General features: G+C 45.6%; 59 protein-coding genes (2 of these 59 cut by a window edge). 20 read left to right on the top strand and 39 right to left on the bottom strand.

Features of this window, described 5'->3' with window-relative positions:
- The 4 genes from ELS82_RS07685 to ELS82_RS07670 all read right to left on the bottom strand — a co-directional run.
- Nucleotides 1-723 carry the 5' portion of a glycoside hydrolase family 1 protein gene (locus ELS82_RS07685; RefSeq protein ID WP_134834977.1) on the bottom strand. The gene continues 669 nt to the left of window position 1, outside the view, so only the first 723 of its 1,392 coding nucleotides appear in the window; the start codon lies at nucleotides 721-723; its stop codon lies off the left edge, out of view.
- A 113-nt stretch (nucleotides 724-836) separates the two neighbouring features.
- On the bottom strand, nucleotides 837-1,940 hold the full coding sequence (locus tag ELS82_RS07680; protein ID WP_134834976.1) for a porin: 1,104 nt from the start codon (nucleotides 1,938-1,940) through the stop codon (nucleotides 837-839).
- Nucleotides 1,941-1,943: 3 nt separating this feature from the next.
- On the bottom strand, nucleotides 1,944-2,405 hold the full coding sequence (locus tag ELS82_RS07675; RefSeq protein ID WP_134834975.1) for a hypothetical protein: 462 nt from the start codon (nucleotides 2,403-2,405) through the stop codon (nucleotides 1,944-1,946).
- 33 nt (nucleotides 2,406-2,438) lie between these two features.
- Nucleotides 2,439-5,099, bottom strand: a complete 2,661-nt coding sequence (locus ELS82_RS07670) for a hybrid sensor histidine kinase/response regulator (protein WP_134834974.1) — start codon at nucleotides 5,097-5,099, stop codon at nucleotides 2,439-2,441.
- A gap of 202 nt (nucleotides 5,100-5,301) precedes the next feature.
- Between ELS82_RS07670 and ELS82_RS07665 the strand changes: the two genes are divergently transcribed.
- The 5 genes from ELS82_RS07665 to ELS82_RS07645 all read left to right on the top strand — a co-directional run bounded on the left by ELS82_RS07665 (nucleotide 5,302) and on the right by ELS82_RS07645 (nucleotide 8,241).
- On the top strand, nucleotides 5,302-5,721 hold the full coding sequence (locus ELS82_RS07665; protein ID WP_134834973.1) for a universal stress protein: 420 nt from the start codon (nucleotides 5,302-5,304) through the stop codon (nucleotides 5,719-5,721).
- A 264-nt stretch (nucleotides 5,722-5,985) separates the two neighbouring features.
- Nucleotides 5,986-6,642, top strand: a complete 657-nt coding sequence (locus ELS82_RS07660) for an NAD(P)H-dependent oxidoreductase (protein WP_134834972.1) — start codon at nucleotides 5,986-5,988, stop codon at nucleotides 6,640-6,642.
- Nucleotides 6,643-6,674: 32 nt separating this feature from the next.
- Nucleotides 6,675-6,965, top strand: a complete 291-nt coding sequence (locus tag ELS82_RS07655) for a putative quinol monooxygenase (RefSeq protein WP_134834971.1) — start codon at nucleotides 6,675-6,677, stop codon at nucleotides 6,963-6,965.
- A gap of 134 nt (nucleotides 6,966-7,099) precedes the next feature.
- Nucleotides 7,100-7,675, top strand: coding sequence for a class I SAM-dependent methyltransferase (locus ELS82_RS07650; protein ID WP_134834970.1), 576 nt, complete (start codon nucleotides 7,100-7,102; stop codon nucleotides 7,673-7,675).
- 71 nt (nucleotides 7,676-7,746) lie between these two features.
- Nucleotides 7,747-8,241, top strand: coding sequence for a peptidylprolyl isomerase (locus ELS82_RS07645; protein WP_134834969.1), 495 nt, complete (start codon nucleotides 7,747-7,749; stop codon nucleotides 8,239-8,241).
- Nucleotides 8,242-8,660: 419 nt separating this feature from the next.
- On the opposite strand, the gene manA is transcribed toward ELS82_RS07645, so the two are convergent.
- The 3 genes from manA to malX form a co-directional block, all read right to left on the bottom strand.
- The gene (gene manA, locus ELS82_RS07640; protein ID WP_134834968.1) at nucleotides 8,661-9,848 is read right to left on the bottom strand and encodes a mannose-6-phosphate isomerase, class I; all 1,188 of its coding nucleotides are present in this window, start codon (nucleotides 9,846-9,848) and stop codon (nucleotides 8,661-8,663) included.
- A 1-nt stretch (nucleotide 9,849) separates the two neighbouring features.
- Nucleotides 9,850-11,052: a MalY/PatB family protein gene (locus ELS82_RS07635; protein WP_134834967.1), complete on the bottom strand. Its 1,203-nt coding sequence runs from the start codon at nucleotides 11,050-11,052 to the stop codon at nucleotides 9,850-9,852.
- An 84-nt stretch (nucleotides 11,053-11,136) separates the two neighbouring features.
- Nucleotides 11,137-12,708, bottom strand: coding sequence for a maltose/glucose-specific PTS transporter subunit IIBC (gene malX, locus ELS82_RS07630; RefSeq protein ID WP_134834966.1), 1,572 nt, complete (start codon nucleotides 12,706-12,708; stop codon nucleotides 11,137-11,139).
- 235 nt (nucleotides 12,709-12,943) lie between these two features.
- On the opposite strand from malX, the gene malI reads away from it, so the two are divergent.
- Nucleotides 12,944-13,966: a Mal regulon transcriptional regulator MalI gene (malI, locus tag ELS82_RS07625; protein WP_134834965.1), complete on the top strand. Its 1,023-nt coding sequence runs from the start codon at nucleotides 12,944-12,946 to the stop codon at nucleotides 13,964-13,966.
- 7 nt (nucleotides 13,967-13,973) lie between these two features.
- Here malI and ELS82_RS07620 read toward each other — a convergent pair whose 3' ends face one another.
- From ELS82_RS07620 to ELS82_RS07590, 7 genes are read right to left on the bottom strand one after another with little or no spacing between them, the layout of a single operon-like run.
- Nucleotides 13,974-14,819 (bottom strand): DMT family transporter, encoded by an 846-nt coding sequence (locus ELS82_RS07620; RefSeq protein ID WP_134834964.1) that lies wholly within the window; start codon nucleotides 14,817-14,819, stop codon nucleotides 13,974-13,976.
- 25 nt (nucleotides 14,820-14,844) lie between these two features.
- Entirely contained in the window at nucleotides 14,845-16,590 is a 1,746-nt protein-coding gene (locus tag ELS82_RS07615) for a bifunctional lysophospholipid acyltransferase family protein/GNAT family N-acetyltransferase (protein ID WP_134834963.1), read from the bottom strand.
- A gap of 26 nt (nucleotides 16,591-16,616) precedes the next feature.
- Nucleotides 16,617-17,054: a YHS domain-containing (seleno)protein gene (locus ELS82_RS07610; RefSeq protein ID WP_134834962.1), complete on the bottom strand. Its 438-nt coding sequence runs from the start codon at nucleotides 17,052-17,054 to the stop codon at nucleotides 16,617-16,619.
- Nucleotides 17,051-17,797, bottom strand: coding sequence for an NRDE family protein (locus ELS82_RS07605; RefSeq protein ID WP_134834961.1), 747 nt, complete (start codon nucleotides 17,795-17,797; stop codon nucleotides 17,051-17,053). The genes ELS82_RS07610 and ELS82_RS07605 overlap by 4 nt, the downstream gene beginning before the upstream one ends.
- A gap of 2 nt (nucleotides 17,798-17,799) precedes the next feature.
- Entirely contained in the window at nucleotides 17,800-18,348 is a 549-nt protein-coding gene (locus ELS82_RS07600; RefSeq protein ID WP_134834960.1) for a hypothetical protein, read from the bottom strand.
- Between the two features lie 19 nt (nucleotides 18,349-18,367).
- A complete protein-coding gene (locus tag ELS82_RS07595; protein WP_134834959.1) occupies nucleotides 18,368-19,498 on the bottom strand; it encodes an ATP-grasp domain-containing protein in 1,131 nt (376 codons plus the stop codon).
- Nucleotides 19,482-20,084, bottom strand: a complete 603-nt coding sequence (locus tag ELS82_RS07590; protein WP_134834994.1) for a DedA family protein — start codon at nucleotides 20,082-20,084, stop codon at nucleotides 19,482-19,484. Before ELS82_RS07590 ends, ELS82_RS07595 begins: the two co-directional genes overlap by 17 nt.
- A 313-nt stretch (nucleotides 20,085-20,397) precedes the next feature.
- Between ELS82_RS07590 and ELS82_RS07585 the strand changes: the two genes are divergently transcribed.
- The 4 genes from ELS82_RS07585 to nifW all read left to right on the top strand — a co-directional run bounded on the left by ELS82_RS07585 (nucleotide 20,398) and on the right by nifW (nucleotide 23,592).
- Nucleotides 20,398-21,558 carry a winged helix-turn-helix domain-containing protein gene (locus ELS82_RS07585; RefSeq protein ID WP_134834958.1) on the top strand — a complete coding sequence of 387 codons (1,161 nt, stop codon included), beginning with the start codon at nucleotides 20,398-20,400 and terminating at the stop codon, nucleotides 21,556-21,558.
- Between the two features lie 136 nt (nucleotides 21,559-21,694).
- On the top strand, nucleotides 21,695-22,594 hold the full coding sequence (locus ELS82_RS07580) for a homocysteine S-methyltransferase family protein (protein ID WP_134834957.1): 900 nt from the start codon (nucleotides 21,695-21,697) through the stop codon (nucleotides 22,592-22,594).
- Nucleotides 22,595-22,695: 101 nt separating this feature from the next.
- On the top strand, nucleotides 22,696-23,310 hold the full coding sequence (locus ELS82_RS07575) for a 3'-5' exonuclease (RefSeq protein WP_134834956.1): 615 nt from the start codon (nucleotides 22,696-22,698) through the stop codon (nucleotides 23,308-23,310).
- 6 nt (nucleotides 23,311-23,316) lie between these two features.
- The gene (nifW, locus tag ELS82_RS07570; protein ID WP_134834955.1) at nucleotides 23,317-23,592 is read left to right on the top strand and encodes a nitrogenase-stabilizing/protective NifW family protein; all 276 of its coding nucleotides are present in this window, start codon (nucleotides 23,317-23,319) and stop codon (nucleotides 23,590-23,592) included.
- Nucleotides 23,593-23,597: 5 nt separating this feature from the next.
- Here the strand turns inward: nifW and ELS82_RS07565 are convergent, their stop codons facing one another.
- The 16 genes from ELS82_RS07565 to ELS82_RS07490 all read right to left on the bottom strand — a co-directional run bounded on the left by ELS82_RS07565 (nucleotide 23,598) and on the right by ELS82_RS07490 (nucleotide 42,071).
- Nucleotides 23,598-25,277, bottom strand: a complete 1,680-nt coding sequence (locus ELS82_RS07565; RefSeq protein WP_134834954.1) for a flagellar assembly protein A — start codon at nucleotides 25,275-25,277, stop codon at nucleotides 23,598-23,600.
- A 120-nt stretch (nucleotides 25,278-25,397) separates the two neighbouring features.
- Nucleotides 25,398-27,095, bottom strand: coding sequence for an ATP-binding SpoIIE family protein phosphatase (locus ELS82_RS07560; RefSeq protein ID WP_134834953.1), 1,698 nt, complete (start codon nucleotides 27,093-27,095; stop codon nucleotides 25,398-25,400).
- 16 nt (nucleotides 27,096-27,111) lie between these two features.
- On the bottom strand, nucleotides 27,112-27,411 hold the full coding sequence (locus ELS82_RS07555) for an STAS domain-containing protein (protein WP_053439357.1): 300 nt from the start codon (nucleotides 27,409-27,411) through the stop codon (nucleotides 27,112-27,114).
- Nucleotides 27,412-27,445: 34 nt separating this feature from the next.
- Nucleotides 27,446-28,612, bottom strand: a complete 1,167-nt coding sequence (locus ELS82_RS07550) for a methyl-accepting chemotaxis protein (RefSeq protein WP_134834952.1) — start codon at nucleotides 28,610-28,612, stop codon at nucleotides 27,446-27,448.
- A gap of 28 nt (nucleotides 28,613-28,640) precedes the next feature.
- Nucleotides 28,641-29,690 (bottom strand): protein-glutamate methylesterase/protein-glutamine glutaminase, encoded by a 1,050-nt coding sequence (locus tag ELS82_RS07545; RefSeq protein WP_134834951.1) that lies wholly within the window; start codon nucleotides 29,688-29,690, stop codon nucleotides 28,641-28,643.
- On the bottom strand, nucleotides 29,690-30,340 hold the full coding sequence (locus tag ELS82_RS07540) for a chemotaxis protein CheD (protein ID WP_134834950.1): 651 nt from the start codon (nucleotides 30,338-30,340) through the stop codon (nucleotides 29,690-29,692). Before ELS82_RS07540 ends, ELS82_RS07545 begins: the two co-directional genes overlap by 1 nt.
- A 9-nt stretch (nucleotides 30,341-30,349) precedes the next feature.
- Nucleotides 30,350-31,207, bottom strand: a complete 858-nt coding sequence (locus tag ELS82_RS07535) for a CheR family methyltransferase (RefSeq protein WP_134834949.1) — start codon at nucleotides 31,205-31,207, stop codon at nucleotides 30,350-30,352.
- Complete coding sequence (gene aer2 / locus ELS82_RS07530) at nucleotides 31,192-33,594, bottom strand: aerotaxis transducer Aer2 (RefSeq protein ID WP_134834948.1); 2,403 nt, start codon at nucleotides 33,592-33,594, stop codon at nucleotides 31,192-31,194. The genes ELS82_RS07535 and aer2 overlap by 16 nt, the downstream gene beginning before the upstream one ends.
- A 70-nt stretch (nucleotides 33,595-33,664) precedes the next feature.
- Complete coding sequence (locus tag ELS82_RS07525) at nucleotides 33,665-34,135, bottom strand: chemotaxis protein CheW (protein WP_134834947.1); 471 nt, start codon at nucleotides 34,133-34,135, stop codon at nucleotides 33,665-33,667.
- Nucleotides 34,132-34,680, bottom strand: coding sequence for a chemotaxis protein CheW (locus ELS82_RS07520; RefSeq protein ID WP_134834946.1), 549 nt, complete (start codon nucleotides 34,678-34,680; stop codon nucleotides 34,132-34,134). The genes ELS82_RS07525 and ELS82_RS07520 overlap by 4 nt, the downstream gene beginning before the upstream one ends.
- Nucleotides 34,681-34,689: 9 nt before the next feature.
- Nucleotides 34,690-36,756, bottom strand: a complete 2,067-nt coding sequence (locus ELS82_RS07515; RefSeq protein ID WP_134834945.1) for a chemotaxis protein CheA — start codon at nucleotides 36,754-36,756, stop codon at nucleotides 34,690-34,692.
- Between the two features lie 45 nt (nucleotides 36,757-36,801).
- On the bottom strand, nucleotides 36,802-37,161 hold the full coding sequence (locus tag ELS82_RS07510; RefSeq protein ID WP_053439348.1) for a response regulator: 360 nt from the start codon (nucleotides 37,159-37,161) through the stop codon (nucleotides 36,802-36,804).
- Between the two features lie 4 nt (nucleotides 37,162-37,165).
- Nucleotides 37,166-37,447 carry an STAS domain-containing protein gene (locus tag ELS82_RS07505; RefSeq protein WP_134834944.1) on the bottom strand — a complete coding sequence of 94 codons (282 nt, stop codon included), beginning with the start codon at nucleotides 37,445-37,447 and terminating at the stop codon, nucleotides 37,166-37,168.
- Between the two features lie 346 nt (nucleotides 37,448-37,793).
- Nucleotides 37,794-39,782 (bottom strand): tRNA(Met) cytidine acetyltransferase TmcA, encoded by a 1,989-nt coding sequence (locus ELS82_RS07500; protein WP_134834943.1) that lies wholly within the window; start codon nucleotides 39,780-39,782, stop codon nucleotides 37,794-37,796.
- Nucleotides 39,783-39,874: 92 nt separating this feature from the next.
- Entirely contained in the window at nucleotides 39,875-40,846 is a 972-nt protein-coding gene (locus ELS82_RS07495) for a ParB/RepB/Spo0J family partition protein (protein ID WP_134834942.1), read from the bottom strand.
- Between the two features lie 7 nt (nucleotides 40,847-40,853).
- Nucleotides 40,854-42,071 carry a ParA family protein gene (locus tag ELS82_RS07490; RefSeq protein WP_134834941.1) on the bottom strand — a complete coding sequence of 406 codons (1,218 nt, stop codon included), beginning with the start codon at nucleotides 42,069-42,071 and terminating at the stop codon, nucleotides 40,854-40,856.
- Between the two features lie 1,247 nt (nucleotides 42,072-43,318).
- Here ELS82_RS07490 and ELS82_RS07485 point away from each other — a divergent pair.
- Entirely contained in the window at nucleotides 43,319-45,289 is a 1,971-nt protein-coding gene (locus ELS82_RS07485; RefSeq protein ID WP_134834940.1) for a replication initiator protein RctB domain-containing protein, read from the top strand.
- A gap of 379 nt (nucleotides 45,290-45,668) precedes the next feature.
- Here ELS82_RS07485 and ELS82_RS07480 read toward each other — a convergent pair whose 3' ends face one another.
- From ELS82_RS07480 to ELS82_RS07470, 3 genes are read right to left on the bottom strand one after another with little or no spacing between them, the layout of a single operon-like run.
- Nucleotides 45,669-46,157 carry a transcriptional regulator gene (locus ELS82_RS07480; protein WP_134834939.1) on the bottom strand — a complete coding sequence of 163 codons (489 nt, stop codon included), beginning with the start codon at nucleotides 46,155-46,157 and terminating at the stop codon, nucleotides 45,669-45,671.
- A complete protein-coding gene (locus ELS82_RS07475) occupies nucleotides 46,154-47,086 on the bottom strand; it encodes an ABC transporter ATP-binding protein (RefSeq protein ID WP_134834938.1) in 933 nt (310 codons plus the stop codon). Before ELS82_RS07475 ends, ELS82_RS07480 begins: the two co-directional genes overlap by 4 nt.
- Nucleotides 47,083-47,931, bottom strand: coding sequence for an ABC transporter ATP-binding protein (locus ELS82_RS07470; protein ID WP_134834937.1), 849 nt, complete (start codon nucleotides 47,929-47,931; stop codon nucleotides 47,083-47,085). The genes ELS82_RS07475 and ELS82_RS07470 overlap by 4 nt, the downstream gene beginning before the upstream one ends.
- A 360-nt stretch (nucleotides 47,932-48,291) precedes the next feature.
- Here ELS82_RS07470 and ELS82_RS07465 point away from each other — a divergent pair, with 360 nt between their 5' ends.
- From ELS82_RS07465 to ELS82_RS07455, 3 genes are all read left to right on the top strand, one after another.
- Entirely contained in the window at nucleotides 48,292-48,489 is a 198-nt protein-coding gene (locus ELS82_RS07465; RefSeq protein WP_053439339.1) for a PA3496 family putative envelope integrity protein, read from the top strand.
- Nucleotides 48,490-48,653: 164 nt separating this feature from the next.
- Nucleotides 48,654-48,863: a DUF3283 family protein gene (locus tag ELS82_RS07460; RefSeq protein WP_134834936.1), complete on the top strand. Its 210-nt coding sequence runs from the start codon at nucleotides 48,654-48,656 to the stop codon at nucleotides 48,861-48,863.
- Nucleotides 48,864-48,957: 94 nt separating this feature from the next.
- Nucleotides 48,958-49,674, top strand: a complete 717-nt coding sequence (locus tag ELS82_RS07455; RefSeq protein ID WP_053439337.1) for a YebC/PmpR family DNA-binding transcriptional regulator — start codon at nucleotides 48,958-48,960, stop codon at nucleotides 49,672-49,674.
- 45 nt (nucleotides 49,675-49,719) lie between these two features.
- On the opposite strand, the gene ELS82_RS07450 is transcribed toward ELS82_RS07455, so the two are convergent.
- A complete protein-coding gene (locus tag ELS82_RS07450; RefSeq protein ID WP_134834935.1) occupies nucleotides 49,720-49,956 on the bottom strand; it encodes a DUF2798 domain-containing protein in 237 nt (78 codons plus the stop codon).
- A gap of 82 nt (nucleotides 49,957-50,038) precedes the next feature.
- Between ELS82_RS07450 and ELS82_RS07445 the strand changes: the two genes are divergently transcribed.
- The 4 genes from ELS82_RS07445 to ELS82_RS07435 all read left to right on the top strand — a co-directional run bounded on the left by ELS82_RS07445 (nucleotide 50,039) and on the right by ELS82_RS07435 (nucleotide 52,541).
- Nucleotides 50,039-50,935, top strand: coding sequence for a LysR family transcriptional regulator (locus tag ELS82_RS07445; protein ID WP_134834934.1), 897 nt, complete (start codon nucleotides 50,039-50,041; stop codon nucleotides 50,933-50,935).
- Nucleotides 50,936-50,970: 35 nt separating this feature from the next.
- Entirely contained in the window at nucleotides 50,971-51,702 is a 732-nt protein-coding gene (locus ELS82_RS07440; RefSeq protein WP_134834933.1) for an SDR family oxidoreductase, read from the top strand.
- A 94-nt stretch (nucleotides 51,703-51,796) separates the two neighbouring features.
- Nucleotides 51,797-51,952, top strand: a complete 156-nt coding sequence (locus tag ELS82_RS26280) for a hypothetical protein (RefSeq protein WP_004418246.1) — start codon at nucleotides 51,797-51,799, stop codon at nucleotides 51,950-51,952.
- The gene (locus ELS82_RS07435) at nucleotides 51,942-52,541 is read left to right on the top strand and encodes a Fic/DOC family protein (protein WP_134834932.1); all 600 of its coding nucleotides are present in this window, start codon (nucleotides 51,942-51,944) and stop codon (nucleotides 52,539-52,541) included. Before ELS82_RS26280 ends, ELS82_RS07435 begins: the two co-directional genes overlap by 11 nt.
- Here the strand turns inward: ELS82_RS07435 and ELS82_RS07430 are convergent.
- A complete protein-coding gene (locus tag ELS82_RS07430) occupies nucleotides 52,538-53,200 on the bottom strand; it encodes a cupin domain-containing protein (protein ID WP_134834931.1) in 663 nt (220 codons plus the stop codon). The genes ELS82_RS07435 and ELS82_RS07430 overlap by 4 nt on opposite strands.
- A 71-nt stretch (nucleotides 53,201-53,271) precedes the next feature.
- A complete protein-coding gene (locus ELS82_RS07425; protein WP_134834930.1) occupies nucleotides 53,272-54,039 on the bottom strand; it encodes an SDR family NAD(P)-dependent oxidoreductase in 768 nt (255 codons plus the stop codon).
- Nucleotides 54,040-54,142: 103 nt separating this feature from the next.
- Here ELS82_RS07425 and ELS82_RS07420 point away from each other — a divergent pair, with 103 nt between their 5' ends.
- Nucleotides 54,143-54,484 carry a winged helix-turn-helix transcriptional regulator gene (locus ELS82_RS07420; protein ID WP_134834929.1) on the top strand — a complete coding sequence of 114 codons (342 nt, stop codon included), beginning with the start codon at nucleotides 54,143-54,145 and terminating at the stop codon, nucleotides 54,482-54,484.
- 34 nt (nucleotides 54,485-54,518) lie between these two features.
- Here the strand turns inward: ELS82_RS07420 and ELS82_RS07415 are convergent, their stop codons facing one another.
- The 3 genes from ELS82_RS07415 to ELS82_RS07405 all read right to left on the bottom strand — a co-directional run bounded on the left by ELS82_RS07415 (nucleotide 54,519) and on the right by ELS82_RS07405 (nucleotide 56,560).
- Nucleotides 54,519-55,766, bottom strand: coding sequence for a leucine-rich repeat-containing protein kinase family protein (locus ELS82_RS07415; RefSeq protein ID WP_134834928.1), 1,248 nt, complete (start codon nucleotides 55,764-55,766; stop codon nucleotides 54,519-54,521).
- 107 nt (nucleotides 55,767-55,873) lie between these two features.
- The gene (locus tag ELS82_RS07410; RefSeq protein WP_134834927.1) at nucleotides 55,874-56,245 is read right to left on the bottom strand and encodes a hypothetical protein; all 372 of its coding nucleotides are present in this window, start codon (nucleotides 56,243-56,245) and stop codon (nucleotides 55,874-55,876) included.
- A 9-nt stretch (nucleotides 56,246-56,254) separates the two neighbouring features.
- Nucleotides 56,255-56,560, bottom strand: coding sequence for a monooxygenase (locus tag ELS82_RS07405; protein WP_134834926.1), 306 nt, complete (start codon nucleotides 56,558-56,560; stop codon nucleotides 56,255-56,257).
- A gap of 127 nt (nucleotides 56,561-56,687) precedes the next feature.
- Here ELS82_RS07405 and ELS82_RS07400 point away from each other — a divergent pair, with 127 nt between their 5' ends.
- Nucleotides 56,688-56,786, top strand: the beginning of a protein-coding gene (locus ELS82_RS07400; protein WP_134834925.1) for a LysR family transcriptional regulator. It continues 795 nt past the right edge of the window; the window shows 99 of its 894 coding nt (coding positions 1-99); the start codon lies at nucleotides 56,688-56,690; the stop codon falls past the right edge of the window.

The raw sequence follows: 56,786 nt of genomic DNA, 5'->3' as shown, positions 1-56,786 counted from the left end.
GACATCATCAGGGTTACATGTGTATGGGTAGTTCATCGCCCCTAGCAACATGTTACCAATCTTGGCATCGGGAATAATCTCGTGACATAGCTTCACTGCCTTAGCATTGGCGACCAACTGATGATGAATGGCTTGATAGATTGCTTGTTCGCTCGCTTCCTCTTGCAAACCCACACCAGTAAACGGGGCATGCAAAGACATGTTGATCTCATTGAAAGTCAGCCAAAGTTTGACTTTGTGTTTGTAACGCTCGAAAACCGTTCGTGCATAACGCTCAAAAAAGGTAATTAATTCACGGCTTGCCCAACCGCCATAGTTCTCCACTAATGCATAAGGCATCTCATAGTGAGAAAGCGTCACAAATGGCTGCATATCGTGTTTAGCAAGCTCATCGAAGATTCTATCGTAGTACGCTAGACCTTCTTCATTCGGCTCAAGCTCATCACCATTAGGAAAGATTCGAGTCCAGGCAATGGAAAGACGTAAGCAGTTAAAGCCCATTTCGTTAAACAGTTCAATGTCTTCTGGATAACGATTGTAGAAATCGATGGCGAGATCTTTAATGCCGTCGGTGCGCTCTTCACGCGTTTGATGCGGGCTTAAAATACCATTGGGTAACATATCTGAGGTCGATAGCCCTTTGCCATCTAGAAGAAATGAACCCTCCACTTGGTTGGCTGCGATAGCGCCGCCCCACAGAAAGTTATTTGGAAATGTTTTCATTGTCGATCCCTAAATCAGCTTTGATATCTGTTGCTGATTGTAGATCTGAAACGAGGAACAAATGAGGACCAAACTCCCCACATCTTGTTCCTCGTTTTGATAGGCTAAGCGCTCTAGAAGACGAAGTTAATCATCAAAGTGTATAAGTGCGCATCAGTATCGTCAGGTGTCGACCCTATTGGAGCTGTCACAAAGGGTCCATTGCTTTTCGACACTTCAAAGTATTGCCACTCAGCATTCAATGACAAGTTATCCAGCAAGTCATATCGTGCGCCAATAAGATAACTATCGCTTTCCTTATGCTCACTGTGGTCAAACTCGATACCATAAGTGATGTAAGGTGTTATGCGACCAAAATGATGCTCACCTGTCGCATACAATGAGGAAGATAAATCGTTGATCTGCCCTTCAGCTCGCAACGTAGATTGACCAAACTCATACTTCAGCCCCAAAGACCATAACTCTATATTTTGATCTTTCGTTTCAGTAACAATTTTCGGTATCGTTATTGAACCTCCCGAAGGCAAGCTTTGCACCACATCATACATCGTCAGGGTTTGGTCGTAGTCGGCACTAATGTAGGCAAAGTGCCAACGATACCCATCACCAAACAAGTTAAGGTCAAGCCCCCATAAACGACTCGACTCAAACTTAAATTCGGTTTGCTGGTTATATTGAATTTCATTGGTATCTTTAAAGCCAACAAAGGGGGTAACCATAGCGGTCAAAGAATCAGATACTTCATAGTGCCAACTCGCACTTAAGCCGTTATAGGCCGTAATGCCTAAAGCACTGTCATAAACCTCAGAGGCAGGGCGAGCCGAAGTGTACGCTTGACCGACGTAGTAGTATTCGGAGGCCAAAAATAGTGGCAATCGTAAACGGCCAGCTTTAAATTCAAACGCCTGCCATTCATAGCCCACATAAGCCCATTCCAATTCTGGTTCATCCCAATGATCTTGAGGTCGTTTCACTACCTGAACGGATGCTTTGAAGGCATTGCGGAAGTAATCGAGTTGCAGACCAAAGATGGTGTCACAATCATAGCAACTCTCATCGGTAATGTTTCGATGCACCATCAGTGGCTCTTGATTGTCTGACTTAGCCCATGATGTCGAGCCAAAGCCACTTATCGAAAAATTATCCGTCACTTCGATCGCCCCTAAAGCAGGCCAAGAGAACACGCTAAGCACGGCTAGAACTTTCATCTTATTCATGCGTTATTTCTCCCTACTGACGACATACAAAATGGTGGCATTGTCAGGTAGTTGGTTAAGTGGCGCGTAGCCAATTCGGTGTGACTTTTCGGACATCCAAGCCAAGAGTGATTCAATATCGGCATTCGCTATCTCTTTAGGGGGTCTTGCTTTACCGGAAAACGATAAGCTTGCCCAATGGGCGTTCATCTGTGCGGGGTTCTTACCTAATAAGGCGTGATAAAAGCTGACTCGCTCAGTAGTGTGCTCTGGCCAGTCCGCGAGCTCGACTCGTTTTCCATCCAAACGCTTGGTTTTTCCTCGATATAATTTGCGCGCTTTCGACTGTGACAGCTCTGAAAAAACAGGGTCTATCGAAAAAATCGCTATAGGTAGATTGTCTAGATCTGGATTCGCATTGATGGGTATTGAAAATAGGCTAAGCCCAACAATCATTAAACCAACAATGATTCTGCTGAAGTACACGCTAGAAACACCTCTTCACTGACCGATCTGGCATCACGTTACATTGGCAATTTCGTGGAGTAGCTTTTCCTTCTTCACTGGTTTTGCTACATAGGCATCCATCCCTGATTCGAAACAGCGCTGTATATCGTCGTCAAGTACACTCGCCGTCAGCGCGATAATTGGTGTTTTGGTTAAGCCAAATTGAGTCTCTATCTGGCGAATTTCTCGAGTTGCAGTGAAACCATCCATCACCGGCATCATGCAGTCCATCAAAATCAAATCGTAGTGTTCGTCACTTTGGAATTTGTCGAGTGCTATCTGACCGTTATCTGCAATATCAAATTGATAGCCCGCCTTAGCCAATAGCAAAGAAGCCACTTTTTGGTTCACTCGATTATCTTCCACTATCAAAATTCTGTGGCCCTGTAAGCTTTTGAGGGAATCAGAGAACTTGAAGCTACGTTTAGGTATTACATCACAGGCTTTGACGCCTCTAAGCAGCCTCTGGCCTAACAGTGGTCTAGTGACTAATGAGCGAATTGTGTCCCCAAAATTGTGGCGTTTAGCAAGAAAGTGGCGAACTAAACAGACTTGGAAGCCTTGCTTCTTAGCTTGCTGAAGTTGAGTCTCGCTGACAAATAGGGCGTTCTTTTCACACTCAGCGACCAGCAGAATTGGCTTATCTTGTTGATCAAAGTGGCGCTCAAGACCGTTAAGGTGAGAGAACCTTTCCCCGACTGTTAAACCATAGAAGCGCAGCTCATTTTCGAGTAACTCGGCTAGCCCGTCATCTTTACAGACCACAGAAATAGGAGCGTCAACCTTATCGTCTTCTTTGGTTGGGTAGTGATAAACATCAATTGGCAAAGCCAGAGTGAAATAGAATCGGCTGCCTTCTCCTTTGGTCGACGTCACCTCAATCTTACTGCCCATTAGCTCGACCAATTGTGTACTGATCGCAAGGCCAAGCCCTGTCCCACCGAACTGTCTGGTCGTTGAGTCATCTTCTTGTGAAAAAGGTTCGAAAATCTTCTGCTGTTGCTGCTCATCGATACCGACACCGGTGTCTTGTACTGCAAAGGTCATCTCAATGATGTTTTCACCCACATGCTTACTTGACAGCTGCAGCGACACCACACCGCTACTGGTAAACTTCACCGCATTAGACATAAAGTTCATTAACACCTGTCTTAAGCGGTGGTCATCCACCATAACCCGATAAGGGGTTTCAGAGCTGATCGACACATGAAGATCAATGCCCTTCTCTTTAGCCTGAGGGGCAACAATAGAAGCAATGTCATAAATGGACTCACGCACACAAGTCGAGTGCGGGCTCACCAACAACATTCCTGATTCAATTTTCGAGAAATCGAGCACATCATTGATCAAACTAAGCAGTAGCTGTGAAGAGGTTTCAATCGTATCAACGTAGTCTTTTTGACTTGGGTTAAGATCGGTATCAGAAAGCACCTCTGTAATACCAATAACGCCATTCAAGGGCGTGCGGATCTCATGGGACATATTGGCTAAGAAACTGCTTTTTGCTTTGCAGGCCAGAATCGCTGCATCTTTGGCTTTCTCGGCATCTTCTTTGGCGAGCGTTAAGCGCTCTTGAGCTTGTTGCCTTTCAATCGTTAATCGTTCAACTTCAACAGCAAACTGGTTAAGCTCATCATTGCCTTGAACCGATTTGCTTAGACTTGGTAATGAAGTGGCATCGTCGTGACTTAAAAACTCTAACACCGCCTTTAGGTTAGTGGTGAGGCGCTGAGCAAGCTTGATGGCAAAGACCATGACTAAAATCGTCAGCAAAGAGACTAAACCGAGCGAAATGAGTCGCTGCTTTTCAGCCTGGCTGATTGCACTATCCACCGCAGAGCTTAGTTGTAACTCGATCGTCGAACCCACTTTTTTCAATAAGGTCAACCTAGCAGACAGCGCTGACAGTCCTTGGTTGAGCTCCTCTGCTGAAAGTGTGCTGATAGAGGCTTGATCGGCAAGACGCTGACGAAATTCTTGGCTCTGGCTAAAGGCCTTGTCGCTGAATACTTCCAGCATCATGCTGACTTGCGCCTCATCGGCATTAAGGGTCACAAAGCGCTCTAAATAAAGTTGCTGGTTTTGTACCAAAGCAAGAGTTTGTTCATGAACCTCACTGTCAAACTCCTCGTACTGATTCCATATTTCAATCAGCCCCCTAGTGATACGAGTCTCTTCTGATGACCAAAACATTAGCCATTCTAGTTGCAATAACGCAGACAAATGCTGGGCAACTTCTGGCTTCACTCCTGAGAAACTCACTCGTTCAAGCTTGATGAGCAGTTGCTTATAAACATCTGCACTCCACTCTTCATTATCTAATTCGTCATATACATCGCTATTTCTGCGTCGTTGGGAGCGAGCATCTTTCAACTCAAAAATAAGATTATTTACTGATGTTTCTTGCTCCGTTCCAAATACCGAAGAGGAAAGCACCTGTAGAGACTCTGCTGTTGGAATAACAAGGTAGGAGCCTTCGTCAGCTTGATACAACTGACTACTCTTGGCTAAGAAGTCTACATATTTCTTTGATTTTTCTAGGCTTTCCATCTGTCCAGACAAAAGGTGCACTTGCCAACCGACAAATACCAATAGCAGCAATACTGGCATTGCGACCAGTACAAAAAGCTTATGCCTGACAGAGACATTGCGCGCAAATGAAGCCCTAGCCATATATAACATCCATGTTTTTTTATTATATGAAAAGCGTAGCACAGCATTAAACACTTCGTACGCTCAAAACTGTCTACAATTTGAACAGACCACAAATTAGAGGAATAAATGAAAAACTTATAAGGATTCGCGACCCAGTTAACACCCTTTTGCCCTTGCAATGATTAAGGTTATAACAGGTACTGACAATGAGGACTCGATCATGAGATATACGCACATACTGGTTGCACTTGAACGCACTGATGAAAGTAAGATGCTCATAGACAGGGCATCCTATCTAGCCGAACTTACCAACGCTTACGTCTCTTTTGTGCACATCGACGGCACCCACGGGGAAATTTATCCAGAACTGGTTGATATTCAACTCGATAACGATGAGCACCCACTCGGTGAAAAAACCATCAAAGAGATCCGAGAGTTTGAAGCTTATAGTGAACGACCAATCAAACACATCCTAGTTGGTACCGGAGATTTAGCGGAGAAACTGCAAGAGACGATTGAAACAAACCATATTGACCTGCTTATCTGCGGCCACCACCACGACTTTTGGAGCAAAATCGCATCGTACTCAAAACACCTCGTAGATAAGTCGCCTGTCGACATTTTAGTCGTGCCTATGTAGGGTAAGCGCCCTCACCTCGTCTAGCGGACCCCCTCCGCTAGACTTTCCTACCTTACACTATCGCTTCACTAACTTTATTATGGACATTTTCTTCCATAGTGATTGGAGTATTCTGCTCTGTTTCCTCGCCACGAAAGTCATTAAATTACCTCCATCGACACAAGCTGCACCAAACACGTAGCCAGCGGGATATGTTCTCTGACGATTGAACAACTGAACATAGAACCCTAGTCATCCATCAAATTTAGATAGTTAGGAATCAGCATGACTCACCCAATCATCAAAGACTTAAACACTCGTTACACAGCAAAAAAATACGACACTGAAAAGCGTATCTCTGCTGAAGATATGGATGTGATTAAACAGGCGCTGCGCCTATCAGCTTCTTCAATCAACTCCCAACCATGGAAATTCATTGTTCTTGAGAGCGAAGAAGCAAAACAAAAATTCCATGACACGTTTGCTAACATGCACCAGTTCAACCAACCGCATGCGAAAGAAGCGTCTCATACTGTGCTATTCGCTTACGATCCAAAATTCACTAAAGAGAAATTCGCTAAGCGAGTTGATGCAGAAGTGACATCAGGGCACCTACCAGCGGACATGTATGACACCTTTATGGGCGCTTACGCATTTGCTGAAATGAATACCGATGAAACTGGCTTCAACGGTAACTGGACTAAAGCGCAAACATACATCGCGCTAGGTAACCTAATGCACACACTAGCGCGTTTAGGCATTGATTCAACGCCGATGGAAGGGGTTGATGGCGAACTTATCGGCAAAGCATTCTCTGAAGAGCTAGAAGGCCACGTATGTGAGCTTGCGCTGTCAATTGGCTACCACAAAGATGGCGAAGACTACAATCACGGTTTGCCTAAAGCACGCCTAGCGATGGACGATGTTGTCACTACGCTGTAAGTCACACCATTCAAACAAGCCGAGAAAAACCAATGAGTAAACTTACGATTATTGCCAATATCATTGCCAAACAAGACCAAGTTGAATTGGTCAAAGCTGAGCTGATCAAGCTGATAGATAAGACGCGCGCAGAAGACGGTTGCATTAACTACGACCTTCATCAAGACAACGCTAACCCAGCTCATTTTGTTTTCCATGAGAATTGGGCGTCGCCAGCCGCGCTAGAGGCGCACTTAGCAACGGCGCACATCGCAGATTATATTGCTGCAGTTGAAGGCGCTGTGGAGTCATTCACTCTCAATCAAATGACTCACATTGCTTAGCTAGATTTCAATTCATTGCCTTTAAAGCCCTGCTTGCCCGCAGGGCTTTCTCTTTTTATTAATCACGCTAAAATACCGTTTCAGCATAGTAGGTGGTATGAATAGTCACCTTGAATATCCGAGAAGGTTAAAACATGAAAGTCCGAGATAGTGGCATGCCACAAGAGCAGTATTGGGCAAGTTTTTTTAACGTCGAGCAAGCATTAGATACGTTGATCCCGCAACAAAATCGTAACGGTGATTGGCTAGAAGTTGGCTGCGGATACGGCACATTTAGCCTGCCAGTTGCGACGTGCCTAACTGGCCGATTAACCAGCTTTGATATTGAACCTGATATGGTAGAACGTGTGAATGACCTGGCGAAAAAGCAAGCACTTCCCAACCTATCAGCGACCGTAAGGGATGTTATTCAACTTGGCACCGGACAAGAAGAACAAAGTCACCAAGGGGTAATGATTTACAACCTACTTCATTTAGAAAACCCTGTGGCACTGCTTAAAGAGGCGCACCGCAATCTTGAAGTTGGGGGCTGTCTTTCCGTGATTCATTGGCGCAGTGACATCGAAACGCCTCGTGGCCCTTCCCTTGATATTCGCCCTACACCGGAGCAAATCATTCAATGGATGGAACACGCCGGTTTTCAAAATATTCAAAGCGTCGATATTGAGCAAAGCTGCCCATACCACTACGGCCTATTAGCGTGGCGTTAAAGCCAATCACAGATTGGATCCCATTTAAATCTGCTACAATCACCCGGTTAACATACACCTGAGAGAAAACCATGATTATCTTATCCACCACCTATGGCGACATCGAAATTGAACTGAACATGGAAAAAGCGCCTGTCAGCTCTAAAAACTTTCTCCTCTACTGTCAGGAAGGCTTCTATGAAGGCACTATTTTTCACCGTGTGATTGATGGCTTCATGATTCAAGGTGGCGGTCATACTGAAGATATGACCAAGAAAGAGACTCACGCGCCTATCGCCAATGAAGCGAATCGTGGATTGAAGAACAAAACCGGTACCATTGCATTTGCTCGCACCGATGCGCCGCATTCCGCAACTGCGCAGTTCTTTATCAACTTAGACGACAATGACTTTCTTGATCATACCGCCAAAACCAATAACGGTTGGGGTTACGCCGTATTTGGCAAAGTGACTGCCGGTATGGAAGTGGTCAACAACATCGGTAAAGCGATGACTGGCACGAAAAAACGCCATGATGACGTACCTCTAGACAGCATCAAAATCGAGAAAGTAACCATCGTCGAGTAACATACCTTGAACTGGGAAGTCAGAGCTTTCTTACGAAAATAGCATTGTCTGGCTCAGGATCACTATACTTTGTAAAGAAGAGTAAAGTTAAGGCAGTTATTTATTCTAACCACCCATAATGCTTTTGAGCGAACAAACCAAAAGCTAGGAGGCTAGAATGAAGAAACTCGCGATCGCGTTGCTGGTCCTGTTTGGGCTATCCGCCGGCAGCGCTTATGCCCTAGATGGGTGGGGAGAAAATTGGGATTGGCACACGCATAGTCTTTTCTCCGATCACCATGACTCGTCATCCTCTCATTCGGAGCATAATAGACACGGTGACTGCTGTTAACCTGTATACCAACGGGTTTGTGATTACGCCTTTAAACGAAAAACCCCCAAGCAATCTGCTTGGGGTTTTTTATTTGGAAGCAATAAACCTAATTATAAGCGCGGGCTAAAATGCCATTGCCTTGGCATTGATACACCCCTGAATCATTACTAATAAATACCGACTCCCCAGGTCGCAGCAGTAGCGTCTGTTGCTCGACTTCGATTGATACCTCGCCCTCAACACAAAACAGTATCTCGGCGCTGCGCAGGTACTGCTGCTTGGCGACATCACTTACTGTCACAATATCAAAGCCAAAATCGTCTACGGGAATCGGGTAACTGAGCTTGCCCTCTTTCTCGATTGGCAACAGTTTGATCTTGTCTGGATTGGTCGATTGAAAGCGCGTGTTATCAATTAACTCATCCACATCAATATGCTTAGGCGTTAGCCCTGCACGCAGTACATTGTCTGAGTTGGCCATAATCTCAAGCCCTGTCCCTTGCACATAAGCATGAGGCGTCTCGGCATGAAGAAACATCGCCTCTCCCGGAGCGAGTTCTACCGTATTCAAGAGCAATGGCGACAATAGACCAATATCACTCGGGTAGTGCTTTTTAAACTCTGCCACGTACCCAAACACTTCACGAAGTAGGGCTGTCTTTGGACCTAGCTTTAGCGCTTGTTCTAGATCAGCCAGCACGTTGGCTTTTTTCTGCTCATCAAGTGACATCACCGCAGTAAAAAACTCACGCAGACCAGCACTATTCGGCTTGCTTTCAAGTGCAGTAACTTCCGCCGACAAACTCTCGATACCCGCTTGCTGAAATAAGCTAACAATCTGATTAATAGGGCGAAAGCCATTCATCGCCTTATAAAAGGTCAATGCATAGACGAGCTCTGGCTTATGGTTAGGATCTTTGTAGTTGCGACATGCAGAATCAAGCGCAATACCTTGCTCATTTTCTCGAGCAAAACCCGCCTCGGCTTTGTGCTTACTTGGGTGTACTTGAATTGAGAGGGGTGTCTCGGCCGCGAGTACTTTGAATAGATACGGCAGCTCACCAAAACGTCTTGCCGTATAGTCGCCAAACATGTTTTTGCTGTCTTGGGCTATCACATCCGACAACAACTCCCCTGTTGACGCAACTCGTGAGCAACCGTTCGGGTGGGCGCCCATCCAGATCTCAGCCTGAGGTTGATGCTCAGCATTATCGATACCAAACAGCTTTGAAATCGACTCTTTGCTGCCCCAAGCATAGTTTTGGATTACGTTATTCAGCTTGAACAAAGACATGTCACTCTACTCCCTGATTAATGGCAGTGCGTTGCAAACCAATCGCTTTGATAAGTGCAGTTAATCCTTGCTCAATTTTGGATCGTGGACAGCCAAGATTGAGGCGAAGGTACCCTTTCCCTGTCTCACCATAAACTTCACCAGACATAATCGCGACATCGAATTGTTCGATTAACGCCTGATTAAGCTGTGACATACCGAGATTCAAAGGAGAAAGATCTAACCAAGCCAGGTAAGTTGAATCTGGCACGGTATAACAAAGCTCGGGAAAGGCTTGTTCTAGCACCGCTTTCACATATTCATGATTAGCGTGTACATATTGATTGAGTGCATTGAGCCATGGCTCTCCCTCATTGTAGGCAGCCATCATCGCCAGCACACCTAGAATTGAAGGAGAAGAAAGCCCATCGACTTCTTTCAGCTTATGTAGGTACTTCGCTCTGGCATTTTGACAAGGGATCAACGCATAGGCCCCATTAAGAGCGGGTATGTTGAATGACTTCGACGCCGAAGTAACCAATGCCCAATCAGAGGAGTTGCCAAAGCCGGTATACGGCGTATGTGGCTTGAAGCTAACGTCCATGTGGATCTCATCAGAGATTACCTTAACTCCATGCTTTTCACATAAACGAGCGAGCCTCTCTAGCTCATCTCTGCTCCATACTCTCCCCGTTGGGTTATGAGGGCTACAGAGCAATAGCACTGTATTGTTGCTATCAGCCAGCTTGTGCTCTAAGTCTTGCCAATTGATTTCAAATCGATGCTTCTCTTTGATTAACGGTGAACGAATACACTTTCTTCCCTGCCCCTCAATCATTTTGTCAAAAGCATCATAAGCAGGCGTGTGAAAGATCACCCCTTGCCCCGGAGTTGACCATTGCTCAATCAGTTTTGAGACGATATAGATAACTGAAGGGCCATAAACCAAACATTCTTTATCGATTTCGCAGTCAAAGCGAGCTTGATACCAATAACTGATTGCGCGCTTAAAATCATCATGATTCCAACGGCTGTAACCTAACACTGGGTGCTCTAATCTTTGTTGAAGAGTCCTGATTACCGATTCAGGGGCCGCGAAATCCATATCTGAAATGGTGAATGGCAACAATCCCGGCTTGCCAAATCTATCTTGAACATAATCCCACTGGGTACAGTAAGTACCAATGCGATCAATAGGAGTATCGAAGTCAAAGTTCTGAGTCATATCAATTATCCAAGGAGAGAATTCCCTCAGCACTGGGGGAATTTATAAGTGTGCCGAGGGAGGAGCAAAATATCGAAGTAATGCTTAACTAGCCGACATGATGGACTGCATCTCATTTTTAACGAGGTGCACTTGAGTACCGATCACCACTTGCAGGTTATGCTCATCCAACTTCACCACACCTAAAGCGCCGTGTGCTTTTAGTTTAGCGTCGTCGACCAAGCTCATATCGTTCACTGACATGCGTAGGCGAGTAATACAGTTATCTAGTGCGGTAATATTCTCTTTACCACCTAGCGCTGCTAGCACTGCCGCACCTTTGCCAGACTCATTGATAAATGCCGCTTCGAGCTCTTTATCCACTTCCGCTGTATCAACTTCGCGCCCTGGAGTCTTAAGGTTGAACTTAGTGATAGCAAATTTGAACACCGAGTAGTAAACCGCGAACCAAATACCAGCGACAAGAGGAACTAGGTACCATTTGGTTGCTGTGCCTTGCAGAACACCGAAGACTAAGAAGTCGATGATATTGCCGTCGGTATTACCGATTGTGACATCCAACATACCCATCACCATAAAACCAACACCGGTTAAGATGGCATGGATGAAGTAAAGCACTGGGGCAACAAACAGGAACAAGAATTCTAGAGGCTCAGTAATACCACCCACCACACAAGCAACGACACCTGAGATAAGTAGCGCTTTGATTTTCGAGCGATTTTCAGGTCGAGCACAGTGGTACATAGCTAATGCTGCACCCGGCAGACCGCCAAGGAAAGTTGGCATTTTGCCCTGTGATAAGAAAGCCGTCACTTCTGGGGTAAATGCAGTGGTATCAGGACAAGAAAGCTCTGAGTAGAAAATATTCAGCGCACCAGAGACCGTTTGACCACACACTTCCATCGTACCACCCGCTTCGGTGAAACGAATCAGAGCCACTAAGATATGGTGAAGACCTATAGGCAGTAGTAGTCGCTCACCAGTACCGAATAGCATTGGGCCAAAATCACCAGCTCCTGCAATCGCGTAACCAATACCGTTGATGCCAGCCGCAAAGTAAGGCCACACAAACGGAATGAAGACACCAACCACACCCAATACGATTGCAGAAATGATTGGGACGAAACGTGTACCACCAAAGAAAGCCAATGCATCTGGCATTTTAAATGTGTAATAACGCAGATGAAGCTTAGCCACGATGATACCCACCATCACGGCGCCTAGAATCCCCGTGTCGATAGATTCGATACCGATAATACTTTTCACGCCATACGCTGAACGCTGCGCTTCATCACCGAGTACGCCAGCAACGGTTAAGAAAAAGTTGATTGCTAGGTTGAACGCGGCATATCCAACGAAACCCGCAAAGCCGGCAACGCCTTTCTCTTCACGAGCCAAGCCAAGGGGAATCGCGATAGCAAACATCACCGGAAGATAAATGAAGGCAACCAAGCCAATCTTGGTCATCCACATAAATAGATATTGAAGCAAAGTATTGTCTAAAAGAGGGATCGCTTCTTTGATTGCTGAGCTCGACAATGAGCTGCCGACACCAAGCAAAATACCTGAGAACGCAAGTAGCGCAACAGGCAACATGAACGTCTTGCCGAGGCTTTGCAAGAACTCCCACATGGTCGATTTATTAGTATTAGACATAAAACGTCTCCGGAAATTGAGAACTTGTAGGGCTCATGCACAGCACGATATGTGTGCATGAATTTCTTTATTTATGTGCTCAATATACGCCGATAAAATTTTGATAAAACGTTTTACCAAAATATCTGTGATCAAGTTAAACAAGTTTTCCCATACTTAATGTGGGGCTTTTAAAATCATGTCAATAGGGGTAAAGTTTCCTGATAAAACGTTTTAATCATCTAAAAGTGAAGCTATGTCGTCAAAGAAAGTGACCATTACAGAAGTCGCTAAACACGCTGGAGTCTCTGTCACTACTGTTTCGATGGTACTGGGCAACAAAGGCAGAATATCTCCTGACACCATCGAAAAAGTCACTTCAGCCGTTGAAGAGCTGGGGTACATTCGTAATCGTGCTGCCGCGAACCTACGCTCTAATTCAAGCGAAATCATCGGTTTGATTCTTAAGGACATTAGTGACCCTTATTACGCTGAAGTCGCAGCTGGCTTAAGCGAGGAGATTGAACAACAAGGCTACATGCTGTTTCTTGCGCAAAGTGGTGATAGCCAAGAAAAATTTGAAAAATGTGTTCTAACCATGGCCAGACAAGGCGTGGGAGGGATTGCATTTTGTCCAATCGGAGAAAGCCAGCAGTTCAATGTCGATAACCTAAAAGAGCATAATCTACCGATAGTGTGTATTTCCCGAGCGTCCGTCGATAAACAAATTGATTACGTCGGGCCTGATAATATGTACGCGGCCAAGCTAGCAACAGAACATCTTGTTAAACAAGGGCATAGAAGAATCGCCTATGTCGGCGGAAAAAGCAGTTCTCTGTGTCGAGCAGAGCGCATTGGCGGCTACTGCTCAACATTGATGCAGTTTGGCTTACCCTTTAAGCCTGAATGGGTGGTCGAGTGTGGAAAAAGCCAAGCTTCAGCCGCACAAACTGTTCAACAATTGTTACTTGAGCATCCTCAAATCACCGCGATTTTGTGCCACCATTCCTCTACCGCATTAGGCGCAGTTTACGGTGTAAATCGTGCCGGGCGCTCAATCGGAAAAGATCAGATTATTGGTGAACAAGTTTCAGTGATTGGCTTTGATGATGTTGAAGAGGCAGAACTCACCGAGCCATCGCTCACCTTTATCAACTCCAATGCACGAGAGATGGGAAGACAAGCCGCTAAAAGGTTGATCAACCAACTGAAGCAAGAAGACCCTCAGCCATATAGCTTAATCCTTCCACCCGAGCTAATTGTGCGTGATTCAGCTTAATTCAGATCTAATCTCGCTTCATAACGAAGATAAGGCCTATCCCTCCGAGCACTAACATTGAAGCTATCACCGAGGTTGAAGTGATGGCTTCTCCTAACCCGATACCGCCAGCAACGAATGCAATGACTGGCACAGAAAGTTGGGCAACTGACGCCTGAAGTACCGAAATCTTTTGCAAAACCTGATACCAAAGAATGTAGCCAAAGCCTGAAGCGAGTACGCCTGACATCATTGCCCATAGCAGACCCGAAAGCTCTGGTATGTGCGAAGTCAGTAGCAATGGGCTTGTTGCGAGTGCCAAAAGAGTCGCAATGAAAAAGCCTTGAGTAATTGAGACTGAAGGTGCATCACTGCTGTATCGCCCTGCAAGAGTAAACCCAGCCCAACATAGCCCAGAAACGGCCATCAGCAGCGCCATTCCCCAATCCGGCGTTTGAGCCGATGGCAACATCAATACGACAAAACCACTAATAGAGAGCAGCACCCCTAGCCATTCCCATAGCCCTAACCTTTGGCCTAAGACAATATAAGCCGCAATCAAAGTCAGCTGGACAACACCAAATAAAATCAGAGCGCCCGTTCCGGTAGAGAGCTCGGTGTATGCGAAGGAAAATGCCACGGCATAGCCAAACAGAGCACCACCAGCAAGCCAACTGCGGCCAGACGAAAGGAAATTAGCGTGAAACTCCCCTTTAATCTTCATCAGAATAACTAAGGTCAATGCGCCAGATAACAGGCGAATCAAGGTAAAGGCACCGGGTTCAATTGACTGCTCTGAGAGCGCAAAACGGCAGAAAAAGGAATTAGCAGCAAAAGCAATTAAGGCAATAGGTAGCGTCAAAGACGTCGGCATAATGATCCTTTAGATAAAAACCCAGTTATTGATGATGTTCTAAGTACACCTGAGCTTCTTGTCGCCCCATATATTTACCTAACGTACGCGCAGGAACGCTAGTCAAATCCACCACGATCAGTCCATCTAGCGCATAGTTAAACGCAGGGTCAACGTTAAAGCAAACCAGCTTACCGTTCATACCTAAATACTGGCGAAGCAGCACAGGCAGCCCCATTCCTTGTTCAAGGCGGCTCAAAACTTTGGACAGTAGTGGCAACTTAGATAGTGAGCTCAACATATCCGGGCGCCAAAACTCCTGACCACTTTTTTCAAGCGGAGTGGTTGGCGCAACTAATTTGGCCTTCTCATCATCATAGTAGTGAACAGACATTACCGACGCGATTAACTGTCTGGCAACTGGGCTATAGTCATTGCTGATGCTCACCGGACCAAATAGATGAGTATATTTCGGGTTGCGCTGCACAAAAGCGGCAATGCCTTTCCAGAGCAGTAAAAGTGAGTGCATGTTACGCTGATATTGGTGAGCGACCACAGAGCGCCCTAGCTCAATCGACTGACCTAAACTTGCGACAAAATTCTCGTCATACTTAAACAGACTGGTCGAGTAGAGAGCTTCAATACCGCCCTTTTCGACCAGCTCATCGACTAATCCTAAGCGGTACGCCCCGACTAAATCACGCTTGGCTCTATTCCAGACAAATAGCTGTCGGTAGTGAGAGTCAAACTTGTCGATGTCACACGCTTGTCCGCTCCCTTCTCCCACTTCTCGAAAACTCTCCTCTCGCACGCGGCCAATCTCCAGCATCATATTGGGGATATAAGCCGTCGGCACACAATAGACATCAAAATCGCCTTGCTGCAATAGCTGGAACTGGTCTAATACAGAGAGTTCTCGCTCAAGCAATTCTATATCGACTGGGGCAATAATCGGCTCTCCATTGCTCTGCGCCAACACTTGTGTTTTCTCATCCTCAAAACTGCTCATCAAGTACGTGTTAAGGCGAAAGTAACGAGTAATATCTTCGTCGCTGGCAAAATCTTTTATCTCACTGTAAGGAATCGGCTGCCCCACTGACACTGAGATGGTTTGACCCGACTTATTGAGTAGCTCGCGACCAAGCAATGCAGTTCTTAATAGTGGATGAATCTTCCCCGCTTGATAGAAAAGCTTGCTGTTCATGCCATTGATGAAGATTGGCACCGTGGTCGCTTCAGCATGACGGACAAACTTAGCGACCGATTTACTCCACTCTTTATCCGTCACCTTATGCTCTTTTGATTGCCAATCTGACACTTCACCCGCTGGAAAGACAATCAATACACCACCGTCTTTCAAGTGTTGATTGGCCGCTTTGATTGCGCGGCGGTTGGTCGATTTTGCTTGCTCACCACCAAATACATCGACGCCAATAAACAGCTCATCAAGCTCTGGGATACGTTTGAGCAGTTCGTTGGCAAGCACCTTCACATCCTCACGCACCTGTGAAATAAGCGACGCTAAAATGATCCCTTCAATCCCACCAAACGGGTGATTAGCCACAATAAGCACTGGTCCCTGGCTGGGAACATCTTCCACACTTCCATGATCGACACGATACTGAGTGCCGATACGCGCGAGTGCTTCATGCATAAATTCGATGCTATTTTCAGGCAGCTTTTCTTGCTGATAAAGTGCATCTAGCGTGGCAAGGCCGGTCGCCCACTCAACAACGGACTCCCCTAATCCAAAGGGCGTTTTACGCGGTAATCGAAAAGGACTGGTGATCATAATGCGTCTCTCTTACTTGCGAGTGTTTATTGAAGCAGTGCTGGCCAGTTTTGGTCGCCCTGAGTAATGTGGCCGCTGCGATCGTCATCCCACCACGCTTTGATTTCGGCGTTGTAATTCAGGTACAGCTTGCCATCGACAATCGCCCACTGATTTGGATCTGCCGGAGCAAAGTCATTTTTAGCTGAAACGGCCCACGCACAATAGCCACCGTATTGAGGGGCATACGCTTGCGGATCGGCTTTGAATTTATTGAGATTTTCTGGTGAAGAAAAATACCAATCTGCGCCTTGATATTCGGTTTGCCACTGCTTGTTCCCTTTGACAGGTTTACCGTCCGTAAAATAAGCGACGGTGTCATAGCCATCGAGTGCTTTATTGCTAAAGAAACCGGTGTAAATTGGATCTTCGGCAAAAACAGAGAAACTCATTAGAGAAAGAATTAGGGCTAATAACTTGTTCATTTAAATACTCCTTGTTCAGCAATAGGTGAACGTAGCCAGCGTTGATAACCTTGAAAATCGATAGTTCGATCATCATCCACGGAGCGATAACTCATCTCCTGCTTAGTAGAGGACACGATGACTGAGGTAAAACTTACAGTGCGAGCGTCATCTCTCTCCATTAACGGAGAAAGGTGCGGGAAATGAGCGTCATGAGTTTGATGAAACAGACGGCCGACATCATTGCTTGGCGTCGTGACAACCAGTTCGTTAAACAAATTTAAGCGATATTGGGAAGCCTGCTCAAAATGCATCGCCGCTGAGACCATAGGCGCACAAGCGCGTGAGCGGGACAAACGCTGACCGTCCCATGTCCAAGCTACGGTTTCATTGGCCGTACGCCGAGTATCAAAAGAGACCACGGTAAACGGGGCAAAACGATCCAGCGTCATCTCCATCAAGCGAAGATCTAAGTTGTGGCTAGAGCTGCTGCTGGCCAAGCGTTTAACGATCAGCCCGCGACTGATCAACGCCCCTTTTGGCGTTTCACCTTGATAGTAGTTGAGTAAGCAAACCGTCACTCCATGCTCGTTAGTTGAGATCCAACTGCCCCCTCCAACCGGATCAATCGGCATCACACAATGAACTCCGTCGATCATCATGTTTTGCGGTTCCAGTGCAGGAAGGCGCGAGCGTTGCTCATCACGATTAAAATAAACCTCGTAATGGTTATTACCGTGGTAAAGCCAAGATAATGTACACATACCTATTGCGCCCTCTGGTACGTTGCTGTCGCAGGCGCTACGCCAAACTGAGCATCTAACATCACACCACGCAGTGAAGCGACCACCTTAGCCATCGCAAAGTGATGAGTGGCATGCAGAGCAGCAAAAGTCAGCTCTCGCTCCAGTGTCGAAGAGACTTCCTTGCTGTGCGTCTGAGACAGCATCACTTCGGTTTCAACCGCAACAGATTGACTCAAAATACGATTAGGCAAATGGAACAACCACTCGCTGAGCTCTTTAATTTCCTGCTTGGCGATATGAAGATTACGCTCCACTTCGTGACCTCGTCGGCGCACGTTGTAATCGATGTGGTAGGGTTCCAGTTTGATGGCATAAAACAAATCCAGCCAGTGACGAAAATGCTCGCCGATCGAACTGGATACATGGGGTTGTGCAAGATAGGTGTAGTCTTCCTGGGTAAGACTCTCTAGAAATAGATAACCTTGTTCAAGCGTTTCAATACACCCGAGTACCGTTTGATCGGGTCGCTTATCTGGTTGTGATGCAGCGTAAAGCTGAGCATTTTTCATAGTAGGCTCCGGAGTTGGTTTAGTCGGTCATCGGATAAAGTTGAGTCAGCAGTTTTTCTTCGCGCCAAGCTTGCAATAACGCCCCCAAAGTTGGCGTTTGGTGCCCTTGCTGCTTATGCTTTGAGCCGATTTGGTAGAGCAAGCGGTACTGCTTGAGTAAAGTCGAGAAAATATCGCTTAGCGGCGTGTCGCTATCCCAAATATGCGCGGCTTCACTGCTAGCACCATTGATCTCCAAGATATCGAAACTCTCTCCTCTCATGAGTGACTGAATATCGGCAAACTTCACGTCTAGGCGGCCATAGTTAAAACCGTCGAAATCACCTAACACTTCATCTAGCTTCTGCTCCAGTTGCTCAGTAATGAACTGGTTGCCATCACGAAAGATTGAGCCTCGTGAGTGGCTACCTGCAAATGCCAATTGATATTCGTTGTTAGCGGGAATCACGGTCTCAAGATGTTCGGTATGTCGAGGTAAATAGAGGTGCTGGAGTTTTCCTGCGCGTGGGCAGTTAGCAATCAATTCTTTAAGTGTTGATGTGCCGTCACCAATAACCCGCGGTGAATACTTCAAGGTAATCGAGATGACTTTACCTTTCGTATCTCCTGGCTGTTTAACATAAAACACCCCCGCTTCCGCACTGTAGTGAGATTTTTGTTGCAGTAAGAAGCGTCCTGAACGCGGAAAGGATTGGATATAGTCTTCGAGCTGCTGATCAGAGTGGATAAGCTTGACCCCGACCCCGCGGCAGCCCAAATCAGGCTTCGCCACCAGCGGATAGTCTAAGTTTGCTTCCTGTAGCTTATCTTTGGCGAGCTCACGCAGTGACTGATTGGTTTGATCACTCTTAGTCACAGTGACAAATGGCAAAATCCACTGATTGGTATGTTCACCTGCGGAGTGAAAGATGTCATGTTTCGACTCCCCCACCATTCCGCTCAATTTGATTGCAGGATTGGCAATCAAGGGCAGCGCCCAATCGCGATGAAACAAGCTCAACGCAACACTTTGCGCGACAACAGGTGTATAAAAAAACCAAGCTGGTAGAAATTCAAACGGTGAAATCACTCGCTTAGGCTCATCTAATACAGGCATCCCTGCATTGACTCTTCCTGCTGGAACCATTGCAACGTTAGCGAGTTGCGTCATAAGTACCCCTTAACAACGTATTAGTAATCAATTTATTCACCAACCACATCAAACACAGCCCTACTGGAATCAATAACCAGCTGTATTGGCTTTGCTCAATCCATTGACTGCTTCCGAGCTGAAAAAACGAACCGAATATCACCGCAGTCCAAAGTGAGGTTGCGGTAATCACAGCGATAAAGAACTGCCACTTGGGTACATCAAGAAACCCACTCAGCGAAAAACCAAGTGTTCTTAATCCAGGGATGAAGCGAATAATAAACAGGCTCATAAAGGCGTTTTGGCGTAGCTGGCGCTTTACTCTTCTCCCGCGTTGGCAGCGAAACAGTCGATAGCGAAGGAAACGAATTCGCTGAGCTGCTTTACCAAGGAGATAAAGACCGAAATCACCACTACTGATACCAATAAAGATGGCGACTAAAGCTAGACTGGCGGGCATGAGTTGCTCTACCGCAAGTGCTGCGGCAGAAATAATGGCAAGGTCTTCGAGTAGATAAGAAAGCAAAATAACGCCGATAAACATCATCAGCAAAGACGCTTCACCGTAAAACAGCCACTCTCTTATCGTCTCTGCTAGCTCAATCATCCTACCTACCAAAATCATTGCAGCGCTGCTACATCCATAAAACACCACTAAATGCAGCGCGACTTCGCGATGCATTCGGAATATTTATAAAGATAGATTAATCAATAGAAAAATTTCACTGACGGTAAATTTTTATCTTTTCGTCTCTAGCAAGACTCGTCGGCGTGACCTGCAATGAGATCGCGCTCCCTTGTGCACAAACCGAAGTCATGCAACCCTATAAAACAAGCGAAACTAGTCACCATAGTTAACCGTTTGTTCTAGGATTCTTAGGCCATGAAGGCTGACGACAACAAGGGAAATAAACCTCAAGATGACATCACTCTCACAGGCACAAGCACAAAAGCTGGCGCTGTTTTCTCAGCAGCTTCCTAATGGCATTGCTAAAGGGAACAGTTACGATAAAACCCTCGCTACATTTGAGCAGCTTGGCTATGTGCAGATTGATACCATTTCCGTCGTTCAGCGGGCACACCACCACACGCTTTGGGCTCGCAACCCCAGCTACCAACCCAAACATCTAGACCAACTGGTCGCAGACAAACAGGTTTTCGAATATTGGTCCCATGCTGCCGCCTATCTGCCAATGTCCAACTATCGCCATAGCTTACCAAGAAAAGCCGCGATCAAATCTGGTCAGCAGCGCCATTGGTACTGTAAAGATAGAGAGTTAATGAAAAACGTCTTTGCGCGCATTGAAGCGGAAGGACCATTAATGGCCAAAGATTTCGAGTCTAAAGCCAACAAAACTCAAGGTTGGGGAAGCAAACCGGCCAAGGTAGCGCTGGAGAATCTCTACATGCAGGGAGATTTGATGATTGCTGAGCGACAGGGGTTCCATAAAGTCTACGATGTTACGGCTCGTGTACTGCCTGACAATATTGATACCTCAATGCCAAGTCGCGAGGAACATGCTGAGCACCTAGTGATGAATTACCTCAAAGCGCATGGTTTTGGCAGCTTGCCTGAAATGATTTATCAGCTAAAAGATGTAAAATCAGATGTGGTCAACGCGTTGGAAAATCTAGCCAGTAACAAACAGGTCGAGCTTATTGAAGTTAATGGGGAAACTTACTACGCCACCAGCCAAGCTTTGAATTTGTTAGACAAGCGCCTCAACCGCAAACAAGCCAAGATCCTCTCTCCGTTTGATAACCTACTGATTCAACGCAAACGAGCCAGCGCAGTGTTTGATTTTGATTACTTGATTGAGTGTTATGTACCTCAAGCTAAAAGGCAGTTTGGCTACTTTTGTTTGCCAATTCTTTGGGATGGTAAATTGGTGGCTCGCGCAGACTGTAAGGTCAATAAACACAGCTCAACATTGGAAGTGCTACACCTAGTGACCGAGCCTTCGATAAAGCGGTCGGACGCTTTTAGCTCTGCACTGGAGAAAGAGCTTCAAGCTTTTGCGAAATTCAATCAATGCGTACAATTTGCCATCTTAAAGCGCTCTGAAAATACCGCTAAATAGTCGCTAGCACTCAACTCAAACGTCATTTATTTAACCTAGTGTTGAGGGTTTTGAACTAGGCTATTAATGAACCATTTGATCTCTTTTCCAAGATGGTTAACTATCAGCATAATTGTTGTCGCTTTGAAGTTTAAACATGAATAAATTGACGATTCTCGACGGTGGTATGGGTCGAGAGCTAAAACGCATGGGAGCGCCGTTCTCACAGCCTCTTTGGAGCGCTCAAGCCTTGATCGAATCCCCTCAGATCGTGACGCTTGCTCATAAAAATTTCATTCACGCAGGTGCAGAGATCATCATTTCTAATAGCTACGCGTGTGTCCCCTTCCATTTAGGCAAAGAGCGATACGAATCTGATGGCGCTCGACTAGCTAAAGAAGCAGCGATGCTAGCTCAAGATGCCGTAGCTCAAACAGCGAAACAGGTACAGGTCGCTGGCGCGCTGCCACCCGCGTTTGGCAGCTATCGACCAGACTTGTTTGATGCTGTCGAAGGCGAAAAAATCTTCCGCACCCTGTTTGAGGCGCAAGATCCTTACGTCGATATTTGGTTAGCAGAAACCATCTCAAGTATTGAAGAGTTTAATGTCATTCAGTCGGTTTTATCGCAGACACCAAAAACCTGCTATTACGCATTCTCTTTGCAAGACACGCCAAGCAACGCCGCGTTGATCCGCTCAGGCCAAACTGTCCGAGAGGCAACAAAACGAGTTTGTGAGTCTGGTGGTCATGGAGTGTACTTCAACTGCTCAGTCCCTGAAGTCATGGCTCAAGCAATACGAGATGCGAAGCAAGTGATCGATGAGTTAAATGCTGATGTTGAAATTGGTGTCTATGCCAACAACTTTGCTCCGATCGGTAGCGATCATGAAGCAAATGATACGATTCAAGCGATGCGAGAGCTTTCTCCTCAAGATTATCTAGCCTACAGCCAACAATGGCACCAATTAGGCGCGACAACCATTGGTGGCTGCTGCGGCATTGGGCCAGAACACATTCAAGCACTCAGTGACTGGAAATTGAGTCAATATGGATAATCGCGGCGTTGGCTGCGAATCAATGATAAACTTGCGCGCGCTCGACTTGGGCGCGACGTTTTTATCTATCTACACCACCTTTTATCTTTCAGGAATACTTCATGGCGGCAGCAAACTCAGTTATTGTCCTCGACTTTGAGACCACCGGACTTTCTCCTAATATGGGCGATCGCGCAATTGAAATTGGTGCGGTAAAACTCATTGATGGTGAAGTGGTCGATACGTTCCAACAACTGATGAACCCTGGCTTTCGCGTTAGTTCATTTATTGAAGGCTATACAGGGATCACCAACAACATGTTAGCCGGAGCTCCAAGCTGCGAGGAAGTGATGTCTGATTTCAACGACTTTATCGGCAATGACAATCTGGTTGCCCACAACGCTTCCTTTGATAAGCGCTTTCTCGATGCCGAATTCGAACGCATTAATCGCAGCTATCAGGGTGAATTCGCCTGTTCTTTGTTAGTCTCACGTCGATTGAATCAAGAGGCTCCAAGCCACAAACTAGGCGATTTGGTTCGTTATATGAACATCGATAACGATGGCGTATTTCACCGCGCCTTAGCGGATTCACAAATGACCTCCAAACTGTGGTTATTAATGCTTGAAGATATGCAGCAGCAAGGTATCCACCAGCCTTCATTCTCATTGATGCAAAAAGTCAGTAAAACCAGTAAAGCGACAGTTGGAAAGTTGCTTCAGCAGCACACGGTATAGTCAGAAATGAGCCAAACTGATATTCAACAAAAGATCGCCAGCTTTACATCCATTGAGCAGGCGTTAGATTATTTTGAGATTGGCTATGACAGTAAGTTTATTGCAGAGTATCGCACTGAGCTAATTAAGCGCTTTAACGGCTACTTAATTCTGGAAAAGCCTGATGATTGGTTTTCTGGCCGTCGAGCGCTTAAAAATGCTTATTGTAAAATCCAGCGCGGGCGACTCGATAAGCACACCCGCTCAGCCTGTCGCGGGTGTACTTCGTGTCAACGTCGGTGAGGTGATTACACTTCTTGTTCTAGATCCTCATCTTCGAACATCGATGAGTACTTGATTTCAAATTGATTAAAGCTGAATATACTCGGGCCATGTACTCGCTTGGTGACCACTTTTTCTTCACCATATTGAACCGTCACATGCGTGTACACTTTGCTCTTCACTTCAACATTACACTCTTCAAGCGCGACCTCTAACTCCTGTTCGTGATGGTCACGAGCTTGTTTGACTTTTTCTAGATGTGCATTGGCTTTCTGCTTATCCGCCTCTAACGCTTGCTCTTGCTCTTCGGTACGTTCAGCTTTTGGTGTCTTTTTAAACTCGAGCTCTCGACGAATAATATCCATAGTTTGCTCTTGCGCTTGTGTGTACTGCTCTTTGAGTTTTGCTTGTCGATCTTTGAACATTTGGAAACGTGCAAAAGCATGTAGGTAGGTTGCCGTATCCCCTTCAACGCCGAGATTAATACACGTCACCTTGCCACCAACCTTGGCATGACCACCACTTAGTGTACCTTGCTTTTCAGCCGCATCAGCCACCACAAGATCATGGCCACAGCGAAGTTCATTATTCAAACAATGGACACTGAGGTGAATGTCGTTAGCCGCTTGCAGTTCTGAAAACTGTGCATAGTTGGCGGTAATTGAACCGCCAGATTTCACAATACAGCTTTTCGATTGGTCTTCAGACACATTATGTCCAATGATGCCTTTCGCGACCTCAATATCACCTTGCACTTGGACATCGGCAGATTCGATAAAACCACCGACCGTCAATGACCCCGTGGCACGAACCACCATATCAGATTCAATATTTCCAAGAACTACCACATTGCCTTTGAACTTAACATGGCCTGTCGCAACACCAATGGTTGGCAAACAAAGTGCATCTTCCACATCGACTCCGCGCTCTTTGATGATCGGCATACCGGAGACTTCGGCAATTAATAGGTTTGGATTATCTGGAGAGATTTTTGTCCCTTTGCCCTCTTTGAGCATCGCGTCATTGCCCGGTTTCGGTGGTATCACCTTACCTTGCACTGTAAGACCCGGCGTCCCTTTGGTTGCCGGTACGCGTTTCATCAGAGGATCATTTTCAGATACGGTGATGGTTTCACCAAGGTTGAGCATATCGACCTTACCGTCCGGTGCGGACTCTTTCGGTGCGAGCACTTGCTTAGTAGGATCTTTAACTAATGGGATAAATTTGGCATCAACACCTTGAATAGGATTTTTGCCTTTAGCGACAGGCTGAGAAAAGGTTTCACCCGGTTTGAGTTGGTGACTCATCACTAGCACTTTTTTCAGCGCAAGCTTATTGATACCTTTAGTCACATGCGACTGGGCTAGCGCTTGAACAATTTGCGGCCCTTTAAGCGGCACGCCTTTATGAGCACCTGTCACGACCATACTCGCGAGCATATCATGATCGGAGAGCACGACTTCAACAGACGCATCTCTAACTTCAGCAATCGTAATGCCGACATACGCTTCGCTTTTCATCTCTTTTGCCAAGTTGATAAAGCGTAATACTTCATCTTCCATCAGAAAGTAGTCCTGACCTCCGATTGAAGTTAAAGCGTCATCAAGCCCTCGCGTATCAAAGTTGCCATCGACGACAATATCTGCGGTCAACTTCGCGATAACTTGGCGACTATCCTCAGAAAAAGCGACAAATTTATCCCACATGCCATTCTGCCTTATGTACATCCTAGAATGAGTGTATAGAATTAATTCTAATGGCTGTATCACAAGTGTGACAAATTAAGGCGTACATCACTCCCAGACGTTTTTACACTGTAAATAACGTTAGCTAGAACTCGGAAAGTGATGCTCTGCTGCTAATGAGTATACCGCTGTGACACTTCGCCCCTGTTTAGAATATTCCAACGAATCACATAATTCTGAAGCAAGAACGATACCACGGCCGTGTGTCAGAGACTTATCGGGAGAGTCATAACTTCTCTGATAGTCAAACCCTTCGCCATTATGTTCAAGCTCCATAACCAATTGAGACCGCTCTGGACAGTACTCAAGATTCAATTCGATATACGCTGAGTCAGATAGCTCTTTAAGCTTTTCTTCTCGCATTTGATAAAACAGAAAGAAACCATCCGGCTCTTCTTTGATAGAGGAGTCCAAGCGCAGTAAGCCATGTTCAATAGCATTGGCAAACAGTTCTGACAGCACCGAACAAACCAAATCTAGGTGTGCTCCGCTGTGCAAAATACCGGTCAAAAACTTACGCACCTCCGTCATGACCGTGACGCGTTTAATCACCTCTCCATCGAGTCTTAAGCTTGATTGAATCGGTATTTGATTTTGAATCGCTTGGCTAGGAGGCTGCTCTTGAGCATTGCCATTAGATATAGGGAAAGTCATCGCCAGTATTGATAAGTCATCGCCAACCGATTTATGAGCAAAACTGCGTACCGACTCATACAGTGTCGGGATAATAGCTTGCTGGCTATGGAACGCGTTTTCTAGCCGCTCTTGGCCAAATTGTTCACCCTCTTCATTCATCGCTTCTATCACGCCATCGGTATAACAGATGATTTGTTGATCTGGTTCGAGTTTAAAGTGCTGTATGTTTGCCTCAAACTCGTGAGTCTTTAATACCCCAAGTGGCATGTGGTTCGATGTTAAACGACGCACAATGGTACCGTCACGCTCGATAAGATAACCATCAGGCAAACCACCGCCCCACCATGAGACTTCAAAGCCATTGGCTCGTACTTCAAAAATACTTGCCGCCAGCATCATCCCCATCGGTAAGAACCTCACCAGCACTTCGTTGATTTCTCGTGCGATTTCACCTAATGACAACCCCTTGGCCGCCATACTGAAGAAAGCCCGAGTGGCGGGAATTGCCGAAATAGCGGCAGGGAGCCCATGACCGGTCGCATCGGCAATCATCACATAAACCCCACCATGAGGCCGGTTAGCAACCACAATAAGGTCACCATTAAAGACCGTAGATGGCGTTGATAGGTAATTTATGCCGTAGATATTTTTCACCTGAGAGCTCATCTCAAGCATTAGGTTAGAAAAGATCGATTCTGCTATGGCGTAGTCGTAGCGGACTTGCTCATGGAAGTGGCTAAGCTCATCACGTTGCTCTTTCACTTCGTTGTGCATTCTGACAATACGGTAATGCGCTTGAACCTTGGCAAGTAAAACACTGCGCTCTACAGGTTTGAGAATAAAGTCGTCACCATAGGTTAAACAGCGCTCAAATGAAGCGTGGTCATCGAGTACAGTCAGAAAGATAATCGGTATATGCGCATCAGGAAAGGCTTGTCTTATTTCTTGCGCAGTGGTGATACCGTCTTTAATTGGCATCATCACATCCAGCAATATCACATCTGGCAGGCTGTCCATCTTAGCCATTGCTTCAACCACGCCTTGGCCATTTTCAAAGGTTGTTACCGTTTCAGCTAAGTGACTTAGCATAAAGCGGCACAGCTCTCGATTGGTCGCATGGTCGTCAACAATCATTACATGCATAAGAGCTCCTTAGCTATCACTCAATAGCGAACTTCTTATCAAAGCGCGAAATCGTAAGAATTTTACGCACTTGGGGTAAGGTGTTAGTGATACGAATCATGCCATCCTCTTGCCCAAGATAATTGTGCATATTGAGTAACATCCCCAAGCCAGCACTATCAATGTAATCGACCTTACGTAAGTCGATGGTGAATCGAAACTCCTGCCGATCGTTATAACAACGACGAAATTCTTGTACCAAATTGAAGCCAAACGCTCCTTCAATCAGAATCGTGATATGTTTTGCTGCTGCGTCCATTTGTGCTTCTACAGTCATACTTTTTCCCTCACATTAATCCAGTCTGAAAGATTTAAAACAGTTCGACTTCTCCCTCATCGATGCTTTCTTGCGATGCCGCTGGTGCATCTCGGTTCTGCACTTGGCTTTGCAGTTCAATCACAGCCGCGGTAAATTCATCGAGGTCCATGTCCCCCTCTCCCCACAGCTGGCATAGTTGAGCAAACTCTTGTAGGTAACCAACGGATGTCTTCGCGTATTCACCTTGCTGTACGATAATGTCTGCAAACTGAAGAGCTCGAATGCCGTTATCAACCTGCGAATGGATTAAATCGCCACTCGAACGAATTTTGTGCACTTCTTGCTCGACTGTCACATTGACTTCTTGGACGCCACGTAACATGGCATCCACTTTTTCTTTCGACTCTATCGCTTCGGTCATATCAATCGATGCCATCTCACCCACGGTTTTATTGGCTTCTTTCACCGTTTGTTGGGCGACATTAATTTCCGTTTCGATTTGGTCATTGAGCTCTTTGGCTTTGACCGAAAGATCGCGAACTTCTTGAGCAACGACCGCAAACCCTCGGCCTGCGTCACCGGCTCTGGCTGCTTCAATAGCTGCGTTGAGTGCTAACAAGTTGGTTTGTTCAGACAGACCCCGTACTCGCTCTAGCAGTTTAAATACCGCATCAAGCTTATCGGACATGTCGTGAATGCTGTGCACGGCTGAAATACTTTTCTCTGACACGTTGACTAAGGTATCAACAAACTGACGAATGATAGCCTCTGTCTTAGGCAGCACATGGCTAATATCATTGGTACTGTCTCGGTTACCCAATAAGTTATCAACCAGCTCGGAGGTGATTTGGTTTTGCTGTTCGGCAAGTTTTTGCAATTCAAAGTAGCTTTCGTTGAGCGTTTCTACTGACTCATCGACGACACTTCGTTGGTGATCTAACGGCTCTGTGAGCTGTTGAGAAATGCATGATAGCACCGGGTAGACTTCTTTTGGCGGGATCTGCTTATCTGTAGCATTGGTTGCAGCAGTATCACTTTGATTGTCTCGCACCTTCTGCGCCGCTCTTGGTATGACAAACCAAGGGACAGCTGCAGCCATCACCATCAAAGCGACATGTAATGCTGACGACGACATACTCATTGCGGTCGATAACAGAATGATTTGTAAGCCTATCGCGATGAAATATCGGGTATTATTTGCGTTCTTTTTAATGTTCATCGATTCTTCCCTGACGTTGTAGGCCTGACTATGAATCAGGAGATAAATAGTGGCATATTTTTCCGGCCACACTGTGTAAATCGACCACGGAAAGGGCAGCGCCCATTTCGGCCGCAACACGAGGCATGCCCCACACCACAGATGATGCCTGATCTTGAGCAATCGTCTTGGCACCGAGTTCCTTCATCCGTAGCATGCCTTTTGCTCCGTCTTGACCCATTCCAGTAAGAATGACGCCAATGGCTTTATCACCGACAGTTTCAGCGACCGTATCGAACATCACATCCACTGAAGGTTTATGTCTATTGACTGCTGGTCGGTCATCCAATTGACAATAAAGGTGTGCCCCACGGCGAACCACAACAAGGTGCTTGTCCCCAGGCGCTAAATAAGCGCACCCAGCTACTAAAGGCGCTCGGTTGGCGCTGAGTTCTTTAACTTGAATATCGCTGTTCTCATTTAATCGTTGAGCGAAAGAGGTCGAGAACATCGCACTAATATGCTGAGTAATGATAATTGGCGGCATGTTGGCGGGTAACATAGACAGCACTTGCTTAACGGCCTCTGTCCCGCCCGTCGACGCCCCAATCGCGACCACTTCAATATGATCATTGTGCTTGGGTACGCTTAACTTGCTTTGGGTCTTCGGTTTTGCAACGGCGGTACCTGAAGTCACGTTAGCGCCCGCTGCCATCTTAATTTTTTCAATCACTCGCTTCTTGTCGCTGGCAATCTCACCGGTGCGGTCCACAGATGGCTTAGGAAAGTAATCTACTGCGCCATATTCTAAGGCAGCAAGGGTTGCCTCAGCACCATGCTGTGTCAGCGTCGAAATCATTACCACTGGCATTGGTCTAAGACGCATAAGATTTTTGAGAAATTGGACACCATTCATCTTTGGCATCTCAATATCTAAGGTTAGAACATCTGGGTTATGAACTTTGATCAACTCTCTCGCTTCAAGTGGATCTTCAGCTGTGGCTACCACTTCGAGATCGGGATCAGAGTTGATCAGTTCCGATAGCAAAGCGCGGTAAACGGGAGAATCATCGACCACCAATACTTTTATTTTTTTCATTAAAACAGCTCCACGTCATCATCATGAGGACGATGACTTTCTCTATCCAACTGACGTGCATATTTTTCTTCTTGATTTTGTAGCAGGTGAACCTCAGTAAATGGAATTCGCTTAAGCCAAGCTTTTCCTGTGCATGGGTCAAACATCACCTTGCGCGGCTCTAAACCTCCTAGATCCTGAGCAACGACATCGAGGCCTTCTTGTTTTACATAGTTAAGAATAAAGGCGACATTTTTTTCACCGACCATAGAGCTACGCCCTAGCATTTGCGCACCTCCAAACAACTTCACTTGTAATGAGGAACGCTGTGCGCCCCTTTCAATCATGGCGTTTATCAGCATTTCCATAGCGTAGCTGCCATAACGAGACGCTGTAGAGATAACCTCTTCTGGGTTCCATGACTTGAGCTGACTCTTGTTATCAAAGGGCAAAAGAAAGTGGTTCATCCCTCCAATATGCTCATGACAATCCCAAACACACGCCGCCACACAAGAGCCTAATCCAGTCGCGATAAGCTCATCTTCTTTTGAGGTGCAATAGACGCCTCCCGGCAATACCTTAACGATGTGCTTATCCTTTGTTGGATGGTAAAAACGATTAAAGTGCTGATTTTCATATTTTGGAGCAGCACTACTCCTAGCCTCGATCATGCGTGATCCCTATTTCTTTACGTAAATGGTGTGTCCAAGGTGATGGAATAGATCCAAACTTGCGGGCACGCTTTCCGAATGTCCTATGAATAACACGCCACCGGGTTTCAGTTGCTGGTAAAAGCGCTTAATCAGTTTTTCTTGTGTGTTTCGGTCAAAATAGATCATCACGTTTCGGCATGAAATCAGATCAAACTGCTTGTCAAAATTCCACTTTTCCAACAAGTTAAGCTGACGAAAATCAATAAACCTCTGCAATCCTGATTTACACTTCACATTCCCTGCCTGCTTGCCTGTTCCTTTCACAAAGCAGGGTTTTAGATATTTACTTGGAATGCTGTTTAGCGCTTCTTCGCTATAAATACCTTGCTTAGCATGTGCCAAAACTTTTGTGTCAAGGTCAGTTGCCGTAATCTGTATGCTTTCAAATAGCTCAAAGGCTTTCGCCCAGTACAAAGAGGAGACTAAGCTATAAGGCTCCTCACCGGTTGAACAACCTGCTGACCAAATGCGCAACTGCTTGAGGTTTTGGCCCTTCCATTCAGACATCAATACTTTTTCAATAAACTCAAAATGGTGATATTCACGAAAAAACTGCGTCTTGTTGGTCGTTAGACAGTTAATGAAATTGACCTGTTCTTGTTGGTCGCCTTCCATCAACTGTCGATATTGGCTAAAACGCTTCAGGCCCAGCCGCCTAAGTTGGCGACTGATACGGCCATAGACCATGGTTCTTTTGCGATCAGAAAAGAAGATGCCGACGTTCTTGTGCATGAACCACTGGATAAACTTAAAGTCTTTATCTGTTAGCTCAAACTCATTTGACTCCGGCACCGATGACTCAGTCCTGGCTAGAACTCTTCCCATTCGTCTCCATCCTCTTCAAGCTTGAAGCTAGAGTTAGCGACTTTTGGGGTGCGAATCTCGCGAACGTTGTTACTCGCTCCCTTATCCATCGCTTTCGATTCAAACGTTGTAACGTTGTTGTCATCGCTGAAGAAGTTCATCAATTGCAGTAACTGTTTACCTTCATCTCGCAGCGACTGACTCGCAGCGGATGTTTCTTCAACCAAAGAGGCATTCTGCTGAGTCATTTCATCCATAGTTGCAATCGCTCGGTTGATTTCATCAATCCCCGTTGACTGCTCTAAGCTCGAAGAGGCAATTTGCGCAATGAGTTCTGTAACCTTGGCAACCGCATCAACAATTTCATTAAGAGTTTCACCAGACTCATCGACCAATCGAGAGCCTTCATCCACCTTCTCAACGCTGTCTTTGATAAGTCCTTTGATCTCTTTAGCGGCCGCCGCACTTCGTTGCGCGAGGTTTCGTACTTCACCAGCGACAACTGCAAAGCCGCGACCTTGCTCGCCTGCCCTTGCTGCCTCAACGGCTGCATTCAGCGCTAATAGGTTAGTCTGGAATGCAATCTCATCAATCACGCCAATGATGTCAGCAATTTTCTTACTCGCGGTGTTGATTTCAGACATCGCAGATACGGCTTGGCCAACCACTTCACCACCTTTGCTGGCTTTCTTAGTCGCATCATCAGACAGTTCATTCGCCCCTTTGGCATTGTCGGCGTTTTGTCGAACCGTCGCCGTCATTTGCTCCATACTTGCCGCGGTTTCTTCTAGGTTAGAGGCTTGAGCTTCAACACGTTGGCTCAAATCGTTGTTGCCTTCAGCAATTTCCGTTGACGCCGTAGCGACACGAGCAGACGATTGAGTGATCTTATCTACCATATTGCGAATGTTAACAATCGAGGTGTTCACCGCATGAGACAGTCTTGCAAACTCACCCGTATTGTCTTCTGGCATGGTGGTATTTAAGTTGCCATCCGCCACCTGACTCATGACATCAATACACTGTCCTAAAGGTGTAACCATGGTATCAAGCAAGTTGTTAATGCCATCACCAAGCTCTTTCATAAAGCCGTTATAAACACTGGTGTCAATTCGCTCATTGAGCTCACCAGCAATCGCTTTTTGAATCAGGGCTTCAACTTGACGTTGGCCATCTTGTTGTTCAGTAATATCCACCCACTGGAGTGCAGGACCAATATAGTTACCTTGACCATCACGCATCGCGATACAGGTTAGGTTGAACTCTAAGCCGCCAACCGCGATATTCGATGAAAACGGTAGTCGATCCGGATTGGCAATAATGTTGCGCTGGTGGCCTGGGTTCTTATGGAAGACGTCAATGTTTTTGCCTACTAGGTTACTGGCATCAAAACCAGGCAGCGCTTTCTGCAAATCGCCTTCACGGCTTTTTAGCAATGTCGCGAGAGATGGGTTTAAGTAAGTGATGATGCCATCTTTATTCGCCATCATTAGGTTAGTCGTCATGCCTGAGACCGCCGAGGCTAAGCGACCAATTTCTTCTTCTTTAGCACGCTCTTCTGTCACATCACGCCACTCTAAGGTATTACCAATATAGTTACCCTGAGCATCATTGATAGCGGCAACGTTGAGCTCGATCTTCAAGTCTTGAATGGAGATATCGGTGCTATAAGGCAAATTACTCGGGTCTGCAAGCAGTTGGCGTTGGTGGGCTGGATTTCGGTGGAACTCGTCGATACAACGCCCTAGTAGCCACTCTTCGCTAGCAGTGAAGCCAGACCAAACACTACGCATCGTCCCTTCATGTTTTCTAAACAGGCTAATGGTTTCATGGTTGGCGTAGGTAATATTCAAGTCTCGGTCAATCATGACCATTGCTGTCTGCGCTTGATCGACAGCCGCTTGTAGACGGGTTATTTCATCTTTCTGTTTTAGCTCACTAGTAACATCAGACCATTCCAATGTATTGCCCACATAGTTTCCGCTCGCGTCGATAATAGCGCCAACATTCAGCTCTATCTTAACGTCCTTCACGGTAATGGTTGTGGTATAGGGTAAGTTGGACGGATTGGAAAGCATTTGTCTCTGATGACTTGGATTGGTATGAAATAAGTCTATACAGTAACCAAGTAAGAACTCTTCCGTAGCTTGAAAATTTGGCCATACCGATCGAAATAAGGTCTCATGTGTTTGCAAGAGATCCATCGACTTCTGGTTGAGGTAGGTGATGTTGAAATCACGGTCGATCATCATCAGTGCAGTTTGCGCGGCGTTGAGCGCTGAAAACAGCTGCTCTTTCGTCACTCCCTGCTCTTGTTCTTGCTCTGGCTCAACGCTTTCCGTCAGCGTATCTTGCGTTGGTGCTACAAATTGAGCTGAAGGCTCCGTTCTTCTATTCCAAAATGCCATGAGTTTCCCCTCACTGGTTGCTTCATCTGACGTTATCTACCGACACGAAAACACCACGTACGTAACGGCCTTATGCCCAACTCTCTTCCTCTTGGTTGGGTAGAACTAACTCTGCTGCATCGAACAAAGTTTCAAGATTAATTAAAATGAGATGTCCATTGGCTACTGAGGCAATTCCTCGAACGTAGCTATGATCGACATCGGCAGAGACATACGGCGACGGTTTAATCTGCTCTTCACTCAGTGGATAGACTTCAGATACACCATCAACAATGATGCCTAGCGGATGTTTTTGTGCATCATTAAGGACAATCACTACGGTGGTCGCACCTATGTGCGCCGGAGACAGACCAAATCGCATTCTTAGATCAACAATTGGTACGTATTCACCACGAATTTCCAAAACCCCTTTCATATACTCTGGGGAGTTGGGAACTTCTCTTACCGCGCTCCAGCCACGTACTTCTCTTACCTCGAGGATAGGAACGCCATACTCTTCGCCTTCAAGGACAAAGCTTAAAAACTCTTGAGTTATAATCATGAGTGCGCCCTTAATATTCGTTCAATGTTGAGTAATTCTTCGGTGTCCAGTAACGACATCACTTGCTCACCGACGTTAATCAGTCCCTGCAAATAAGGCGTCACTAACGACTCGCCGACCGCTGGATAGAGTTCATTTTGCCCTTGGCTAACCACATCACTAACCGCATCGACAACTAAACCCATTAAGCGCTCTCGATCCTCATCGTTAAAACGCAGCACGATAACTACCGTGGTCGGCAGGTATTCTCGAGTACCTACCGAAAAACGCAGTCTTAGATCGACTACCGGCACGATCATCCCGCGCAGATTGATCACTCCACAGACAAAATCTGGAGCTCGTGGGATTGGGGTCGGACGCTCCCAGACGCGAATCTCTTCGACATCTTTTATTTCAACGCCATACAGTTCCCCGGCAAGTTGAAAGCTAAGAAAGTCTGCACTTTCACTTGCTTCATCACTCATGTTCTCAAGCAAGGCTTCCGCTTGAGCTTCTATATTTTCTCGCGACTGTGCGCCAAATTCGTTTGTTGCTACCACTTCCATGTGAGCCCCCTACGCCGCTAGGCCTTTGTTAGAAGAATCAGAAGCACGATTTAAGAAGTTGGTAATCAGTCCTTGTACATCAAGAATCAATGACACCGAACCATCGCCCAAAATTGTGGCACCTGATATACCTGCCACTTTGCTGTAGTTTGATTCCAAACTTTTAATCACAACCTGTTGTTGATCGAGCAGTTCATCAAGCAGCAGACCAACGCGATTTCCCGCCGCTTCAACAAAGCAAAGGATTCGCTCATCCAGAGCACCGCTACTCCCCATCTCAAGCTCTTCTTGTAGACGTAAGATTGGGATGTTCTCTTCTCTGAGTCGATATAGCTCGATACCACCAGAAGCAAGCTTGATGCATTGAGGGTCAATCTGAATCGATTCAACAATGGTTAATAATGGAATGACGTAAACTTCTCCCGCAACTCTCACTAACTGGCCATCAAGGATCGCTAATGTCAGTGGCAGGCTAATGGTGAAGCGGCTACCTTGGCCAAGCTCGGATTCCACCTCTATGTGTCCACCTAACTCTTCGATATTTCGTCTCACCACATCCATACCGACACCGCGGCCAGAAATGTCAGACACTTCTTCAGCCGTCGAAAAGCCAGGAGCAAAGATGAGGTTCATGATCTGTTTATCGCTATACTCTTCTCGGCGAGAGTCCTGCGATAGCACCCCTTTCTCTAAGGCCTTATTCCACAACTTGTCGCAGTTTAGACCCGCACCGTCATCTCGAATCTCGATTACAATCGCCCCACCTTGATGGTAAGCATTGAGCTCAATGACTCCGATTTCTGATTTGCCGCTTTCTAAACGCTGCTCTGGTTGCTCAATACCATGGTCAATACCATTTCTTACTAGGTGCACGAGAGGATCGACGATTCGTTCAAGAACCGTTTTATCTAGCTCGGTTTGCTCACCTTTGATTTGTAGGTCAACTTGCTTTTCAAGGCGGCTGGATAAATCACGCACTAAACGAGGGAAGCGGCTGAAAGCAAAGCTCATCGGTAACATGCGAATGTTGAGTACGTTTTCTTGCAAGTCTTTACTGTTTTGCAGCAATTGATCTAAGCCTGATTTAAGTTTCTCAAGCTTATCGATGGAAAAATCATTGCCAATCTCAGTGAGCATCGACTGGGTAATCACCAGTTCACCCACCAAATTGATTAAGCTATCAACTTTGTCGATATCCACGCGAATGGAACTCACGCTTGAGTCTGACTTGGCGACCTTGGTCGATTTAGTTTCATTCTCTGGAGCGGGTTTCGTCTCTGTGGTTGCAACCGTTGTTACAGGTGACGCGATTTGTTGGTTATCTTCAGCGGGTTGCTCGATATCAGGTTGGCTTAGCTCAATAGTTAAGTCACACTCATCTTCTACCCATTCAAAGATCTCTTTAATCAGCTCGAGCTCGAGTGCGCCACTGATGGTCGCACTCCAAGACAAGAAGCAAAGTTCAGATTCAATCTCCTGCAGTTCAGGCAGAGCGGAAGTATCAATATGGATTTGGCAAGAATCATCTAACTCACTCAGCTCTCTCAATATTCTTAACGGGTCATTGCCGCTAAAGAACATATCCTGATGCGGTGCGAAAGAGATATTCCAGACTTGCTCTGAGTTTGATGGGGAATCGATGTGTTCTTCATTTTCGTTGGTATTAGAAGCCTCTGCCTCGCTAGAGTCATTGCCGAGTAACTCGGCTAACTTCTCACTGACCTCTTGTTTGAGATCCAGATTCACATCGGTTCCCTGTTCATGCCCTTCGAGCATGCTGTGGATACAGTCGCCACTCTTAAGTAATAGATCGATACTATCAACGGTAAGCGTTCGCTCTTGGTTGCGCACTAAATCTAAGTAAGCCTCAACATTATGAGTAAACTCGCTAATGTCGAGAAGATTAAACGTGCCTGCGCCACCTTTGATTGAGTGTGCTGCTCTAAAAATAGTGTTGATCGACTCATCTTCGATATGATCCAAATCTAAATTGAGCAATACCTCTTCTAGCACCTCAAGATTTTCACGACATTCCTCGTAAAACATCTTGCGCAGCTGCTCCATGTCTAAAGCCATATTATTGCCTCACCAATTGACGTTGCAGTGTGCGAAGAAACCGAACTAGATTACGCGTTTTAGTGTTTTTAGTAGCGTATCAGGATTGAACGGTTTCACTAACCAGCCTGTTGCTCCAGCCGACTTACCTTGTTGTTTCTTATCAGTACTGGTTTCAGTCGTTAGCATTAGGATGGGAATAAACTTGTATTGGGGTTTCTCTCTTAAAGCTTTCACTAATTCAAAGCCCCCCATGTTTGGCATGTTGACGTCTGAAATCACAACATCAAACTTTCCAGTGGTCACTTTGGACAAAGCGTCTCTTCCATCATTGGCGGTCTCAACATCGTAACCAGCATCACGTAATGTGTGGCTAACCATTTGACGAATTGACACCGAATCATCTACAGCCAAAATTTTTGTCATATTGTCACTCTCCAACTGAGTTGCTCTTTTCAAACTGTTCTTTCAGCCCAAGGGTCGAAATACCTTCGAGCAGTGAATTGGTCGGGTTGATGAGTTGAACCTCAATCTGATTGCGTTTCGCGGTCAGGAATAAAGCGGTGAGTGCTTGGATGCCCGCGGCATCAACACGAACCACTTCAGAAGCGTCAATATGGAGTTTGTTAGCTTGAGTAAGCCAATTTTGGTATTGAGTCGTCGTGTCGAGCACAGTCGATATATCAAGAGACTCAGGTAATAAACAGTCCATGTTTTCACCTTTTTAATTATTCCTAGCCGATATTAAGCAAGTTGCTTAATCTTGAGTGTAGGAAGGAATCATTAATTCGCAAGGCGGGTCCATACAGATTTTGTATGAGGGGATCAGAAAAGTAGTTGGAGAAAGAATGATAAATCGTTATTTATTAGCTAATTAGGAAGTTTAAATAACCCTGAAAAAAATACGATTTGGGAGTGAGTGTTTAACTATCTCTAAATTTATCAATACCTTTCAGATCCAATTTACACTGTAAAAGCACCATACTACTTTACAGTGTAAATTAGCTTAATCATGTTCTGACTTGTCATTTTACAGTGTAAATCAACCAAGTATATGATTATAGAAGAGGCTTTAATACGTCTCGTAATGCCTGCTCGGTTTGCTTACGGCCAGGAAAATTAAAAGCCTTAGCGCATTGAGCCCAATCCCAGCGTTGAATGACTTTCCGAATAAACAAATCATCAAGCTGACTCACCAAATGGGGTGATTGCTTCCACCAGTTGTCGAGCATTGGAGCCACACTATCATAGCTCGCTCCGCCGAGAGAATAACACTCAACCAAGCGGCTGACGCCACTGTTTTCAACGGAAGCATTATTTTCGCCAAGTAAACTACGGACAAGTTCAATCTCAAGTTGTTGGAACCCTTCGCTCAGTGCGTAGTGAAAACTTTGCTGGAATAGTTCACTCGCCTTTGCGCTCCAACTGTGACTTCCTAGAATCATCACCAGTGAGTGGGTACCACTCGCTTGGTCACGTTGACTGCCTAATCGAACCGGCTCGAATCCGACGCTTTTCCAAAAAGTGACAAGTTCAGGTGACGCGCCAAAGCTGGTGGAATAGAAATCGAAATCGGTCATCGCTTGCAACTGACGTAATAACTGCTGACCATAGCCGATATTTTGCAACTGAGGATGAACAGCGATTCGCATCACTCTTAAGCTTGATTGAGTGGCGGCTTGCTCAATACCTAACTGGCCGGCTAACACAATCGGAACAAGATGCCCGCGCGGGCGACGTTTACCAAGCTGAACATCATTGATCAGTTCTGGTGACAGTTTCCCCTCTTCGACAGTCAGAATGCAGCCTAAGCATTGCCCGTTTTGCTGCCAAACATAAAGCTCAATTGCCGGGTCGCTCAGTAACAACATCAGATCATTAGGAGAGGTTTGATAATGGGCATTAACCAGTAGAGCAAAACAAGAACGTAACAGCTCGGGTTGTTCAACAAGACTTTGTTTATCGATTCTACTTAGGCTAGGTTTGCTCACCGAACTTGGCGCTTCAACCAAATCAGCATTTAGCAGAAAGCTATCAAACAGCCAAGATTCGAGCGGGTCAGCGCTAGCCCAGCGAATAGGCTGATCGAGATGATAAAATACCGAGCCAGGGCGTTGCGCTTTTAGCCAAGTTTGGAACTTAACCGTAAACCCTCTACCGCAACCTTCATAACCATGAATAGTGGTAGAAAACACAGCGCGGTGATGCGTCTCAACGATTTGCTTGAGCATTGGGATAGGAATCGCAGATGCTTCATCAACAAACAGGCAGTCAATTGCTTTAGAACATTTTAGCAACTCATCAGGCGCAACAAACTCCAATATCGAGTTCTGCCATTCGATAATATTCTTGCCACACTTAGCATCAGGCAATAAACGACTAGCGTGTTCAAATACAGGAGCAACGGTCGCCGAGCTTGGTGCGGTCAACACGATATGAATAGTTCGGCTTTGCATCAACTGAGCGGCGGCAATTCCCAACGCACTGCTTTTGCCACGGCCACGGTCTGCGGTCATGACTAACGGTCGCTTACGATGCCCTTCAACTACCTTAATGATTTTCTCAATCGCACCGTTTTGCTGTTCAAACGGTGACATTTCAGTAACGCTGATACTAGGTAATGCAAGAAGCTCACTACCCTGCTCTATAACCAATAACTGTTGTAATGACTGATTGAGCCAAGCAGCGTCATAACCAGACTTCTCCTTGAGGGCATCAGATAAGATTACAACTAATCCACCACCCTTAACGCAGCCAGTCGCTGCGCTAAAACTGTTGGCATCAAAACCATCTCTAAAATCACAAACGAGCAGTTCACACTCTTGACCAAGTAGCTGCTGACCTTTAGCAAACTTGACGCTTTTTGTTGCAGGTAGCGCTAACGAGTCGCCAAGCTGGTAGAGACTCTCCGGCTTAACAGCCTGGCATAAGTGCGAGATAGATGCGTCTTGCCAGTCGCTGTCACCAGAGAGAACCACACCAAATCGATGATGACGCTGCTGGGCAATATGGATGAGTTGAGCGAAGTAGTTGTTGATTGCAGCCATGTGAGAACTAAAGCCTAGAGTTACGTTTGTGGCTAACATTATGACATAAAAAAAGCCGCTAATAAGCGGCTTAATAAATTTCGAATTATCGATTAATTGAGTTTAGTTGCAACCAAATCTAAGATTTCTTGCATTAACTCATCATCAACTTTCTTAAGATTGAGCGTTAAATTAGAGCCCTTACGCGTATAGTTCGCACGCCCCTTCACCAACTCTTTCTTCGCCGAAGGCGCTTTCTTCGCAGGAGATAGCTCTTCCACCCAAGCTTCAATCGTTTCAGTCACTTCTTTGGTAATGCGAGCAACGCCCTGAGATTCACTACGTTGCCACACAAAGCCCTCTTCCGAGCGACATTTCTCTAGCAACTGAGTGCGCTTATCTTGCGCCAGACCATTAAACTGTTTATGCAATTTAACGATCGTTGGTCGACCAAGCTCAGCAACGTTCGGGTAAGCTTGCAGAAGCTCAAGTGGTAGATCTGCCGCTTTTAATGCGCCACTCACCAAAGCTTCACTGCACTGAAACATTTTTGCTAATGCTTTTTGGTCTTCAGCTTCGCCACTCTCAAGCTTGGCTAGCATCTCTTTGCCCTTCTCATAAAGAGAGAGTGGCTTGTGCGCGTTCGCAACGTCAGAAAGGAACTTAGCGTGTTGAGTGCTAATGTTCTCACCAACGTAAATCAGGAACTCTTTATCCGCGAGAATACATGACATACGACGACGGCTACCATCGAGAACCTCGATTTTGCCATCTTCACGTTTACGACCAACCGCTGGGTATTGCTGACCACGCTCTTTTAGCGTCACCAATACATCTGACAGTGCATGTTCATTTAGGAAAGATTGCTCACGTGCGTTCTCTGCGAATACGACCGTTTGTTCTGTCACTTTATCTGCAGGAATTCGAACTAATTCGAATTGCACTTTTTCTTCGCCTGCAACCGAAAGTTCAATGACCTGAGCTTGGTCTTTAGCCGCTTGCTGCGCTTCTTGTGGTGTCGTTACGTGGCGTTTGTTCGCCTTACCAAATAATCTTGCGTTTAAATCTGAAGTCTTAATTGCCATTCTCTAATTACCCCTGATTTAATGATGTCCAGTGACTGTGCAGTACGCGCTCAACTTCAAGCGCACTCTTTTGTACTGCATCTTGCGCGGTCGCGAGTGTTTTCTTACCGCCTTCAAAATCACCTGTTGTCAGATCAAATACAGTACTGTAGGTATCTGCACATGTTTCAAATGCTCGGCTACGTGGAATAGTCGCCATTGTTACCTGATCACCAAGTAAGTAGTTCATTTCCGTCAGTACCGCGACTTGCTTCTTATTGTCATCTTCAAACATGGTTGGCATCAGACGAACAAACTCAAGACCTTGCCAGTCTTCTGGGAACATCTCGTACACTGTCGGCAAATGCTGGAAGAAGTTAACCGTTGATGCCCAGTCCAAACGCTTCGCTGCACAAGGAATAAGTAGCGCATTCGATGCGTACATTGCGTTCCAAACTAGTGGGTCAACGTGTGGTCCTGTATCGATCATGATGATATCAAAATCATCAGAAATCTTATCTATTAGCTTCTCTTTAAGTAGCTTAACAATGTCTAGCGATTGATTCTGAGACAAATGCTGCCACGCTTCAGCGTTAAACATCGCATCTTCTGGGAATGCAGAAACTGTCTTCAGATTTGGATACTGAGTTGGCAACAGTACATTCTTGTTGAGGAATTCATTGTCAACGTCTACCCCTTCCGGTACGTTATCAAGCATAACGTCAACGGCAGAATAGATATTTTCATGATCGGTGAGGCTGATTTGCGGATTAAGGAATAGACGCAATGAGCCTTGTGGATCTAAATCTATCAAACAAATGCGGTAGCGCTTATCTAGGTTTAGCGCAAGACATGCAGCCAAATGCACCGCTGTCATCGATTTCCCCGTACCACCCTTCTGGTTCTGTACGTTGATAATCCAAGGTTTGTTGTCACCATTTTTCTTACGTTGATGGAATTTAGGAACACCCGCGGCATCCATCAGCATATGCGCTTCTTCAAGAGAAATGGAGTAATGGTTAGCATTGTTCTTAGTAAACTGATGACCAGACTCTTCTAACTTGCTGATCGCATCATCTAGCTTACGACGCGTTAAACCAGAACGTGTTTCCATCAATGCTTTCGACATCGGTGGGAAATGTTCGTCGCTGCGCTCTTCTAAAACTATTTCAATGCGATCTGCTTGAACCTGAGCTGTTTTTTCAGCGAGTTGAATGAGACTCTCTATCGTATGTTCTCGTTTCATTTGCCAAATTCCGTTATTAATGACTTAGTTACGATTGTACAGCATTTCAAGCCATAGACAATAAAAAGGTGCACACTCAGTTATAGATAAACATCACATAAAATTGAGTTTTGACATTAATTTGATTGAATTGAGGATTAAACAAGCAAAAAATTGACTCAATTTTACATTGATAACGCACTACAAAGTGAAAAACATTAAAAGTGTCACAGTGTCACTTATTTACAATGTAAACATAACCCTCAGTTATGAACCTCGGAACGATTAAGATAAGCCACTAATTTACGGACGGTGTAATTTCGATTTTAAAAGTGAGAATTCATCACTCACTCATCTCCTCCAATAACAGCAAAACACTGGTACATATTTACCTTACTCGCGTTTCGATTGGAAACATGATCAAGGGAAGCATCATGATCATGCTTCCTTATCAAATTGCTTGTTTAGGAACGATGATCAAGGAAATTTCATCGCATCTCAGAGCCTTACTCACGGTAAATTGAAAAGATCCAAGATCGGAAAAATGATCAAGTGTAAATCAACACCGGAAGCATGAAAATTTCCGGCTAAATTACGGATGAATGTATATGGACTGGGAGATTAGGGCAATTTCAACCAACTCGGTTACGCATCTTGACCAACATAGGAACTGCACGCCTTGTAGGGCCAATCATCATGATCATGCTTTCGAAACTATCGTGGTAAGCTCAGCTATGTGGACAAATTCAAGCGAGTGTTCATTGAATCTTTGATTCGATTACTATTTCACCACTTATGGGATATCAGAGCTTGATCCTTGATCATTCTTTCGGGACAATATCAGCCAAGTTAACTTGAAATGATTAACCAGAACTTCCTTTTCTCATTCTGCTTGTGGATAAAGTGTTAGAAGATGATGATCATGCTTTCAGAGGCACATTGATCATTGATTCGAGTTCACTATGATCATCGTTCTTACGATTTTTGATCATGCTTTCAATGGTTTATTGATCATGCTTTCGCTTCAACCATGATCATGCTTTCCAAGCTTAAAAAAAATAGTTATTTATAAACAGTCTCTTACAAGCAACCTCTCGCCCTGATCAATAGATCATATAATCAATAAAGATCATATAATCAATAAAGATCATATAATCAATAAAGATCAGTTATTTAAAAGCAATAATTTTTTCTTTATTTATGATCTTTTTTTCTTTATTCTTTCGGAACTATAGCGATATTACGGCTAGTGTGACACGGATCTAATAATGAGCTCAGACGAAAAACTGCTGATCAAAGCGCCAAGAAGCCACAAAGATGGACACTTATTTGAAGTTTCTGAAATGGCGGTCAACTGGATTGAACAGTACCAACACTTCAAAGGCGTTACGAAAAGTATCGTTGAACTTCTTAATTTAATCTCACTTCGAGGCTTTAGCAGCAAAGATGGTTTAGTTTCTACCACAGAGCTTATCGACGCCACTGACGGCCAAGTAACTCGCGCTGCTATCCAACAACGTCTGCGTGCCGCGGTAAATATTGGATTATTTCAACAAGTCCCAGTTCGCTTTGAAGAAGGGCTAGCGGGCAAAACCATGCTGCACCGCTTCGTTAACCCAAATCAGCTGATTTCAGTATTAGGAGCCACGAGCTTAGTTACTGAGACTGTTAAGCAAAACGCCAAGCAAAAACGCTCAAAGGCGTTGGCACAGACACAAGTCAACAAACGCCTGCTTAACGAATACGGTTTGAATACGCCACCAGCTATGCGTGATGAAGCGGATCAGTTTGTCGTTTCTCCGACTAACTGGGCGGGCATCATCGATCAAGCATTGGCTCCGCCACGTACGCGTAAGAGTTATCAAAAAAGTATGGTGTCGATCTCAGGTACACGTGCAGTGATCGAGACACGATCTTCCAAGAGCATCATGACAGTGGATGATCTGATGACACTGTTTGCGCTGTTTACGCTTACCGTGCAATATCATGAGCACCACCAGCATCAATACCAGCTCGATGGAACGCATGTACCGAATAAAACCCCGCTCTACATCACGGATATTCTTTCATTGCGTGGCAAGAAAGACAGTGGCCCTGCTCGCGATTCAATTCGCGATAGTATCGACCGTATCGAGTTTACCGATTTCCAGTTGCATGAGTTAACAGGGCGTTGGTTAAGCGAGAACATGCCAGAAGGCTTCAAGAGCGATCGTTTTAGATTTTTGGCCCGTACCATCACTGCATCGGAAGAAGCGCCTACAGAGGGCGCAGACGGCGAAATACGCATTAAACCGAACCTATACATCCTAGTGTGGGAGCCATCGTTCTACGAAGAGCTGCTGACACGTGATTATTTCTTCCTATTTCCGCCAGAAATTTTGAAGCAGCACACCTTGGTATTCCAGTTGTACAGTTACTTCCGTAGCCGCATGTCTCGCCGCCACAGCGATGTGATGTTACTGAGCGAGTTAAATCAGAAGTTGGCGCGCAACATTGAATGGCGTCGTTTCTCAATGGATCTGATCCGCGAGCTGAAGAAACTGTCCGAGAACAAAGGGACTGAAGATCTTTTTGTTGTGAACTTATGGGGTTATCACCTAACGATCTCGACCATGGTTGAGAATGGAAAGATCAAGGATTACCAGTTCGATATTAAGTGTGACGCTGAAGAAGTCCTGCGTTACTCGCGAGCACGAACCACCAATGCGGGTAAGCGCAACATGGCGCCAACTCTGCCAAACCCATTGCGCAATGAGATGGTTTCCAAGAAGCAGCTCGAAGAGATGTCTCAGATCATCGATGGTGAGTTTGAGCCGATCCAGCGTAAAGAGCGTTCACCGAAAGGCAATTTAGGCCGTCGAGTGAAGCAACGTAAACACTTGGTAGAGATCAATGCTGACGAAATTACCATTACTCTATCTAAATATACCTCCCCAGAGGCTCTAGAACGCTCTATAACGGCTTTGGCTGCGATGACAGGGCATTCCCATAGCTCTATTCAAGAAGAGTGTCTGGAGCTCATAGACAAGCTCGATTTCTTGAGAGTCGGTGATCAAGTCATTCCCTACGAAACATTAAGTAAGTTGATCGAGCTCTACAACGCCCAAAGTGAGAACAAACACCTGTCGATTGAGCGTTTGATTGCTGGCTTAGCGGTGCGACGTAAAGTCTGTAAGCAAGTGTTTGAAGGCCATTTGGATGAGACGGTATTCCGAGCACTGGATGAAGTCGCGGTATAGCGATAAAAATCATTGAGATGGAAAAAGCCAGCGTGAAAATGTTGGCTTTTTTGTGTTTGGTTACCTTGTTAAATACCCTGTTACACTCTAGGGACAACAAGACAAAGCTACTACATTCCCCTGACAGTTCACTGACATTGCAGGTAGGGGAGTTGGATAATATTTATCCCGAATAGACAACCTTTTGTCCTTTCTGATGAATGGGGGATAGGATTATCCCCGATAGATTGGCTCATATTGTTACATTCATTCTGAATATTTTGCGAGTTCTCTGAACTCGCTTTTTTTTTGCCTAAAATTCAGTAACTAGCGCTAGTGTTCGGATCAATGATCAAGGTAAACACCTTGATCATTGATCCGAGTATTACGCAGATTTGGGCTAATGGAGCGATGAATTCCCTTGATCATAGTTCCTAAGATCACGTGCTTGAGGTTCATTCCATGCGTGACTCGCCATAAACTGGACATGGCTTTCAATCAGCTGATGGGACTCTTGCTGCCAATCTGAGCGCGTTTGTTGATTACAAAACTCTAAGCTCAATACCGCAAGATGCTGTAAGCGTTTCATACACCAATCTTTTAGCTCTAATTCACTTGCAGGCTTTGATACAACCTGCTGAAGCTTGCTGTAGGCTAACTGCAGATATTGGAACGCTTTTTCTGGATCACTATATTGCGCGTGATGAAAGATACGCAGGCAACCATCTAGCCAGCAGGCGATGGCCTTACTTTGAATATCAGTGATCACCGGCCCCCACACACTGTCAGGCACCGACAGGATCAATGATTCCAGTTGATTGCCTTGATCATGCTTTCGAGTTTCGTACCACTGACTTATTTGATCTACCCACGTACCCAGTTCACTCATGCTGCTTTAACCCAATGTTTTACAAAGTGGTTTGGACCAAACTGATCAAATCCTTCTTGTACAATCGCACTCTGCTCGCGAATCTGATCGGCATCTATTGAATAGTTTGGTTCACTTTTGACTAAGTTACCAAATGGCAGATCAGGATCGGGTACCGCCGAGATCAGAAGCTTAGTATAAGGATGTTGCGGATCGGTTAAGATCGCTTGGGTGTCACCCCATTCGACAATCTGTCCTTTGTACATCACCGCCGTTTCCTCTGCGATGTAGTGGGCGGTCGCTAAATCATGGGTGATGTACAAAAAGCCAATCCCTAGCTCTTTTTTCATTCGCTGCATCAGGTTAAGCACACCTAAGCGAATCGAGACATCCAGCATTGAGGTTGGCTCATCGGCTAAGATGACTTCTGCTCCAACGGCTAAGGCTCGGGCTAGGTTTACACGCTGTCTTTGGCCGCCACTCAGTTGGTGGGGGAACTTCTCAAGCGTATCGGGCGCAAGTTCCACCAGCTCAATCAATTCTTTCAACTTGGCCGGAATATCGGCGTTACTGGCGACTTGATTGTGGATTTTAAGCGGACGAGTGAGATGATGAGCGATGGTGTGAGTCGGATTGAGCGAACCAAACGGGTCTTGGAATACCATCTGAACTTTACTGCGATACTCTTGAAGATCTTTGCGGCTGGTGATCTGATTAATATTACGTCCATTGAATAGGATCTCGCCTGAAGTCACTGGGTGAACTTTAGTGATCAATCGAGCGCAAGTGCTTTTGCCACAGCCAGATTCACCCACCAGCGCCAATGTACGGCCCTTGTGCAGGTTGAGCGTGATCCCTTGTAGAGCTTTGAAAGTATCGATTGAAGAGAAACCACCGCCAATGGTGAACTCTTTGACTACGTTGTTGAGTTGAATGATGGGCTCGCTCATGCCGTGGCTCCTTGGGTTTGATGTTTAGCTTCATGGATATTAGGGAAAGAGGCCCAAAGCTTTTGCGTGTAGGCGTGTTGCGGGTTATTACGAATGTTTTTCGACTGATTCACCTCGACAATCTCGCCATTTCGCATAATAGCAATGCGGTCACACAGCTGGCTCATCAACGCTAAGTCGTGGGTAATGAACAGTACGGAGAAGCCAAATTCTTCACGCAGTTGGTAGATTTGTTGCAGGATTTCACGTTGAACGACCACATCAAGTGCCGTAGTAGGCTCATCCATGATAATGAGCTTAGGATTCAATGACAGCGCGATGGCGATGACCAAACGCTGGCGCATACCGCCACTAAATTGGTGTGGGTACTCGGTTAAACGTTCACGAGGGATATTAACGAGGTCGAGGAGCTTTTCAGCGCGATCTTTCGCTTGTTGCTCGGTCATTCCTCGGTGATGGCGAAGCACGTCGGCAAACTGCTCTTGAATGGGAAGCACGGGATTGAGCGAGTTCATGGCACTTTGGAACACCATTGCAATTTCACTCCAGCGGATAGCGGTAATGGCTTTATCCGACAGACGCAGTAGATCTTGTCCTTCAAAATGGATTTGTCCGCCAGAGATAAACGCTGGCGGCTTATGCAGACGGTTAATTGCAAAGGCGATGGTACTTTTACCGCAGCCGGATTCACCGGCCAGGCCAAAAATTTCACCTTTACCGATATCGAAGCTCACCGAATTTACGGCGCGAAAGTCACCTTTGTCTGTAATGTAATCGACGCACAAATCCCGTATTTGAATGATAGGGTCCGGATGAAAAGCATGTTGCTTTGAAAATTCACTCATAACTCTTACCTAAAACATAAAAGAGAATGATTATCATTAATGCTTATTTTATGAGTGGAAAGAAGTTAGGTTGAAAAGGGTGAACTCACTCGAAAAATCTTGCTGTAACCAAGAAATTCACTGTGGGGAGAGGATGGAATCTTAGTGGAAAAATGAGAGCCGGATCGACTTCATTTGTTAGCGGGTAATCCTTTAAATGTACTTCGCTCCATAGTGCTGCGCAAAAGTTATTTATACAAAAAACAGTAAGAGTTTCGGAACTATTAGTACAATCACATTCTCGGACTAAAATTCTTAACAAGGGGCGAAGAGTTTTGCTACAGATTAGTCGTCCCTAGCATGGTTTGTTCGGAGGTATTTATGTCCATTAATTCTATTGACCATGATGAAATGAGTAAGATTGCTGGCAAGTGGGACTTCACGGAGGAAGTTGAATCACAAGCGCCAACAAAGGGTGTTAAATCTGCTGAAGCTCGTCGTCGTATTGAAGCATTAAGAGAGATTCGTGAAAGCGGTTTAAGCATCGAAGAAGCAAAAGAGCTGGGCTTATTGCACTAGTCTAGCCTTACGATAGCGATTACCTAAGGGTGGCACAGGAATGCCCCCCTTTATTTTTGGTATTTTTTTGATCTATTCCGTCCCACAACCGCGGTTTCTCTCTCTACTTTGCTTTTTGGTGTGGTATATTCCCAAACCATATTTTTACAGATTTGAGCTTTTGTATGTCGATCAACCTATCTATGCTTCCAGCGAGTGAGAAAAACAAGATTGAACTTGATAAACAAGCTTCGTTTTTAGTTTGGAAATTACGCGAAGCCAAGGCTGTGCCTGACGAGATTGATCAGCAAGCCGCTAAAATTGTAGATGACGCAGAAAAAGCCTTGTTTTTAGAGTCTGTAGACAAATATAAGCGAGTAATGGGCGTAGCTTAAATACGTCTCTTTTCTCTGCAAAGGTGAGAAATTGAAAAGCTCACACGTTTTGCTAAAATCCTTCGCAACAAATTGAATTAGAGAGAACATCCCGATGGGAAGAAGTTTTGAAGTGCGCAAAGCCTCAATGGCGAAAACTGCAGGCGCAAAAATTAAAGTTTATTCCAAATACGGTAAAGAAATTTACATGTGTGCTAAGAACGGTGGCGGTGATCCAGACATGAACTTGTCGCTTAAGCACCTGATCACTAAAGCGAAAAAGGACCAAGTTCCTGCACACGTTATCGACAAAGCGATCGATAAAGCAAATGGTGGCGGCGGTGAAGACTACGCTCCAGCGCGCTACGAAGGTTTCGGCCCTGGTGGTACAAGCGTGATCGTTGACTGTCTAACAGACAACGGCAACCGTACTTTCCAAGATGTTCGCCAATGTTTTGTTAAATGTGGCGCGAAGATTGGTGTTGAAGGTGCAGTTTCTCACATGTTCGATCACCAAGCGGTATTCCAGTTCAAAGGCGAAGACGATGAAGCAATTCTAGAAACGCTGATGATGGACGACGTTGATGTGACTGACGTTGAACTTGAAGATGGCGTGATCACTGTATTCGCTCCTCACACTGAGTTCTTCAAGACTAAGACTGCACTGAACACAGCATACCCAGACCTAACTATGGATGTTGAAGAGATTACTTTCGTACCTCAAACTCACACTCCAGTAGCAGGCGAAGACGCTGAGAAGTTCCAGAAGTTCTTGGACATGCTAGATGATTGTGATGACGTACAGCAGGTTTATCACAACGCTGAGCTATAATTGATAGCTGAAAATTAGAAAACCGAGCCTTAGTGCTCGGTTTTTTTATGCCTGAGAAACAGAGTTAGGTCCGGCAAGCCAGTTAGAGAGCTTACGAATCTGTGGCAATACCGTTAGATTCAAGACAATCGCTGCTGGCCATGCGAGTAGAAAACTATCTAGCCATATCGCTGGCCAATCACTGCTGAAACCAAGTTTATAGCCAGAAATTAGACCAGACATAATCACTGCCATGGTAAATGATGAAAGGAAAGCGGAAATCCAAAAGTGTTTGCGGCTCATAATGTGTCCTCCTCGGCTGTTGTTTTGTTGTAAATAAGGATATAACTAACCAATAGTGAAAAAAACATCCAGGATTAGAACCATGAGTTCCATATTTGGAAACATTGATGATCTCTATCTGTTTTGCTGTGTGGTGGAAGAGGGCTCATTGCTTGCCGCATCAAAGAAGTTACACCTTCCCGTTTCTACTATGTCTCGCCGCTTATCTGCTTTAGAGCAGCGCTTAAACACGCGATTGTTAGAGAAAAAAGGTAGGGAGCTGGTCGCAACTCAAAATGGATCTGAAGCGTTTGAGGCGCTACGTAGTGGCATGGAGTCGATAGAGATAGGCTTTGGCCAGATGGTGACTGAAACGCAAGAGGTATCAGGGAAGATCAAACTCGCTATTCCTCATAACTTTTACCGTGCCTTTATCGGAGAGGTCGTTGAGCAGTTTCTTATCGATTACCCCAAAGTCACGTTGGATCTTATTTTGAGCCAGCAACAGGTTATTCCTCAAACGGATCGGGATCTGTTGATCACATTCGATTTGTCTGAAATGATCGCACGGCCATTGTTTAAAGCAAGGCACGGCTTTTTTGCCAGCCCCGATTATCTTTCTAAGGTTGGGGAAGTTACAAGTCTTGAGCAACTTGTGGAGCTCGATTGGGTAAGTGTCGATCATACGACAGAACTTGCTATCTATCAGGATGAAGCCTTGATTGATGTGATTAAGGTGAAGCCTAAGCTGGTGGTAAATGATATTTTTGCAGTATGTGGCGTCGTAGAGAAAGGATTGGGTGTCGCTTCGTTGCCGTTTCGTCACGTTCATGATGGAATGAATATGGTACGTGTCTTACCGCAATATCAACGTAGTGTTCGCGAGGCACACATCGTTTATAAGCAGAGACAGTATCAACCTAAGGCTTTAAGTATATTGGTTGAACGTATCATTGCTAGTACCGACAAAATTAAAGAGCCAACCCGCTTTACAGTGTAAAGCGCACGAGATTAACAACAGAAAGGAATCATTGAATGAACAAAGTGGTCATTGTGACAGGGGCTAGCCGCGGCATCGGCGCTGAAACAGCCAAATTATTAGCTTCGCAAGGTTATAGCGTATGTGTGAACTACCTCAGTCAGCATCAACGTGCCGCGCAAGTGGTGGATGAGATTGTCACCGCAGGTGGTGAAGCTTTTGCTGTTCAAGCTGACGTATCAAATGAAGCGCAGGTAGCCGCTATGTTCGAGGCTGTGCAGGCGAAATATGGCACGGTGACGCACTTAGTTAATAACGCTGGCATACTCTTCACTCAATCAAAGTTGTGCGATATTGAGCTAGAACGTTTTCAAACCGTCATGAATGCAAATGTGACGAGCTGCTTTCTGTGCTGTAAGGCGTTTCTTCGTCAATCGGGTACTATGAGGGCTATTGTTAACGTCTCTTCGGCAGCGTCGCGTCTAGGCGCTCCATTTGAATATATCGATTATGCGGCCTCAAAAGGCGCAATGGATTCCTTAACCAAAGGTTTATCATTAGAAGTTGCAGAGCAAGGCATTCGCGTAAACGGTGTAAGACCGGGGTGTATCTATACAGAGATGCATGCCGATGGCGGAGAGCCAGATCGTGTTGATCGCCTTGCCTCAAGCCTACCTTTGAAACGTGGCGGGACCGCTGAAGAAGTCGCACAATCCATCGCGTGGTTGCTTTCGGATCAGGCTTCTTATGTGACTGGTAGTTTTATCGAGTTAGCGGGCGGGCGATAACTCCCTCGCTGAGGTATGAGCTGCTCTGTGCGTAAAGTAGAAGCGGCTCATATTGTGGGTTACACTTGAGACAGATTAATAAGCAGAGGTAAGCATGTCCAACTCATCTTCTGAATCGGTGACTCGAACAAAAAAAACGTTCGTCCCTAAAGCGGATAACTTTAAAGTGAGCCTTAAGTACGAGGGGATGTCACTCAAAGAAGACAAACGTCATTCTATTGAAGAACTGAAAAGGAAATATGCACGATAAGTATGGTGTCTTTCATGATAAATACTGTTACGCAGGCACGGATGTTTTAATTAACTTATTAAACCTACGTGATGGTGAGGAGCTGATAGAGGCGGAAATCGCTTTTACGGCGGAGCGTTATCGTACTTATCAAAGTCACGCTACTAAGATCGAAGACTTTACCCTTTCTCATTTTAAATACCTTCATTTCTACCTTTTCCAAGACCTTTTTGAATGGGCAGGCGACATTCGAGAGGTTGATATCTCCAAAGGTAACACTCGTTTCTGTACCGTGCCCAGAATCGAAGTGGAAGCGGAGAAACTGTTCCAGCTAATCCCCAAATTGAAGCCAATCCAAAATCGCGATGAGCTGATTAATCAGGTCGCGTCACTGTTTTGTGAAATGAATTTGATTCACCCATTCCGCGAGGGGAATGGTCGAGTGCAACGGTTTTTCTTTGAAGAGATGATGTTCGTGCTCGGCTATGACTTAAACTGGCCCGTTATTACCCAGCAGCAATGGGTTGAAGCCAATATCGCTGGCGTTTACCTCGACTTAGAGCCGTTAAAAAGTATCTTTCGCCAAGCGATATCGGAACTTGCAGATTAAGCGCTTTGAATTAAGGGTAAGTGCCCTGTCTTAACTAAAATAATGGTTTCTTGCTCGACAAATGGATAGTGTTCGCTCATATGTGGGCTGCGCATCCAACTCCCTTGAGGGTACTGGCCGTGTTCATCGGCAAACTGACCGGATAACACCAGTATTTCTTCACCGCCGAAATGTCGATGTGGTTGAAAGCGTTCACCCGCAGGCCATTTTACTAAAGCGACATGTTCATACTCGAATTCGTGCAATGGCATCACTTCCAATCCACCGATACCTGGTAACCAAGCTTGTTCAGCAGTATTGAGTCTGACTGAGGTACTATCACGCTGATCAAACTGATTGAGTTTGACAAAAATAACGCAGCCTTGCTCACTAAATGGTGCATGTGAACTGCCCGGAGGGTTACGAATATAAGTGCCAGCAGGGTAGTCATCATGTTCATCGGAGAAGATACCCTCTAGGACAAAGATTTCTTCACCCATAGGGTGTGGATGAGTGTTAAAGCGTGAGCCTGCATCGTAGCGGACAATGCTGGTGGTATGGCCCGATTCTGCTTTTTCACGCTCTAAGGGTTTACGCCACACCCCGTTGGCTGGGCTTGCCACCCAAGGTTCATCATGGGTGCGAATCACAACTCGCTCGGCAAAATTCATGTTGAGCATATTCTTTTCCTTTGTCTATTTGGTGGCAGCAGCAAGCGGCTTACGGTGACGATTTACGTCACCGTATAACGTTAGTTTCGACCCGCGATCACGCCGCCGTCAACATCCCAAATGGCTCCTGTTACCCAACTTGCTTGATCTGAAAGTAAGAAGCAAATGCTGTTAGCGATATCGGAAGCGAGCCCCACTCGACCGATTGGGTGGAAATCGTTAAATCCATCGAGCGCTTGATCGACTTCTTTTGGATCGATAAATGCTTCATCGATTGGTGTTTTCACAACCGCTGGAGATACAGCATTGACGCGAATGTTGTTGTCAGCCAACTCCATTGCTAAATGCTGCGTCATCGCATGTAACCCTGCTTTTGCCATTGAGTAAGCTGATGACGGTGTCGCTTTGATGGCTTGTTTCGCCCACATAGAGCCAATATTCACAATGCTACCAAATTGGTTCGCGACCATGTTTTTCGCTACCGCTTGGGTAATTTGAAATATCGCTCTATTGAGATCATGGTATCGGTCGTAATCTTGCTCAGTGTGCTCAATAAAGGGTTTAGGATTAAAGTAACCTGCGGCATTGACCAGATAACTGATAGGCTGAACCATGGAATCGATTTTATTGATTAAGCGTGAGACAGAATCAGAGTCGTATAAGTTGGCTTGGAGCGTTTCGACTTCACCAAGTGGAGCAAGCAGAGTTTGTGCCTTTTCAAGCTTTTGTTGGTTGTTGCCAACGATTATTACTGGGATCTGGTCTTGCAATAGTTGTTTGGCCGTTTCGAAGCCCATGCCACTGGAGCCACCAATGATGAGTGCAGTACCTTGATTGTTGTATTTCATTTTCTTGCTCCTGATTGATTGGGACGTGCTAAGATTAAGAGCAATCTAAATGTTTGAATAGTAAGTACAAATCGGTAGGGTAGGTACTTTTTGGTACATCTTTATGAATAACAACGAAAAACTTTTTTCAAGAAAAACGGCACCACAAAACAGTGCTCGCATGGTAGAAGCCATTTATGGGTGTAAATGGTCATTAACCGTATATCAGTTACTTTCTGCTGGGGTAAACCGTCCGGGAGAGATGGTTCGAAATGTTGAGGGGCTGTCGACAAAGGTGCTCAATCAATGCTTGAAGCGCAATGTCGAGTTTGGGATTTTAGATAAAGTGGTATTTAACGAACTGCCACCTAGAGTGGAGTACCAAGTCACCGAATTTGGCGAGAAATTTCTAGCGATTCTCGATCAGTTGGAAGCGCTACAGAGAGAGATTGACGACAAAGCATGAGCGCTATGAGTGTGCGCCCATGCTCACGATAAGCTTATCCTGCAATTAACGCTAAGTTGCGTAAGGCTTTGTAAGCGGCCGTTTGCTGCTCGATTGGCTTACAAACCGACAGTAAGTCATCAATAAAGTGAGACAGAGCGCGAGCTTCGACTTTACGCACGCCACGTTGCTGCGCTTCACTCAGATAGTCATAAACCGATGCGGCGCCAAAATCACCGAAAATCATTTCACCTTGATCATTGATCAGCACATTATGAGCGTAAAGATCGCCATGACAGACCTTATTGGTGTGTAGGTGATTAAATACATCCATCATTTGATCGACGATCATTTCAATTTGAGTGACGGAAAGCGTAAAGTCGGGCTTAAACACATCGCGGGTGCAGGTTTCGAGTGTTGGTGGCAGACCTAGGTTGAAGTAATGGTTAGGAATGAGCTCCATCACAAGCGCAAGGTAATTCTCTTCATTTACCTGACCAATCGATTTGACCAAATTGTCGTGGTTGCCCGTTTGCAGGCAAGCTTGTAGCTCATCTTTCGGATAGCCGTCGCTGGTCACTTCGCCTTTAAAGACTTTCACTGCTACTTCACTCGGAAAATCCAAGTCTTGATTGGTCCAGTTTGCATGAGAGATCACCCCAGAAGCGCCTTGACCTAACACTTGGTTCAGTTGGTAGCTATCAGACGACACAGTCGGCACCGAACTGTTGTGCGTTAAGCGTTCACAGAAAGGATTACCGGCAAAGGCCATCCACGCCAGTTTAGGCAGCTCCAGCAGCACTTCAGGGAAGTGTTCTAGTTGGTTAGCCGATAAACGCACAAGCTCAAGGTTCACTAGGTTAGCGAAGCTCTTTGGTAGCGCCTTAATCTTGTTACCTGCTAAGGCAAGTTTTTGTAAACGTGGGCGAAGGCCTAGTGATTCCGGCAGTGTTTCAATTTGGTTGTCGGTTAAAATCAGCCAGCGAAGATGCTCGGGCAATGACTCTTCTGCCACACGAACAATCTGGTTACTTTTAAAACCGACCATTTCCAATGCGCGACAGCGACCTAGAACCAATGGCAGACGAGTAAAGCGGTTGTTGGAAGCAAACACTATCTTAAGTTTTGGTAACTCACAGAGCCATTCAGGCAGGTCTGTCAGCAGGTTATCTGACAAATCTAATATCTCTAACGAATCAGCTAAAGTTAAAACCTCGAGTGGAAGCTCTGTTAACTGCTGTGAAAGCTTCAGGCGCTGAATACCCTTGAGCTCACCATTGTTAAGTTGTTCTAGTGTGTGCAAACCGTCTGCCTATCTCTACTCATAGATGAAAAAGAGAGCGCATTCTACTCAGGTTGACTGAGAAAGGCGAGGGGGGATTTTGCGCTTCAAAGAGGAAGCGCAAAACATCATTGTTGTTTGAGCTGACGATAACTCAGCAGGGTCAATAGGGCAAAGAAAGCTGGATCGCTCCAGCCGAAACCGACGAAAATCCCGGTGATTCCTGCGTACCCGGTAATGATAACGCCGAGCCCGTTGGCGACAATTAGCGCTTTGAGTAACTGCGTTACTGTCTGTGAATGTTGTACATCTCTAACAAACAGGCTTATGGCCGCCATGCCACCGAGAAAGATACTGGTGTGCTGCGACAAGAAGTAAGCGTACTGATCATTAATTTCTACGCCGTACATTGGCCACATCAAGCTCGGAATGAAAAACAGTGCAAAGGCAAAAGCGGTGTAGATACTGCCATGTAATGTGAAAAAAGCTTTGTTGGTCATGGTCGCTCCTTACCGTCCGATTGGACCTTGGTTGGTTGCCGTCAGTGGTTGGTTTACATCGAAGATAATGCCCCTTACTTCAGGTACGCCCATCGCTTTGAGTCTAGCTGTGTGCATCTCTAGATAGTTTTTGGCGCTCACTTCATCTTCAAATAGATAGATACCGCCGCCTAATTTTTCTGACTCGCTTTCAGTCCAAATTTTCCACACTAAACCGGGCTCGTGGTTGATGGACTCAGCCAGCTCAACGAGTGCGCTAGACATCTCTTCACCCATAGGACCGTGATATTCAAAATCGACTTGTAGTAGTTTCATTTCATCTTCTCCGTTGTTTGTCGTGAACGCGTATTGCTGTTCAATGGAGAGATTATTACCTGTATGAATTGAACAAAAAAGTTCATAATATTGCGTATATGTGTCTAAAAAATTGACAGGTTTGGCGATGAGATTGAAAAGCACGCTAGAGCAATGGCTGACGCTACAAGAGGTCGACAACGCGGGGAGTATTCAAGCGGCAGCGGCTGCACTGAATAAAAGCCAT

The organism is Vibrio ouci, assembly GCF_004551525.1.
Taxonomy (GTDB): Bacteria; Pseudomonadota; Gammaproteobacteria; order Enterobacterales; family Vibrionaceae; genus Vibrio; species Vibrio ouci.
This window is presented reverse-complemented; position numbering and strand designations above follow the sequence as displayed.

Bases quoted from the DNA above. Each gene is read 5' to 3' on its own strand.
- ELS82_RS07565 (WP_134834954.1), bottom strand. From the start codon at position 25,277: ATGTGGGATAAATTTGTCGCTTTTTCTGAGGATAGTCGCCAAGTTATC.
- malX (WP_134834966.1), bottom strand. From the start codon at position 12,708: ATGTCTAATACTAATAAATCGACCATGTGGGAGTTCTTGCAAAGCCTC.
- ELS82_RS07535 (WP_134834949.1), bottom strand. From the start codon at position 31,207: ATGGGAAGAGTTCTAGCCAGGACTGAGTCATCGGTGCCGGAGTCAAAT.
- ELS82_RS07590 (WP_134834994.1), bottom strand. From the start codon at position 20,084: ATGATTGAGCTAGCAGAGACGATAAGAGAGTGGCTGTTTTACGGTGAA.
- ELS82_RS07465 (WP_053439339.1), top strand. From the start codon at position 48,292: ATGTCCATTAATTCTATTGACCATGATGAAATGAGTAAGATTGCTGGC.
- ELS82_RS07420 (WP_134834929.1), top strand. From the start codon at position 54,143: ATGAATAACAACGAAAAACTTTTTTCAAGAAAAACGGCACCACAAAAC.
- ELS82_RS07680 (WP_134834976.1), bottom strand. From the start codon at position 1,940: ATGAATAAGATGAAAGTTCTAGCCGTGCTTAGCGTGTTCTCTTGGCCT.
- ELS82_RS07410 (WP_134834927.1), bottom strand. From the start codon at position 56,245: ATGACCAACAAAGCTTTTTTCACATTACATGGCAGTATCTACACCGCT.
- ELS82_RS07455 (WP_053439337.1), top strand. From the start codon at position 48,958: ATGGGAAGAAGTTTTGAAGTGCGCAAAGCCTCAATGGCGAAAACTGCA.
- ELS82_RS07610 (WP_134834962.1), bottom strand. From the start codon at position 17,054: ATGAACAAGTTATTAGCCCTAATTCTTTCTCTAATGAGTTTCTCTGTT.
- ELS82_RS07500 (WP_134834943.1), bottom strand. From the start codon at position 39,782: ATGGCTGCAATCAACAACTACTTCGCTCAACTCATCCATATTGCCCAG.
- ELS82_RS07620 (WP_134834964.1), bottom strand. From the start codon at position 14,819: ATGCCGACGTCTTTGACGCTACCTATTGCCTTAATTGCTTTTGCTGCT.
- ELS82_RS07635 (WP_134834967.1), bottom strand. From the start codon at position 11,052: ATGACTCAGAACTTTGACTTCGATACTCCTATTGATCGCATTGGTACT.
- ELS82_RS07445 (WP_134834934.1), top strand. From the start codon at position 50,039: ATGAGTTCCATATTTGGAAACATTGATGATCTCTATCTGTTTTGCTGT.
- ELS82_RS07485 (WP_134834940.1), top strand. From the start codon at position 43,319: ATGAGCTCAGACGAAAAACTGCTGATCAAAGCGCCAAGAAGCCACAAA.
- ELS82_RS07580 (WP_134834957.1), top strand. From the start codon at position 21,695: ATGAATAAATTGACGATTCTCGACGGTGGTATGGGTCGAGAGCTAAAA.
- ELS82_RS07600 (WP_134834960.1), bottom strand. From the start codon at position 18,348: ATGAAAAATGCTCAGCTTTACGCTGCATCACAACCAGATAAGCGACCC.
- ELS82_RS07585 (WP_134834958.1), top strand. From the start codon at position 20,398: ATGACATCACTCTCACAGGCACAAGCACAAAAGCTGGCGCTGTTTTCT.
- ELS82_RS07550 (WP_134834952.1), bottom strand. From the start codon at position 28,612: ATGAACATTAAAAAGAACGCAAATAATACCCGATATTTCATCGCGATA.
- ELS82_RS07670 (WP_134834974.1), bottom strand. From the start codon at position 5,099: ATGGCTAGGGCTTCATTTGCGCGCAATGTCTCTGTCAGGCATAAGCTT.
- ELS82_RS07615 (WP_134834963.1), bottom strand. From the start codon at position 16,590: ATGATCACCAGTCCTTTTCGATTACCGCGTAAAACGCCCTTTGGATTA.
- ELS82_RS07505 (WP_134834944.1), bottom strand. From the start codon at position 37,447: ATGGACTGTTTATTACCTGAGTCTCTTGATATATCGACTGTGCTCGAC.
- ELS82_RS07575 (WP_134834956.1), top strand. From the start codon at position 22,696: ATGGCGGCAGCAAACTCAGTTATTGTCCTCGACTTTGAGACCACCGGA.
- ELS82_RS07560 (WP_134834953.1), bottom strand. From the start codon at position 27,095: ATGCATGTAATGATTGTTGACGACCATGCGACCAATCGAGAGCTGTGC.
- ELS82_RS07475 (WP_134834938.1), bottom strand. From the start codon at position 47,086: ATGAGCGAGCCCATCATTCAACTCAACAACGTAGTCAAAGAGTTCACC.
- manA (WP_134834968.1), bottom strand. From the start codon at position 9,848: ATGTCTTTGTTCAAGCTGAATAACGTAATCCAAAACTATGCTTGGGGC.
- ELS82_RS07525 (WP_134834947.1), bottom strand. From the start codon at position 34,135: ATGATTATAACTCAAGAGTTTTTAAGCTTTGTCCTTGAAGGCGAAGAG.
- ELS82_RS07490 (WP_134834941.1), bottom strand. From the start codon at position 42,071: ATGAAACGAGAACATACGATAGAGAGTCTCATTCAACTCGCTGAAAAA.
- ELS82_RS07470 (WP_134834937.1), bottom strand. From the start codon at position 47,931: ATGAGTGAATTTTCAAAGCAACATGCTTTTCATCCGGACCCTATCATT.
- ELS82_RS07605 (WP_134834961.1), bottom strand. From the start codon at position 17,797: ATGTGTACATTATCTTGGCTTTACCACGGTAATAACCATTACGAGGTT.
- ELS82_RS07660 (WP_134834972.1), top strand. From the start codon at position 5,986: ATGACTCACCCAATCATCAAAGACTTAAACACTCGTTACACAGCAAAA.
- malI (WP_134834965.1), top strand. From the start codon at position 12,944: ATGTCGTCAAAGAAAGTGACCATTACAGAAGTCGCTAAACACGCTGGA.
- ELS82_RS07545 (WP_134834951.1), bottom strand. From the start codon at position 29,690: ATGAAAAAAATAAAAGTATTGGTGGTCGATGATTCTCCCGTTTACCGC.
- ELS82_RS07495 (WP_134834942.1), bottom strand. From the start codon at position 40,846: ATGGCAATTAAGACTTCAGATTTAAACGCAAGATTATTTGGTAAGGCG.
- ELS82_RS07425 (WP_134834930.1), bottom strand. From the start codon at position 54,039: ATGAAATACAACAATCAAGGTACTGCACTCATCATTGGTGGCTCCAGT.
- ELS82_RS07520 (WP_134834946.1), bottom strand. From the start codon at position 34,680: ATGGAAGTGGTAGCAACAAACGAATTTGGCGCACAGTCGCGAGAAAAT.
- ELS82_RS07440 (WP_134834933.1), top strand. From the start codon at position 50,971: ATGAACAAAGTGGTCATTGTGACAGGGGCTAGCCGCGGCATCGGCGCT.
- ELS82_RS07405 (WP_134834926.1), bottom strand. From the start codon at position 56,560: ATGAAACTACTACAAGTCGATTTTGAATATCACGGTCCTATGGGTGAA.
- ELS82_RS26280 (WP_004418246.1), top strand. From the start codon at position 51,797: ATGTCCAACTCATCTTCTGAATCGGTGACTCGAACAAAAAAAACGTTC.
- ELS82_RS07665 (WP_134834973.1), top strand. From the start codon at position 5,302: ATGAGATATACGCACATACTGGTTGCACTTGAACGCACTGATGAAAGT.
- nifW (WP_134834955.1), top strand. From the start codon at position 23,317: ATGAGCCAAACTGATATTCAACAAAAGATCGCCAGCTTTACATCCATT.
- ELS82_RS07655 (WP_134834971.1), top strand. From the start codon at position 6,675: ATGAGTAAACTTACGATTATTGCCAATATCATTGCCAAACAAGACCAA.
- ELS82_RS07450 (WP_134834935.1), bottom strand. From the start codon at position 49,956: ATGAGCCGCAAACACTTTTGGATTTCCGCTTTCCTTTCATCATTTACC.
- ELS82_RS07645 (WP_134834969.1), top strand. From the start codon at position 7,747: ATGATTATCTTATCCACCACCTATGGCGACATCGAAATTGAACTGAAC.
- ELS82_RS07540 (WP_134834950.1), bottom strand. From the start codon at position 30,340: ATGATCGAGGCTAGGAGTAGTGCTGCTCCAAAATATGAAAATCAGCAC.
- ELS82_RS07595 (WP_134834959.1), bottom strand. From the start codon at position 19,498: ATGACGCAACTCGCTAACGTTGCAATGGTTCCAGCAGGAAGAGTCAAT.
- ELS82_RS07650 (WP_134834970.1), top strand. From the start codon at position 7,100: ATGAAAGTCCGAGATAGTGGCATGCCACAAGAGCAGTATTGGGCAAGT.
- ELS82_RS07430 (WP_134834931.1), bottom strand. From the start codon at position 53,200: ATGCTCAACATGAATTTTGCCGAGCGAGTTGTGATTCGCACCCATGAT.
- ELS82_RS07480 (WP_134834939.1), bottom strand. From the start codon at position 46,157: ATGAGTGAACTGGGTACGTGGGTAGATCAAATAAGTCAGTGGTACGAA.
- ELS82_RS07555 (WP_053439357.1), bottom strand. From the start codon at position 27,411: ATGACTGTAGAAGCACAAATGGACGCAGCAGCAAAACATATCACGATT.
- ELS82_RS07460 (WP_134834936.1), top strand. From the start codon at position 48,654: ATGTCGATCAACCTATCTATGCTTCCAGCGAGTGAGAAAAACAAGATT.
- ELS82_RS07515 (WP_134834945.1), bottom strand. From the start codon at position 36,756: ATGGCTTTAGACATGGAGCAGCTGCGCAAGATGTTTTACGAGGAATGT.
- ELS82_RS07435 (WP_134834932.1), top strand. From the start codon at position 51,942: ATGCACGATAAGTATGGTGTCTTTCATGATAAATACTGTTACGCAGGC.
- ELS82_RS07510 (WP_053439348.1), bottom strand. From the start codon at position 37,161: ATGACAAAAATTTTGGCTGTAGATGATTCGGTGTCAATTCGTCAAATG.
- aer2 (WP_134834948.1), bottom strand. From the start codon at position 33,594: ATGGCATTTTGGAATAGAAGAACGGAGCCTTCAGCTCAATTTGTAGCA.